This window comes from Flavobacterium frigidum (assembly GCF_048286795.2).
The window spans coordinates 57,672-115,284 of record NZ_JBLVPT020000011.1 but is presented as its reverse complement, the minus strand read 5'-3'; the positions used below and the strand labels follow the sequence as shown (position 1 = coordinate 115,284).

62 protein-coding genes (1 of these 62 running past the window's edge) are annotated in these 57,613 nt (G+C 33.9%); 17 read left to right on the top strand and 45 right to left on the bottom strand.

Translation table 11 applies throughout. The annotated features are described in order from the left end of the window. Nucleotides 1-178: 178 nt before the first annotated feature. From carA to rpsL, 33 genes are all read right to left on the bottom strand, one after another. On the bottom strand, nucleotides 179-1,279 hold the full coding sequence (gene carA / locus ACNQGB_RS11890; RefSeq protein WP_417944011.1) for a glutamine-hydrolyzing carbamoyl-phosphate synthase small subunit: 1,101 nt from the start codon (nucleotides 1,277-1,279) through the stop codon (nucleotides 179-181). 170 nt (nucleotides 1,280-1,449) lie between these two features. Next, on the bottom strand, nucleotides 1,450-1,938 hold the full coding sequence (gene rplQ / locus ACNQGB_RS11885; RefSeq protein ID WP_417944010.1) for a 50S ribosomal protein L17: 489 nt from the start codon (nucleotides 1,936-1,938) through the stop codon (nucleotides 1,450-1,452). A gap of 63 nt (nucleotides 1,939-2,001) precedes the next feature. Continuing rightward, a complete protein-coding gene (locus ACNQGB_RS11880) occupies nucleotides 2,002-2,994 on the bottom strand; it encodes a DNA-directed RNA polymerase subunit alpha (protein ID WP_039110214.1) in 993 nt (330 codons plus the stop codon). Between the two features lie 21 nt (nucleotides 2,995-3,015). Further along, the gene (gene rpsD, locus ACNQGB_RS11875) at nucleotides 3,016-3,621 is read right to left on the bottom strand and encodes a 30S ribosomal protein S4 (RefSeq protein WP_282711735.1); all 606 of its coding nucleotides are present in this window, start codon (nucleotides 3,619-3,621) and stop codon (nucleotides 3,016-3,018) included. A 92-nt stretch (nucleotides 3,622-3,713) separates the two neighbouring features. Continuing rightward, nucleotides 3,714-4,097, bottom strand: a complete 384-nt coding sequence (gene rpsK / locus ACNQGB_RS11870) for a 30S ribosomal protein S11 (protein ID WP_024981527.1) — start codon at nucleotides 4,095-4,097, stop codon at nucleotides 3,714-3,716. Between the two features lie 8 nt (nucleotides 4,098-4,105). Next, on the bottom strand, nucleotides 4,106-4,480 hold the full coding sequence (gene rpsM, locus ACNQGB_RS11865) for a 30S ribosomal protein S13 (RefSeq protein WP_091203660.1): 375 nt from the start codon (nucleotides 4,478-4,480) through the stop codon (nucleotides 4,106-4,108). Nucleotides 4,481-4,482: 2 nt separating this feature from the next. Next, entirely contained in the window at nucleotides 4,483-4,599 is a 117-nt protein-coding gene (gene ykgO / locus ACNQGB_RS11860; RefSeq protein WP_008992256.1) for a type B 50S ribosomal protein L36, read from the bottom strand. A gap of 12 nt (nucleotides 4,600-4,611) precedes the next feature. After that, the gene (gene infA / locus ACNQGB_RS11855; protein ID WP_007136545.1) at nucleotides 4,612-4,827 is read right to left on the bottom strand and encodes a translation initiation factor IF-1; all 216 of its coding nucleotides are present in this window, start codon (nucleotides 4,825-4,827) and stop codon (nucleotides 4,612-4,614) included. A gap of 3 nt (nucleotides 4,828-4,830) precedes the next feature. Further along, nucleotides 4,831-6,177: a preprotein translocase subunit SecY gene (gene secY, locus ACNQGB_RS11850; protein ID WP_417944009.1), complete on the bottom strand. Its 1,347-nt coding sequence runs from the start codon at nucleotides 6,175-6,177 to the stop codon at nucleotides 4,831-4,833. 13 nt (nucleotides 6,178-6,190) lie between these two features. Next, on the bottom strand, nucleotides 6,191-6,643 hold the full coding sequence (rplO, locus tag ACNQGB_RS11845) for a 50S ribosomal protein L15 (RefSeq protein WP_417944008.1): 453 nt from the start codon (nucleotides 6,641-6,643) through the stop codon (nucleotides 6,191-6,193). A gap of 11 nt (nucleotides 6,644-6,654) precedes the next feature. Then, nucleotides 6,655-6,837, bottom strand: a complete 183-nt coding sequence (gene rpmD, locus ACNQGB_RS11840) for a 50S ribosomal protein L30 (protein ID WP_035668100.1) — start codon at nucleotides 6,835-6,837, stop codon at nucleotides 6,655-6,657. A gap of 12 nt (nucleotides 6,838-6,849) precedes the next feature. Continuing rightward, nucleotides 6,850-7,377 carry a 30S ribosomal protein S5 gene (gene rpsE / locus ACNQGB_RS11835; RefSeq protein WP_417944007.1) on the bottom strand — a complete coding sequence of 176 codons (528 nt, stop codon included), beginning with the start codon at nucleotides 7,375-7,377 and terminating at the stop codon, nucleotides 6,850-6,852. Between the two features lie 6 nt (nucleotides 7,378-7,383). Next, on the bottom strand, nucleotides 7,384-7,734 hold the full coding sequence (gene rplR / locus ACNQGB_RS11830; protein WP_039110219.1) for a 50S ribosomal protein L18: 351 nt from the start codon (nucleotides 7,732-7,734) through the stop codon (nucleotides 7,384-7,386). A gap of 11 nt (nucleotides 7,735-7,745) precedes the next feature. Continuing rightward, nucleotides 7,746-8,288 (bottom strand): 50S ribosomal protein L6, encoded by a 543-nt coding sequence (rplF, locus tag ACNQGB_RS11825; protein ID WP_417944006.1) that lies wholly within the window; start codon nucleotides 8,286-8,288, stop codon nucleotides 7,746-7,748. 18 nt (nucleotides 8,289-8,306) lie between these two features. Then, nucleotides 8,307-8,705: a 30S ribosomal protein S8 gene (rpsH, locus tag ACNQGB_RS11820; RefSeq protein ID WP_039110221.1), complete on the bottom strand. Its 399-nt coding sequence runs from the start codon at nucleotides 8,703-8,705 to the stop codon at nucleotides 8,307-8,309. A 96-nt stretch (nucleotides 8,706-8,801) separates the two neighbouring features. Further along, the gene (gene rpsN / locus ACNQGB_RS11815) at nucleotides 8,802-9,071 is read right to left on the bottom strand and encodes a 30S ribosomal protein S14 (protein WP_116761851.1); all 270 of its coding nucleotides are present in this window, start codon (nucleotides 9,069-9,071) and stop codon (nucleotides 8,802-8,804) included. Between the two features lie 3 nt (nucleotides 9,072-9,074). Further along, complete coding sequence (rplE, locus tag ACNQGB_RS11810) at nucleotides 9,075-9,626, bottom strand: 50S ribosomal protein L5 (protein WP_309609082.1); 552 nt, start codon at nucleotides 9,624-9,626, stop codon at nucleotides 9,075-9,077. Between the two features lie 2 nt (nucleotides 9,627-9,628). After that, nucleotides 9,629-9,943, bottom strand: coding sequence for a 50S ribosomal protein L24 (rplX, locus tag ACNQGB_RS11805; RefSeq protein ID WP_188049962.1), 315 nt, complete (start codon nucleotides 9,941-9,943; stop codon nucleotides 9,629-9,631). An 11-nt stretch (nucleotides 9,944-9,954) separates the two neighbouring features. Further along, nucleotides 9,955-10,323: a 50S ribosomal protein L14 gene (gene rplN, locus ACNQGB_RS11800; RefSeq protein WP_026717863.1), complete on the bottom strand. Its 369-nt coding sequence runs from the start codon at nucleotides 10,321-10,323 to the stop codon at nucleotides 9,955-9,957. A gap of 2 nt (nucleotides 10,324-10,325) precedes the next feature. Continuing rightward, nucleotides 10,326-10,586, bottom strand: a complete 261-nt coding sequence (gene rpsQ / locus ACNQGB_RS11795) for a 30S ribosomal protein S17 (protein WP_066081027.1) — start codon at nucleotides 10,584-10,586, stop codon at nucleotides 10,326-10,328. A 17-nt stretch (nucleotides 10,587-10,603) separates the two neighbouring features. Then, on the bottom strand, nucleotides 10,604-10,795 hold the full coding sequence (rpmC, locus tag ACNQGB_RS11790) for a 50S ribosomal protein L29 (RefSeq protein ID WP_035668115.1): 192 nt from the start codon (nucleotides 10,793-10,795) through the stop codon (nucleotides 10,604-10,606). Nucleotides 10,796-10,808: 13 nt separating this feature from the next. Further along, nucleotides 10,809-11,234, bottom strand: coding sequence for a 50S ribosomal protein L16 (gene rplP / locus ACNQGB_RS11785; RefSeq protein ID WP_007803637.1), 426 nt, complete (start codon nucleotides 11,232-11,234; stop codon nucleotides 10,809-10,811). 19 nt (nucleotides 11,235-11,253) lie between these two features. Then, entirely contained in the window at nucleotides 11,254-12,012 is a 759-nt protein-coding gene (gene rpsC, locus ACNQGB_RS11780; protein ID WP_417944005.1) for a 30S ribosomal protein S3, read from the bottom strand. Nucleotides 12,013-12,017: 5 nt separating this feature from the next. After that, nucleotides 12,018-12,431, bottom strand: coding sequence for a 50S ribosomal protein L22 (gene rplV / locus ACNQGB_RS11775; RefSeq protein ID WP_309609085.1), 414 nt, complete (start codon nucleotides 12,429-12,431; stop codon nucleotides 12,018-12,020). Nucleotides 12,432-12,437: 6 nt separating this feature from the next. Continuing rightward, nucleotides 12,438-12,716: a 30S ribosomal protein S19 gene (gene rpsS / locus ACNQGB_RS11770; RefSeq protein WP_007136562.1), complete on the bottom strand. Its 279-nt coding sequence runs from the start codon at nucleotides 12,714-12,716 to the stop codon at nucleotides 12,438-12,440. A 6-nt stretch (nucleotides 12,717-12,722) separates the two neighbouring features. After that, a complete protein-coding gene (rplB, locus tag ACNQGB_RS11765) occupies nucleotides 12,723-13,547 on the bottom strand; it encodes a 50S ribosomal protein L2 (RefSeq protein WP_035668122.1) in 825 nt (274 codons plus the stop codon). A 6-nt stretch (nucleotides 13,548-13,553) separates the two neighbouring features. Further along, nucleotides 13,554-13,844, bottom strand: a complete 291-nt coding sequence (gene rplW / locus ACNQGB_RS11760) for a 50S ribosomal protein L23 (RefSeq protein ID WP_417944003.1) — start codon at nucleotides 13,842-13,844, stop codon at nucleotides 13,554-13,556. A 6-nt stretch (nucleotides 13,845-13,850) separates the two neighbouring features. Continuing rightward, nucleotides 13,851-14,480, bottom strand: coding sequence for a 50S ribosomal protein L4 (rplD, locus tag ACNQGB_RS11755; protein ID WP_091173690.1), 630 nt, complete (start codon nucleotides 14,478-14,480; stop codon nucleotides 13,851-13,853). Next, entirely contained in the window at nucleotides 14,480-15,097 is a 618-nt protein-coding gene (gene rplC / locus ACNQGB_RS11750) for a 50S ribosomal protein L3 (protein ID WP_099713444.1), read from the bottom strand. Before rplC ends, rplD begins: the two co-directional genes overlap by 1 nt. 398 nt (nucleotides 15,098-15,495) lie before the next feature. Further along, entirely contained in the window at nucleotides 15,496-15,801 is a 306-nt protein-coding gene (gene rpsJ / locus ACNQGB_RS11745; protein WP_011963470.1) for a 30S ribosomal protein S10, read from the bottom strand. Between the two features lie 11 nt (nucleotides 15,802-15,812). Continuing rightward, entirely contained in the window at nucleotides 15,813-17,969 is a 2,157-nt protein-coding gene (fusA, locus tag ACNQGB_RS11740; protein ID WP_417944002.1) for an elongation factor G, read from the bottom strand. A gap of 11 nt (nucleotides 17,970-17,980) precedes the next feature. Then, nucleotides 17,981-18,457 carry a 30S ribosomal protein S7 gene (rpsG, locus tag ACNQGB_RS11735; RefSeq protein WP_035668130.1) on the bottom strand — a complete coding sequence of 159 codons (477 nt, stop codon included), beginning with the start codon at nucleotides 18,455-18,457 and terminating at the stop codon, nucleotides 17,981-17,983. Nucleotides 18,458-18,530: 73 nt separating this feature from the next. Further along, on the bottom strand, nucleotides 18,531-18,914 hold the full coding sequence (gene rpsL, locus ACNQGB_RS11730; RefSeq protein WP_007136570.1) for a 30S ribosomal protein S12: 384 nt from the start codon (nucleotides 18,912-18,914) through the stop codon (nucleotides 18,531-18,533). 212 nt (nucleotides 18,915-19,126) lie between these two features. On the opposite strand from rpsL, the gene ACNQGB_RS11725 reads away from it, so the two are divergent. The 8 genes from ACNQGB_RS11725 to rlmB all read left to right on the top strand — a co-directional run bounded on the left by ACNQGB_RS11725 (nucleotide 19,127) and on the right by rlmB (nucleotide 32,831). After that, entirely contained in the window at nucleotides 19,127-20,803 is a 1,677-nt protein-coding gene (locus ACNQGB_RS11725) for a BamA/TamA family outer membrane protein (protein ID WP_417944001.1), read from the top strand. An 84-nt stretch (nucleotides 20,804-20,887) separates the two neighbouring features. Further along, complete coding sequence (locus tag ACNQGB_RS11720) at nucleotides 20,888-23,983, top strand: SusC/RagA family TonB-linked outer membrane protein (RefSeq protein WP_417944000.1); 3,096 nt, start codon at nucleotides 20,888-20,890, stop codon at nucleotides 23,981-23,983. 9 nt (nucleotides 23,984-23,992) lie between these two features. Continuing rightward, entirely contained in the window at nucleotides 23,993-25,540 is a 1,548-nt protein-coding gene (locus ACNQGB_RS11715) for a SusD/RagB family nutrient-binding outer membrane lipoprotein (protein ID WP_417943999.1), read from the top strand. Between the two features lie 425 nt (nucleotides 25,541-25,965). Continuing rightward, the gene (locus ACNQGB_RS11710) at nucleotides 25,966-26,244 is read left to right on the top strand and encodes a transposase (protein WP_165151468.1); all 279 of its coding nucleotides are present in this window, start codon (nucleotides 25,966-25,968) and stop codon (nucleotides 26,242-26,244) included. A gap of 23 nt (nucleotides 26,245-26,267) precedes the next feature. Continuing rightward, nucleotides 26,268-27,083, top strand: coding sequence for an IS3 family transposase (locus tag ACNQGB_RS11705; RefSeq protein ID WP_417943998.1), 816 nt, complete (start codon nucleotides 26,268-26,270; stop codon nucleotides 27,081-27,083). Nucleotides 27,084-27,493: 410 nt separating this feature from the next. Continuing rightward, entirely contained in the window at nucleotides 27,494-30,574 is a 3,081-nt protein-coding gene (locus ACNQGB_RS11700) for a SusC/RagA family TonB-linked outer membrane protein (RefSeq protein ID WP_417943997.1), read from the top strand. Nucleotides 30,575-30,586: 12 nt separating this feature from the next. Beyond that, on the top strand, nucleotides 30,587-32,035 hold the full coding sequence (locus ACNQGB_RS11695) for a SusD/RagB family nutrient-binding outer membrane lipoprotein (protein WP_417943996.1): 1,449 nt from the start codon (nucleotides 30,587-30,589) through the stop codon (nucleotides 32,033-32,035). Nucleotides 32,036-32,096: 61 nt separating this feature from the next. Then, entirely contained in the window at nucleotides 32,097-32,831 is a 735-nt protein-coding gene (rlmB, locus tag ACNQGB_RS11690) for a 23S rRNA (guanosine(2251)-2'-O)-methyltransferase RlmB (protein ID WP_417943995.1), read from the top strand. A gap of 53 nt (nucleotides 32,832-32,884) precedes the next feature. Here the strand turns inward: rlmB and ACNQGB_RS11685 are convergent, their stop codons facing one another. Further along, a complete protein-coding gene (locus ACNQGB_RS11685) occupies nucleotides 32,885-33,673 on the bottom strand; it encodes a rhomboid family intramembrane serine protease (RefSeq protein WP_417943994.1) in 789 nt (262 codons plus the stop codon). A 309-nt stretch (nucleotides 33,674-33,982) separates the two neighbouring features. On the opposite strand from ACNQGB_RS11685, the gene ACNQGB_RS11680 reads away from it, so the two are divergent. After that, on the top strand, nucleotides 33,983-35,260 hold the full coding sequence (locus tag ACNQGB_RS11680; RefSeq protein WP_417943993.1) for a replication-associated recombination protein A: 1,278 nt from the start codon (nucleotides 33,983-33,985) through the stop codon (nucleotides 35,258-35,260). A 59-nt stretch (nucleotides 35,261-35,319) separates the two neighbouring features. On the opposite strand, the gene ACNQGB_RS11675 is transcribed toward ACNQGB_RS11680, so the two are convergent. From ACNQGB_RS11675 to ACNQGB_RS11645, 7 genes are all read right to left on the bottom strand, one after another. Beyond that, complete coding sequence (locus tag ACNQGB_RS11675) at nucleotides 35,320-35,469, bottom strand: hypothetical protein (RefSeq protein WP_417943992.1); 150 nt, start codon at nucleotides 35,467-35,469, stop codon at nucleotides 35,320-35,322. Nucleotides 35,470-35,584: 115 nt separating this feature from the next. Beyond that, nucleotides 35,585-36,064, bottom strand: a complete 480-nt coding sequence (locus ACNQGB_RS11670; RefSeq protein ID WP_417943991.1) for a hypothetical protein — start codon at nucleotides 36,062-36,064, stop codon at nucleotides 35,585-35,587. Between the two features lies 1 nt (nucleotide 36,065). Next, nucleotides 36,066-36,755, bottom strand: a complete 690-nt coding sequence (locus tag ACNQGB_RS11665; protein WP_417943990.1) for a YjjG family noncanonical pyrimidine nucleotidase — start codon at nucleotides 36,753-36,755, stop codon at nucleotides 36,066-36,068. A gap of 8 nt (nucleotides 36,756-36,763) precedes the next feature. Continuing rightward, nucleotides 36,764-37,459: a RadC family protein gene (radC, locus tag ACNQGB_RS11660; protein WP_417943989.1), complete on the bottom strand. Its 696-nt coding sequence runs from the start codon at nucleotides 37,457-37,459 to the stop codon at nucleotides 36,764-36,766. A gap of 12 nt (nucleotides 37,460-37,471) precedes the next feature. Further along, the gene (locus tag ACNQGB_RS11655; RefSeq protein ID WP_417943988.1) at nucleotides 37,472-37,930 is read right to left on the bottom strand and encodes a GNAT family N-acetyltransferase; all 459 of its coding nucleotides are present in this window, start codon (nucleotides 37,928-37,930) and stop codon (nucleotides 37,472-37,474) included. A 7-nt stretch (nucleotides 37,931-37,937) separates the two neighbouring features. Continuing rightward, nucleotides 37,938-39,293, bottom strand: coding sequence for a UDP-N-acetylmuramate--L-alanine ligase (locus ACNQGB_RS11650; RefSeq protein WP_417943987.1), 1,356 nt, complete (start codon nucleotides 39,291-39,293; stop codon nucleotides 37,938-37,940). Between the two features lie 45 nt (nucleotides 39,294-39,338). Further along, nucleotides 39,339-40,037 (bottom strand): tetratricopeptide repeat protein, encoded by a 699-nt coding sequence (locus ACNQGB_RS11645; RefSeq protein WP_417943986.1) that lies wholly within the window; start codon nucleotides 40,035-40,037, stop codon nucleotides 39,339-39,341. Between the two features lie 130 nt (nucleotides 40,038-40,167). Between ACNQGB_RS11645 and ACNQGB_RS11640 the strand changes: the two genes are divergently transcribed. After that, nucleotides 40,168-46,659, top strand: a complete 6,492-nt coding sequence (locus ACNQGB_RS11640) for an alpha-2-macroglobulin family protein (protein WP_417943985.1) — start codon at nucleotides 40,168-40,170, stop codon at nucleotides 46,657-46,659. 62 nt (nucleotides 46,660-46,721) lie between these two features. Here ACNQGB_RS11640 and obgE read toward each other — a convergent pair whose 3' ends face one another. The 4 genes from obgE to hpt all read right to left on the bottom strand — a co-directional run bounded on the left by obgE (nucleotide 46,722) and on the right by hpt (nucleotide 50,246). Then, nucleotides 46,722-47,723 (bottom strand): GTPase ObgE, encoded by a 1,002-nt coding sequence (gene obgE / locus ACNQGB_RS11635; RefSeq protein WP_099713458.1) that lies wholly within the window; start codon nucleotides 47,721-47,723, stop codon nucleotides 46,722-46,724. A 78-nt stretch (nucleotides 47,724-47,801) separates the two neighbouring features. Continuing rightward, nucleotides 47,802-49,076, bottom strand: coding sequence for a hemolysin family protein (locus tag ACNQGB_RS11630; RefSeq protein ID WP_417943984.1), 1,275 nt, complete (start codon nucleotides 49,074-49,076; stop codon nucleotides 47,802-47,804). Between the two features lie 54 nt (nucleotides 49,077-49,130). After that, nucleotides 49,131-49,703 carry an adenylate kinase gene (locus tag ACNQGB_RS11625; protein WP_417943983.1) on the bottom strand — a complete coding sequence of 191 codons (573 nt, stop codon included), beginning with the start codon at nucleotides 49,701-49,703 and terminating at the stop codon, nucleotides 49,131-49,133. Nucleotides 49,704-49,715: 12 nt separating this feature from the next. Continuing rightward, on the bottom strand, nucleotides 49,716-50,246 hold the full coding sequence (gene hpt / locus ACNQGB_RS11620; RefSeq protein ID WP_309756126.1) for a hypoxanthine phosphoribosyltransferase: 531 nt from the start codon (nucleotides 50,244-50,246) through the stop codon (nucleotides 49,716-49,718). A gap of 678 nt (nucleotides 50,247-50,924) precedes the next feature. On the opposite strand from hpt, the gene ACNQGB_RS11615 reads away from it, so the two are divergent. From ACNQGB_RS11615 to ACNQGB_RS11585, 7 genes are all read left to right on the top strand, one after another. After that, nucleotides 50,925-52,076, top strand: coding sequence for a 5-(carboxyamino)imidazole ribonucleotide synthase (locus ACNQGB_RS11615; RefSeq protein ID WP_417943982.1), 1,152 nt, complete (start codon nucleotides 50,925-50,927; stop codon nucleotides 52,074-52,076). Between the two features lie 110 nt (nucleotides 52,077-52,186). Further along, nucleotides 52,187-52,672, top strand: a complete 486-nt coding sequence (gene purE, locus ACNQGB_RS11610) for a 5-(carboxyamino)imidazole ribonucleotide mutase (RefSeq protein WP_417943981.1) — start codon at nucleotides 52,187-52,189, stop codon at nucleotides 52,670-52,672. 106 nt (nucleotides 52,673-52,778) lie between these two features. After that, nucleotides 52,779-54,824, top strand: coding sequence for a M3 family metallopeptidase (locus ACNQGB_RS11605; protein WP_417943980.1), 2,046 nt, complete (start codon nucleotides 52,779-52,781; stop codon nucleotides 54,822-54,824). A gap of 1 nt (nucleotide 54,825) precedes the next feature. After that, the gene (locus ACNQGB_RS11600) at nucleotides 54,826-55,884 is read left to right on the top strand and encodes a hypothetical protein (protein WP_417943979.1); all 1,059 of its coding nucleotides are present in this window, start codon (nucleotides 54,826-54,828) and stop codon (nucleotides 55,882-55,884) included. A gap of 180 nt (nucleotides 55,885-56,064) precedes the next feature. Continuing rightward, nucleotides 56,065-56,568: a GbsR/MarR family transcriptional regulator gene (locus ACNQGB_RS11595; protein ID WP_417943978.1), complete on the top strand. Its 504-nt coding sequence runs from the start codon at nucleotides 56,065-56,067 to the stop codon at nucleotides 56,566-56,568. A 143-nt stretch (nucleotides 56,569-56,711) separates the two neighbouring features. Then, entirely contained in the window at nucleotides 56,712-57,047 is a 336-nt protein-coding gene (locus ACNQGB_RS11590; protein WP_417943977.1) for a hypothetical protein, read from the top strand. Then, nucleotides 57,044-57,613, top strand: partial view of a YqjF family protein gene (locus tag ACNQGB_RS11585; protein WP_417943976.1) — the 5' portion only. Its footprint extends 141 nt past the window's final position; only the first 570 of its 711 coding nucleotides appear in the window; it begins with the start codon at nucleotides 57,044-57,046; its stop codon lies off the right edge, out of view. The genes ACNQGB_RS11590 and ACNQGB_RS11585 overlap by 4 nt, the downstream gene beginning before the upstream one ends.

Sequence of the window (57,613 nt, the reverse complement as noted above, 5' to 3'; positions counted from 1 at the left end):
TTGTAATTTAAAAGACATTGAATAATCTTTTTGAGTCCGCTTCACATAGTGTGTTTCTTTATGTTTTTCCATTAGGATACTTTTTGTGTATCGCTATTTCAGGACGGGACACAATATAAAAAAAAGAGATCGACTCAAATTCAAGTCAACCTCTTTTCTATCTATAAATTATAAGATATTACCCTTTCATATTCTCAATAAATTGATCAAACAAATACGATGAATCATGGGGTCCCGGACTTGCTTCTGGATGGTATTGTACCGAGAAACAATTCTTGTTTTTCATGCGCATTCCAGCAACCGTTCCATCATTAAGATGAAGATGTGTAATTTCTAAATCAGGATGATTATCCAATTCTTCTTTGTTAACAGCAAAACCGTGATTTTGAGAAGTAACTTCCCCTTTTCCCGTCAGTAAATTTTTCACCGGATGATTAATCCCTCTGTGCCCATTAAACATTTTGTAAGTTGAAATACCGTTGGCCAAACCAATTACTTGATGACCAAGACAAATTCCAAATAATGGCTTATTGTTGGCCAATATTTCCTTTGCAACTTGAATTGCACCCAAAAGCGGCTCAGGATCACCAGGTCCATTAGATAAGAAATAACCATCAGGATTAAACGCTTTTAAATCGTCAAAAGTAGCATCGTAAGGAAAAACCTTAATATAACAGTCCCTTTTAGCTAAATTACGAAGTATATTTTTTTTAATCCCCAAGTCTAAAGCTGCGATTTTATATTTTGAATTTTCATCGCCATAAAAATACGGGATGGAAGAGGACACTTTAGATGCCAGTTCAAGACCTTTCATGTCAGGAACTTTCGACAAAGCTAACTTAAGATCATCAACAGCAGTTCCATCTGTACATATTAAAGCATTCATTGCGCCATTATCTCGTATATAATTTACTAGAGCTCTAGTATCAACATCGGAAATACAAATTAGATTTTGTTTTTTAAAGTAAACTTCTAAACTTTCTGATGCATCAGGACGAGAATAATTAAAACTAAAATTTTTGCAAATTAAACCTGATATCTTAATAGAATCTGATTCAACTTCATTTTCATTAACACCGTAGTTGCCTATATGTGCATTAGTAGTAACCATTAACTGTCCATAATAAGAAGGATCGGTAAAAATCTCTTGATATCCAGTCATACCAGTATTAAAACAAACTTCTCCAAAAGAAGTTCCACTAATCCCGATTGATTTTCCATGAAAAATGGTTCCATCACTTAGTAAAAGAATAGCAGAATGTCGTGTAGTGTATTTCATTAGTGTTGTGTTTTCGTAGTGAACTAAAAATTAAAAGGTGTTAAAAACATGGCTCTTTTAAAAGAAAACTTTAAGTACCTCTTTTAAAAATTAAATATATAAGGATAAAAAAAAAGGATAAACTATAAATAGCTTATCCTTAATTTTTTATTGAATGATTATTTTCATAATTACTCAGCAGACTCAGTAGTAGATTCTGTTTCAGCAACAGGAGCTTCAGCAGCTTCGTCAGCTTTTTTAGCTTTACTACCACGACGGCTTTTAGCTTTTTTCACTTCTTTTTTACCTCCATTGTAAAGTTCATTGAAATCTACTAATTCGATCATTGCCATATCAGCATTATCTCCTAAACGATTTCCAACTTTAATGATACGTGTATATCCACCTGGACGATCTCCTACTTTTGCAGCAACATCTCTGAATAAATCAGTAACAGCATATTTACTTCGCAAGTAAGCAAAAACGATACGACGATTGTGTGTAGTATCAGCTTTAGATTTTGTAATTAAAGGCTCAACAAATTGTTTAAGCGCTTTCGCCTTAGCAACTGTAGTATTAATACGTTTGTGCTCAATAAGAGAACAAGCCATATTAGCTAACATAGATTTTCTATGTGCAGTTTGTCTGCTAAGGTGATTGAATTTTTTTCCGTGTCTCATGACGTGTTTTTTTATACTTTCATCTTGATACTATCCATTATGGAGATCAAAATATGAAGTAATTTATTCTTTATCTAGTTTGTATTTTGCTAAATCCATACCGAAGTTCAAATTTTTAACTGCAACAAGTTCATCAAGCTCAGTTAAAGACTTTTTACCGAAATTTCGGAATTTCATTAAATCATTTTTATTAAAAGATACTAAATCACCAAGTGTATCAACTTCAGCAGCCTTCAAACAATTTAATGCTCTTACAGAAAGATCCATATCAACAAGCTTAGTTTTAAGCAACTGTCTCATGTGTAATGACTCTTCATCATACGATTCTGTTTGTGCAATTTCGTCAGCCTCGAGTGTAATTCTTTCATCAGAAAACAACATGAAATGGTGAATTAAAACTTTTGCAGCTTCAGTAAGGGCATCTTTTGGATTGATAGAACCATCAGTTTTGATTTCAAAAACTAATTTTTCATAATCTGTTTTTTGCTCTACACGGAAATTTTCAATAGCATATTTTACATTTTTTACTGGAGTAAAAATAGAATCTGTAAAAATAGTTCCAATTGCAGCGTTTTGTTTTTTGTTCTCTTCAGCAGGAACGTATCCTCTACCTTTTTCGATAGTTAAATCAAAATTAAGTTTGATCTTACTGTCAAGATTACAGATAACTAGTTCTGGATTCAAAACTTGGAAACCTGAAATAAACTTTTGAAAATCACCAGCTGTTAATTGATCTTTACCTGAAACAGATATAGTTACTGATTCATTATCGATATCTTCAATTTGACGTTTAAAACGCACTTGTTTAAGATTAAGGATAATTTCGGTAACGTCTTCAACAACTCCTGAAATAGTAGAAAACTCATGATCTACACCTTCAATGCGAACAGATGTTATTGCATAACCTTCTAATGCTGAAAGCAAAACTCTTCTAAGTGCATTACCAACGGTCAATCCGTAACCAGGTTCTAAAGGTCTGAATTCAAACTTACCTTCAAAATCGGTTGAATCGATCATGATAACTTTATCGGGCTTCTGAAAATTAAATATTGCCATAAATTTCGACTAAGTCAATTATTATTTGTTGTACAACTCTACGATTAATTGTTCTTTAATGTTTTCTGGAATTTGAAGTCTCGCAGGTACAGAAACGAACGTTCCTTCTTTGATATCATTATTCCATGTAATCCATTCATAAACATGACTTGAATTTGATAAAGAACGTTCGATAGCTTCTAATGACTTAGATTTTTCACGAACTGCAACTTTGTCACCAGGTCTAAGGTGGTAAGAAGGAATATTAACTACTTCACCGTTAACTGTGACGTGTCTGTGAGAAACGATCTGACGTGCACCTCTTCTAGAAGGAGCGATACCCATTCTAAAAACAACATTATCTAATCTTGCTTCACACAACTGTAATAAAACCTCACCAGTAACACCTTTGGTAGCTGATGCTTTTTTGAACAACCCTCTGAATTGTTTTTCTAAAATTCCGTAAGAATATTTAGCTTTTTGCTTTTCCATTAACTGAATAGCAAACTCAGATTTTTTTCCTCTTTTTTTAGCCATCCCGTGTTGCCCAGGAGGGTAATTTCTTTTTTCGAAAGCTTTATCGTCTCCGAAAATCGCCTCGCCAAATTTACGAGCGATTCTTGTACTAGGACCAGTATATCTTGCCATTTTAAATTGTTTAAGATTGAGATTATGAATTCAGGTCTGATCCTTCAATAATCGATATTCAATCTTGGTTATACTATATTTTTTTTTGAGTATTAAACTCTACGTCTTTTAGGAGGACGACATCCGTTGTGAGGCATTGGAGTAACATCAATAATTTCTGTAACTTCAATTCCACCATTATGTAAGGAACGAATAGCAGACTCACGTCCGTTTCCTGGTCCTTTTACATACACTTTTACTTTTTTTAATCCAGCTTCAAGAGCTACTTTACTACAATCTTCTGCTGCCATTTGGGCTGCATATGGAGTGTTCTTTTTAGAACCTCTAAAACCCATTTTTCCAGCTGAAGACCAAGAAATAACTTCACCTTTTTTATTAGTTAAAGAAATGATGATATTGTTAAAAGTAGCAGAAATATGAGCTTCTCCCGTTGATTCAACGATAACTTTACGTTTTTTTGCAGTTGCTTTAGCCATATTACTTATTATTTAGTTGCTTTTTTCTTGTTTGCAACAGTTTTTCTTTTACCTTTTCTAGTTCTAGAGTTGTTCTTAGTTCTTTGTCCTCTTAAAGGAAGACCAGTTCTATGACGAATACCTCTATAACAACCAATATCCATTAAACGTTTGATGTTTAAAGAAACTTCAGAACGTAATTCTCCTTCAATTTTAAAAGTAGATACCGCTTCACGAATTGCTCCGATCTCGTCATCATTCCAATCTTGAACTTTTTTATCTTGGCTAACTTGAGCTTTTTCTAAAATCTCAACAGCTCTACTTTTTCCTAATCCGAAGATATAGGTAAGTGCTATAACACCTCTCTTATTTTTTGGGATATCTACCCCTGCTATTCTTGCCATAATTATCCTTGTCTTTGTTTAAATCTAGGATTCTTTTTGTTTATTACGTACAATCTCCCTTTTCTTCGCACAATTTTGCACTCGGGACTTCTCTTTTTTACTGAAGCTCTAACTTTCATTTTGAATATCCTTTAATATCTATAAGTAATTCTTGCTTTTGACAAATCGTAAGGGCTCATTTCTAGTTTCACTTTATCACCAGGTAATAACTTGATATAATGCATACGCATTTTTCCAGAAATATGTGCGATCACAATATGTCCATTCTCTAACTCTACACGGAACATCGCATTTGATAATGCTTCGATGATGGATCCGTCTTGTTCTATTGCTGATTGTTTTGCCATAAATTAAGCTACTGCTTTTCTATTTTTACCACTTTTCATCAAACCATCATAATGCTTATTCAACAAGTATGAATTTATTTGCTGCATTGTGTCTATGGCAACACCAACCATAATTATTAATGAAGTACCTCCAAAAAACATTGCCCAAGATTGTTGAACATCCATAAGACTTACAACAATTGCTGGGAACACAGCTATTAAAGCAAGAAATAAAGATCCTGGAAAGGTTATCAATGACATCACTTTATCAAGATAATCTGAAGTTTCAACCCCTGGTCTAATACCTGGAATAAAACCACCGCTTCTCTTTAAATCATCAGACATTTTATTAGTAGGAACCGTAATTGCAGTATAAAAGAAAGTAAATACAATTATTAAAGTTGCAAATACAAAATTATACCAAAACCCGAACATATTACTAAACGCACCAACAATTGATTGCGATGTATCTGATTTAGATAAACCCGCTAAGGCAGCTGGAATAAACATAATTGCTTGCGCAAAAATGATAGGCATAACTCCAGAAGCGTTAAGCTTCAAAGGAATCCATTGTCTGTTTCCACCCAGCATGTCTTGTTCAAAATCACCTGACGTTGTACGACGTGCATATTGAACAGGAATTTTCCTGATCGCCATAACCAATAGAACACAACAAATGATAACTAATAACCAAATGATAATTTCAATAACCAACAACATCGGACCACCATTATTATTGGTAACTCTTGTTGTAAACTCTTGAATAAAAGCTTGAGGTAATCTAGCTAAAATCCCAACCATGATTAACAAAGAAATACCATTCCCAATTCCTTTATCTGTAATCTTTTCTCCAAGCCACATAGCAAAAATAGTACCTGTAACCAGAATAACTACCGATGAAAATAAGAATTCAAATGAATTGAAACCTAATAAAAATGCGTTACTAGGTAACGTTTTATATAAATTATAGATGTAAGTTGGGCCTTGAACTAAAGTAATTCCAATTGTCAACCAACGCGTAATTTGATTAATCTTTTTTCTACCGCTTTCCCCATCACTTTGTAGTTTTTGCAAATAAGGAATAGCAATTCCCATCAACTGAACAACAATAGAGGCCGAAATATAAGGCATAATTCCCAAAGCAAAAACAGAAGCTTGAGAGAATGCACCTCCAGTAAACATGTCAAGAATTGAACCAATTCCTTCTTTAGTTTGCCCAGCTAAATTACCTAACTGTGTAGCATCAATACCTGGAAGAGTAACTTGTGCACCAAAACGATACACTAATAGCAAACCCAATGTAATCAGGATTCTATTTTTTAGTTCCTCAATTTTCCAAACATTGCTTACTGATTCAATAAATTTCTTCATATTAATTGAAAAATTACATTATTACAGCTTCTCCACCAGCAGCTTCAATAGCAGCTTTTGCAGTAGCAGTAAATTTGTGAGCGGTTACTTTTAATTTTGCTGTCAATTCACCTCTACCTAAAATCTTAACGATTTCATTTTTAGTAGCCAAACGATTAGCAACATAAACTGTCATATCAACAGTATCTTTAATAACACCATTATCAACCAAAAGTTGCAGTGTATCAAGATTGACACCTTCGTAATCTTTACGATTGATGTTTGTGAAACCAAACTTAGGCACACGTCTTTGAAGTGGCATTTGCCCTCCTTCAAAACCAATCTTTTTAGAATAACCAGAACGAGATTTTGCTCCTTTGTGACCTCTTGCAGAAGTACCACCTTTTCCAGAACCTTCTCCTCTACCTAATCTTTTATTTTGATTGTGTGTAGAACCTTCAGCAGGTTGTAAGTTACTTAAATTCATAACAGTATTTGTTATTTAGTTTCTTCAACAGAAACTAAGTGTTTAACTTTATTTATCATCCCAAGGATTGTAGGGTTTGAATCATGCTCTACAACTTGTCCCATTTTACGTAGACCTAAAGCTTCTAATCCTCTCTTTTGAGTAAGAGGACAGTTGATTTTGCTTCTAACTTGTTTTACTAATAATTTAGCCATAATTTCCTTGAATTAACCTTTAAAAACTTTATCTAAAGAAACACCTCTTTGTTTTGCAACAGTATAAGCGCTTCTCATTTGTAATAAAGCATCAAAAGTTGCTTTAACTACGTTGTGAGGATTTGAAGATCCTTGAGATTTAGACAATACATCATGAATTCCTACTGACTCAAGAACTGAACGAACAGCTCCACCAGCAATAACCCCTGTACCATGGGAGGCAGGAATTAAGAATACACGTGCACCACCAAATTTACCTTTTTGTTCGTGAGGAACTGATTGACCATTCAAAGGAATTTTAACTAAATTTTTCTTAGCATCTTCTACTGCTTTCGCAATTGCTTCAGAAACATCTTTAGATTTTCCTAATCCGTGTCCAACCACTCCATTTTCATCACCTACAACTACAATAGCAGAAAAACCAAAAGCTCTACCACCCTTTGTAACCTTAGTAACACGATTAACACTTACCAAACGATCTTTTAATTCAAGACCACTTGGTTTTACTAACTCTACATTCTTGTATTTACTATTAGACATACTATATTAGAATTTAAGTCCAGCCGCTCTTGCGCCTTCCGCTAATGATTTAATACGTCCGTGATATAAATAACCTCCTCTATCGAAAGTTACTACGTCTATCCCAGCTTTTAAAGCTTTTTCAGCAACTAGTTTTCCAACCGCTGTAGCAACTTCAATATTCGTACCGTTACCTATTTCTTTTTCTCTTGAAGAAGCCGCCAACAAAGTAACTCCATTTACATCATCAATAAGTTGAGCATAAATTTCTTTGTTACTTCTAAATACAGATAGACGTGGATTAGTAGCAGTACCACTAATTGTTTTTCTAATTCTGAATCTAATACGTTGTCTTCTTTCAGGTTTTGTTAATGACATAATCTTATTTTTTAAGCTGATTTACCTGCTTTTCTTCTTAATACTTCACCTACAAATTTAACACCTTTTCCTTTGTACGGTTCAGGCTTGCGGAAACCTCTGATTTTCGCAGCAACTTGACCTAAAAGTTGTTTGTCAAATGATGTTAATTTCACAATTGGGTTTTTCCCCTTTTCAGAAATCGTCTCTAACGTCACTTCTGGAGCAATGTCTAATACAATATTATGTGAAAAACCAAGTGCCAAATCTAATTTTTGTCCTTGATTGGAAGCTCTATAACCAACTCCAACTAACTCTAAAGATTTTGTAAAACCTTCGTTTACACCGATAATCATATTATTGATTAAAGATCTGTATAAACCATGCTTTGCTCTTTGATCTTTATGATCAGACGATCTTTCAACTTGAACTTGACCATCTTCAACTGTTACAGTAACGTCCGAGAACTCCTGTGTAAGCTGACCATTCTTTCCTTTAACTGTAATAATACCATTTGCAACTTCAACAGTTACACCAGCAGGGATTACAACCGGATTTTTACCTATTCTTGACATCTTCTACTATTTTAATGATTAGTAAACGTAGCAAATTACTTCACCACCAACATTTAACTGTCTGGCTTTTTTTCCAGTCATCAAACCTTTTGATGTGGAAACAATAGCAATTCCCAATCCGTTAAGAATTCTAGGGATTGATGAAGAACCTGAATACTTACGTAAACCCGGTTTACTAATTCTTTGGATATCTTTAATTACAGACTCTTTAGTATCTTTATCATACTTCAAAGCAATCTTGATTGAACCCTGTACAGCGTTGTCTTCAAATTTGTAACTCAAGATATAACCTTGATCGAATAGGATCTTGGTTATTTCTTTTTTTAGATTAGATGCAGGAATTTCAACAACTTTGTGGTTTGCAGCCACAGCGTTACGAACTCTTGTCAAATAATCTGCAATAGGATCTGTATACATGTGCATTAATTTGCGGTTATGGTTTTCATAGGACACTCATCCTATGAACCTTTAACCAATTTATAAAAATGTTTTGTTAACGTAAATTAATTACGCCTACCAAGATGCTTTTTTAACTCCTGGGATTAATCCGTTATTTGCCATCTCACGAAATGTAACACGTGAAATACCAAATTGACGCATATATCCTCTAGGTCTACCAGTTAATTTACAACGATTGTGCAAACGAACAGGGGAAGCGTTTTTCGGTAATTTTTGCAAACCTACGAAATCTCCAGCTTCTAACAAAGCTTTTCTTTTCTCAGCATACTTTACTACCGTTTTTTCTCTCTTAACCTCACGGGCTTTCATTGATTCTTTAGCCATATCTTAATTCTTTTTAAAAGGTAAACCTAATTCAGCCAATAATGATTTTGCTTCTTTATCTGTTTTTGCAGAAGTAACAAATGAAATATCCATTCCTGATATTTTGTTTACTTTGTCAATATCAATTTCTGGGAAAATGATTTGCTCCAAAACACCAAGATTATAATTTCCTCTTCCATCAAAACCAGTAGCTTTAATTCCGCTAAAATCTCTAACACGTGGTAAAGCAGAAGTAATAAGTCTATCTAAAAACTCATACATTCTTTCTCCACGCAAAGTAACTTTTGCTCCAATAGGCATTCCTTTTCTCAATTTGAATGACGCAACGTCTTTCTTTGAAATAGTAGATACTGCTTTCTGTCCAGTGATCTTTGTTAACTCTTCAACTGCATAGTCGATTAGTTTCTTATCAGATACAGCTGCACCAACTCCTTTACTTAAAACGATTTTTTCCAATTTTGGAACTTGCATTACGTTTACGTATCCGAATTCTTCTTTAAGAGCAGCAATTACTCTGCTCTTATATTCTTCTTTTAGTCTAGGTATATACGCCATTACTATAGTACTTGATTAGATTTTTTTGAAAATCTTACTTTCTTATCTCCTTCTACTCTAATTCCTACTCTAGTTGTTTCCTTAGTTTTAGGATCAATTAAAGAAATGTTAGATATTTGTATAGAAGCTTCTTTCTTTACAATACCACCTTGAGGGCTTTTTGCACTTGGTTTCGTATGTTTTGAAACCATGTTTACACCTTCAACAATCGCTTTGTTTTTCTCTTTGTACACACGTAAAACTTTACCTTCAGCACCTTTATGGTCTCCAGCAATTACTCTTACGATGTCACCTGATTTTATTTTTAGCTTTATCATCTTAAAACGAATTAAAGCACTTCTGGTGCTAATGATACAATTTTCATGAATTGTTTTTCACGAAGTTCTCTTGCTACCGGACCAAAAACACGAGTTCCTCTCATTTCACCAGCAGCATTTAATAACACACATGCGTTGTCATCAAATCTAATGTATGAACCATCGGCTCTTCTTACTTCTTTTTTGGTACGTACAACAACTGCAGTTGAAACAGCTCCTTTTTTAACGCTTCCGTTAGGTGCTGTATCTTTGATAGAAACTACAATCTTGTCTCCAACAGAGGCATACCTTCTTTTGGTACCTCCTAAAACACGGATAGTTAAAACTTCCTTTGCTCCAGTGTTATCTGCTACTTTTAGTCTTGATTCTTGTTGTACCATAATTATTTAGCTCTTTCTAAGATTTCAACTAACCTCCAACATTTTGTTTTACTCAAAGGACGCGTTTCGCTAATCCTTACAGTATCTCCAATGTTACAGTCGTTCATTTCGTCGTGTGCATGATACTTTTTAGTTTTCAACACGAACTTACCGTATAATGGGTGTTTTACTTTACGCACTTCAGCAACTACGATAGATTTATCCATCTTGTCTGAAGTCACAACACCAACTCTTTCTTTTCTTAAATTTCTTTTTTCTTCCATCTTTCAGCAGATTACAATTATTGCAACTCTCTTTTAGTAAGTTCCGTAGCTAATCTTGCAACTGTTCTTCTTACACTTCTAATTTGAAGTGGATTCTCAATTGGAGAAATAGCGTGAGCCATTTTTAGGTCGGCATATGCCTTCTTAGTCTGGCTAAGTTTTTCTTGCAACTCCGCTGCAGAAAGATCTTTTATTTCTGATTGTTTCATAATATACTATAAATTATGCTTCGAAATCTCTAGCAACGACAAATTTAGTTTTTACTGGAAGCTTTTGAGCCGCAAGACGTAACGCCTCTTTTGCAACTGACAAAGGTACTCCTCCAACTTCAAACATAATTCTTCCGGGTTTAACAACTGCAGCCCAATACTCAACTGCACCTTTACCTTTACCCATACGTACCTCAAGAGGTTTCTTGGTGATCGGTTTGTCTGGAAATATTTTGATCCATAATTGTCCCTCTCTTTTCATAAAACGAGTTGCAGCAATACGTGCAGCTTCGATTTGACGAGAAGTTAAGAACATTCCATCTTCATGTACAGATTTAATACCAAACATTCCATTAGAAAGTTCATGTCCTCTTTGGGAATTCCCTTTCATTTTACCTTTTTGTACCTTACGGTATTTTGTTCTTTTAGGCTGTAACATTTTACTTTAGTTTAAAAATTTACTTTCGTTTACGAGCGTCTGGTTTACCACCTTTATTAAAAGGCTTTCTATCTCCTCTTGGAGAATCACCACCTTTACCACCAGTACCAGATTGTTTTTTGTCCATTCCAGCAAGCGGAGAAAGATCTCTCTTTCCATAAACTTCACCTTTCATGATCCATACTTTGATACCCATTCTACCATAAGTAGTATGAGCTTCAGCCAAAGCATAATCAATATCAGCTCTGAAAGTTGATAGAGGAATTCTACCTTCTTTGAAACCCTCTGAACGAGCCATCTCAGCACCATTCAAACGACCAGAAATCAAAACTTTGATACCTTCAGCGTTCATACGCATAGAAGCAGCAATTGCCATTTTGATTGCACGTCTGTAAGAAATTCTGCTTTCGATTTGACGACAGATGCTTGTAGCAACTAGATACGCATCAAGTTCAGGTCTTTTAATTTCAAAAATGTTGATTTGAACCTCTTTGTCAGTAACTTTTTTAAGTTCTTCTTTCAACTTGTCTACCTCTTGTCCACCTTTCCCAATAATAATACCAGGTCTAGCAGTAGTGATAGTAACGGTTACAAGTTTTAAAGTTCTCTCAATAATTACTTTAGATACACTAGCTTTTGATAAACGAGCATGGATATACTTTCTGATTTTGTGATCTTCGGCAAGTTTATCACCGTAATCATTTCCACCATACCAGTTTGAGTCCCATCCTCTGATGATACCAAGTCTGTTTCCAATTGGATTTGTCTTTTGTCCCATACTGCTTAAGAATTGCTTTGTGTGTTATTGATAGCTCCAAGCACGATTGTTACGTGATTAGAACGTTTTCTTATTCTGTGTGCACGACCTTGTGGAGCTGGACGAAGTCTTTTCAACATCATTCCACCATCAACTGTAATCGTTTTAACAAATAAACCAGCCTCTTCCATATTAGCATCTGGGTTTTTTGCTTGCCAGTTGGCAATAACAGATAAAACCAATTTCTCTAATTTTCGTGAAGCCTCCTTAGAACTAAATCTTAAGATGTTTAATGCTCTTTCTACCTTCTGACCTCTTACTAGATCTGCTACTAAGCGCATTTTTCTAGGTGAAGTAGGGCAGTTATTTAACTTTGCGAAGGCCAAAGACTTATTAGCCTCTTTTCTTGCATCTGCTGTTTCTCTTTTACGAACTCCCATTGCTTCTTATTTTTTACCTTTATTTTTTGCTCCAGCATGACCTCTAAAAGATCTAGTTGGTGAAAATTCTCCTAATTTGTGACCTACCATGTTTTCTGTTACGTAAACTGGTACAAATTGACGACCGTTATGAACTGCGATAGTTTGTCCAACAAAGTCTGGAGTAATCATAGAAGCTCTAGACCATGTCTTAACAACTCCTTTATTTCCGCCTGCGATGTTTTCTTGAACTTTCTTATCTAACTTATAATGAACAAAAGGTCCTTTTTTTAATGAACGTGCCATATCTTATTATTTCTTTCTACGTTCTACGATATACTTGTTACTCGGGTTTTTCTTAGAACGAGTTCTATAACCTTTAGCTGGTATTCCATTTCTTGAACGTGGATGTCCACCAGAAGAACGTCCTTCACCACCACCCATTGGGTGATCGACAGGGTTCATTGCAACAGGTCTTGTTCTAGGTCTTCTTCCTAACCATCTTGTTCTACCAGCTTTCCCGGATACAACTAATTGGTGGTCTGAATTAGAAACCGCTCCAATTGTAGCCGAACAAGTCAACAAGATCAATCTTGTTTCCCCAGAAGGCATTTTAATTGTAGCATATTTTCCATCTCTTGCCATTAATTGAGCAAATGTTCCAGCAGAACGAGCGATTACAGCTCCTTGTCCTGGTCTCAATTCGATACAAGAAATTACAGTTCCTAGTGGAACTCTACTTAAAGGTAAAGTATTACCAATTTCAGGTTGAGATTCTGGACCAGAAACTAATTTCTGACCAACTTTCAATCCGTTTTGAGCAATAACATACGTTTTCTCACCATCAGCATAAGCTAACAATGCAATAAAAGCAGTACGATTTGGATCATATTCAATTGACTTAACCGTAGCTGGAATTCCTTCTTTTGTACGTTTAAAATCAATGATACGATATCTCTGCTTGTGACCACCACCCGTATAACGCATGGTCATCTTTCCTTGACTATTTCTACCACCAGAGTTTTTTATCGGCGCTATCAAAGAGCGTTCCGGCTTATCAGTTGTAATGGCGTCATAACCATTCACAACTCTAAATCGCTGACCTGGGGTAATAGGTTTTAATTTTCTTACTGACATTTTATCTTAGATATTGTTGTAAAAATCAATTGTTTCTCCTTCTTGTACTTGAACAATTGCTTTTTTACTTGCATTAGTCTTTCCACTGATCAAACCACTTTTAGTGTATTTTGTAGTTCTATCCGGTCTTACGTTCATCGTGTTAACACTCAAAATAGTTACACCATAAGCAGCTTCAACAGCTTTCTTAATTTGCACTTTATTTGCTTTTTTGTCAACAACGAATCCGAAGCGGTTTAAAACTTCACTTTCTTTGGTTACTTTTTCTGTTACTATAGGCTTAATTATGATGCTCATATCCTATTATTTACTTAAATTTTCTTCAATTATCTCCAAAGAACTCTCTAAAAGCACTAAATTATTAGCGTTTAATATAGCGTAAGTACTTAATTCTAAGCTACTTACTACGCTAGAGCCTTTTAAATTGCGTGACGACAAATATACATTTTTATTTACATCACCCAACACAAACAGGGATTTTTTATTCTCTAACTCTAAAGCTTTCAAAACGTTGATGAAATTTTTAGTGTTTGGAGTTTCAAAATTAAAATCTTCAAGAACGATAATGTTCGACTCTTTTGCTTTAATTGAGAAAGCAGATTTTCTAGCCAAACGTTTCAAGCTTTTATTCAATTTGAATGAATAACTTCTTGGTCTTGGTCCGAAAACTGTTCCACCACCTTTAAACAATGGATTCTTTGCACTACCCGCACGAGCAGTACCAGTCCCTTTTTGTTTTTTAATCTTACGAGTAGATCCAGCAACTTCAGCTCTTTCTTTAGCTTTGTGCGTTCCTTGACGTTGATTAGCAAGATATTGCTTTACATCAAGATATACTGCGTGATTGTTTGGTTCTATACCAAATACTGAATCAGAAAGTTGAACTTTTCTTCCAGTATCTTTTCCGTTGAAATCTAATACTTTTGCTTCCATTACTTCTGAATGATTACATAAGAGTTGTTATGTCCAGGAACACATCCTTTAATAACAAGTAGGTTCTTATCAGCAACTACTTTTAAAACTCTAAGGTTTTGAACTTTTACATTGTCTCCTCCCATTCTTCCAGCCATACGCATTCCTTTGAATACTCTAGATGGATAAGATGAAGCTCCTACAGAACCTGGCGCTCTTAAACGGTTGTGTTGACCGTGAGTTGCTTGACCAACACCACCAAAACCGTGACGTTTTACAACCCCTTGAAAACCTTTACCTTTAGATACACCTTGTACATCTACAAATTCTCCTTCAGAAAAAATAGAAACATCAATAAGATCTCCTAATTTTTGCTCTGTTGCGAAATCTTGGAATTCAACGACTTTTTTCTTAGCTACAGTTCCCGCTTTTTTAAAGTGACCTAACGCCGCTTTAGTGGAATGTTTCTCGTTTTTGTCATCGAAACCTAGTTGCAACGCTTCGTACCCGTCAACACCTTTGGTTCTGACTTGGGTAACAACGCATGGACCAGCTTCGATTACTGTACAAGGAATATTCTTCCCGTTCTCGTCGAAAATACTAGTCATGCCGATTTTTCTACCAATTAACCCAGACATAAATATTAATTATTAATTACTAAAATTCCCTTCAATTTAAAAACAACAGATGTTTCCAAACAGGGAGTGCAAAAGTAGAGATTAAAATTGAATATACCAAACCCTAATAAAAATTAAATCGCTCATAATCAAAATTCAAGAAGCAAAAAGATCAATTACAGATTTTTGTTTCTTTTAAAATAAATTACAGGAGCTTCTTTTTAAAAACACTTCACTACATAATTCATAAACAAAAAAAATAACAAACACCCGTGATAGAGCTAAAATTAAGGCATTATAAAAACTACTTCCTTAAATTATAAAATCAAGAACCAGTTATTAGTAGTGGTTTATAAAATTCAACTCCATAAAAAAAGCGAGACAGAACTGCCTCGCTTTTTTTTATAAAATATAAAAAATTATACTTTTATTTCAACTTCAACTCCACTTGGCAATTCAAGTTTCATCAATGCATCAATAGTTTTTGAAGATGAAGAGTAGATATCAATCAATCTCTTGTATGACATAACTTCAAATTGCTCTCTTGCTTTTTTGTTTACGTGCGGAGAACGTAGAACCGTAAAAAGTTTTTTATGAGTTGGTAATGGAATTGGTCCTGTTACAACGGCACCGGTACTTTTTACCGTTTTTACAATCTTTTCAGCAGACTTGTCTACCAACATGTGATCGTAAGATTTTAATTTTATTCTGATTTTTTGACTCATTTTCTTAAAGATTATGCGTTTCCTTTTGCTTTTTTGATAACTGCTTCCGAAATATTAGAAGGCGTTTCAGAGTAGTGTGAAAATTCCATAGTAGATGTTGCTCTACCTGATGAAAGCGTTCTTAACGTAGTTACGTATCCAAACATTTCAGATAATGGCACATCTGCCTTAATAGTTTTAGCACCAGCTCTATCACCCATATCATTCACCTGACCTCTACGACGGTTGATATCACCTACGATATCTCCCATGTTTTCTTCTGGTGTAATCACTTCCATTTTCATGATTGGCTCTAATATAACAGCACCAGCTGCTTTAGCTACCTCTCTATAACCCATTCTTGCCGCAAGTTCAAAAGAAAGTGCATCAGAATCCACCGGGTGGAAAGATCCGTCTAATAAGGTTACTTTCAAACTATCTACTTGGTATCCTGCTAAAGGACCAGTTTTCATAGCTTCTCTAAAACCTTTTTCAACTGATGGAATATATTCTTTAGGAACGTTACCACCTTTCACTGCATTTACAAATTGCAAACCTACAGCAGCTTTACCGTCAACTTCATCAGCAGGCTCCAGTCTAAATACGATATCACCGAATTTACCACGACCTCCAGATTGTTTCTTGTATGTTTCTCTGTGTTGAGCAGATTTTGTAAAAGCTTCTTTGTACTCAACTTGAGGCTCACCTTGGTTTACTTCAACTTTGAATTCACGTTTCATTCTATCTACTAGGATATCTAAGTGAAGCTCACCCATACCCGAAATAATAGTTTGACCTGAAGCCTCGTCTGTTCTAACAGTAAACGTAGGATCTTCTTCAGCTAATTTAGCTAAAGCCATACCCATTTTATCTACGTCAGCCTTAGTTTTAGGCTCAATAGCAATACCAATTACTGGCGCAGGGAATTTCATTGACTCAAGAATAATTGGGTGTTTTTCATCACACAATGTATCTCCAGTTTTGATATCTTTAAATCCAACTGCCGCTCCAATATCACCTGCTTCGATATACTCAATTGGGTTTTGTTTGTTAGCGTGCATTTGGTAGATACGAGAAATTCTTTCTTTGTTTCCTGAACGTGTGTTCAAAACATAAGAACCAGCATCTAAACGTCCTGAATAAGCACGGAAGAAAGCTAAACGACCTACGAATGGATCAGTAGCAATTTTAAATGCTAAAGCAGCGAATGGCTCTTTAACATCTGGCTTACGCAAGATTTTAGTTTGATCTTCTTCTAATAATTCAGCATCATCAGGATGAATCCCTTCGATACCTTCTTTATCCATTGGAGATGGCAAATATTTACATACAGCATCTAACATGAATTGAACTCCTTTGTTTTTGAAAGAAGAACCAGCAATCATAGGAATGATAGCCATATCCATTACAGCAGCTCTTAATGCAATGTTGATTTCTTCCTCTGTAATAGAGTTTTCATCTTCCATGAATTTTTCAAGCAAAGTCTCATCATAATCAGCTACTGCTTCAATAAGAATCGATCTGTATTCTTTCACTTCATCGAGCATGTCTTCTGGAATTGGCACGATCTCGTAAGTTGCTCCCAGACCTTCTTCATCCCAAACAATAGCTTGATTTCTAACTAAATCTACAACACCTTTGAAATCATTTTCTTCACCAATTGGCAAAGTGATCGCTACAGCATTAGATTTCAACATATCTCTTACTTGTTGACATACCATCAAAAAGTTAGATCCCTGTCTGTCCATTTTATTAACGAATCCAATACGCGGCACTCTGTATTGATCTGCTAATCTCCAGTTAGTTTCTGATTGAGGCTCTACACCATCAACAGCACTAAATAAGAATACCAAACCATCAAGTACACGCAAAGAACGGTTTACTTCAACTGTAAAGTCAACGTGACCCGGAGTATCGATAATGTTAAAGTGGTAAGGCAATGTTTCAGGCAACACTTTACCTTGCGTAGTTGGAAAATTCCATTCACAAGTTGTAGCAGCAGAAGTAATTGTAATACCTCTTTCTTGCTCTTGTGCCATCCAGTCCATTGTTGCAGCACCATCGTGTACTTCACCAATTTTATGTGATTTTCCCGTATAGAATAAAATACGCTCTGTTGTTGTTGTTTTGCCAGCATCAATATGAGCAGCAATTCCTATATTTCTTGTATATTTAAGTTCTCTAGCCATTTCTTACAGGATTAAAATCTAAAGTGAGAGAATGCCTTATTAGCCTCTGCCATTTTGTGAGTATCCATTCTTTTCTTAACGGCAGCACCTTCTTCTTTAGCCGCAGCTAAACATTCCGAAGCTAACCTTTGAGCCATAGATTTTTCGTTTCTTCTTCTTGAATAAAGAATTAACCATTTCATCGCCATAGATATCTTTCTATCTGGACGAATTTGCATTGGAATTTGGAATGTAGCTCCACCTACTCTACGACTACGTACTTCTACGTGAGGCATAACATTGGTTAATGCATCTTTCCAAATTTCTAATGATGGTTTCTCAGCATCTTGTTTTTTAGACTCAATGATGTCAATTGCATCATAAAATACTTTAAACGCTGTCGATTTTTTTCCATCCCACATTAAGTTGTTCACAAAACGTGTTACCAGTTGGTCATTAAACCTTGGATCTGGTAAAAGTGGTCTTTTCTTTGCCGCTCTTTTTCTCATGTCTTTTTTTTAATAAAATGTCATACCAATATAATTGCGAAGAATCGCGCTTCTACAAGAATAACTTTTTAAATTACTTTTTAGCTTCTTTTGGGCGTTTTGCTCCGTACTTAGATCTTCTTTGCGTTCTTCCTGCTACTCCTGACGTATCAAGTGCACCACGAACGATGTGATATCTAACTCCTGGTAAATCTTTTACCCTTCCACCCCTAACTAATACTATCGAGTGCTCTTGTAAATTGTGTCCTTCACCAGGGATGTAAGCATTCACTTCATTACCATTTGTCAAACGTACACGCGCTACTTTACGCATTGCAGAGTTTGGTTTTTTTGGTGTTGTAGTGTAAACACGCGTACAAACCCCTCTTCTTTGAGGACAAGAATCTAAAGCAACCGATTTACTCTTCTTAGTTATCTGAGTTCTTCCTGTTCTTACTAATTGTTGAATTGTTGGCATAATTAATACTAAAAATTTCTTATTATATTAAATTCCCGCTTTTTGCGGGGTTGCAAATGTAGAAAATATTTTTTACTCTACAAACGTTAATCAATTAATTTACAACAAGATTATTTTATCATTTGATTTTTATCTTAAAAAATAAATATTTGCATTACATTTATTTAAAAATACGAGCTCATTTGAAACCTTCTTTCACTTTAATGTTCATCATGCTTTTTTGCCTTAGTTGTTCGGCACAAAGTTTTCGTTTAATTATAAAAGGAAGTAATTCGTTTGAAACAAAAACTATAGATTCCTTAAAATACATTGCAAAACACGAAAACACAAAATCAATTAACGATGAACTAATCCGAATTTCTCAAAAACTATCCAATATAGGATACATAGACAACACAACGCAAGAATTTAATGCTAAAAACGATTCCATTTTTGTCGCCAATTTAAAACTAGGACCTAAAATGAGTACTGTTTATATAAATGTGGGTTCGGATTTAATGTTACAACAAATTCCAAAACTAAAAAAAAAGGACACCTTAACGATATCATATATTGAAATCAATTCTTTTCTAAATCAAACAATCCAACAATTAGAGGAAAATGGTTTTGCACTTGCTAAAGTTAACCTAACCAATATTTCAAGAAAAAAAAACGAAATCTATGCAGATTTAAGAGTTGAGTCTGATCAAAAAAGAATTCTTAATGCCATCATAGTCAATTTCAAAGACACCAATCAAAACGCAAAATTTCCCAAAGGACATTTAGCACAAATTAAAAGAAAATACAAAAACACTTTGTTTAACCAAAAAATGATAAATCAAATCTATCAGGATTTCGAAAAATTTCAATTCACCAATCAAGTAAAATATCCTGAAATTTTATTCACAAAAGATTCCACAAAGGCTTATGTATACCTCGAAAAAAGAAAATCCAATAGTTTTGATGGTTTTATTGGATTTTCAAATAACGAAACAAATAAAATAAGACTTAACGGATATGCTGACATAAAACTAGAAAACATTTTAGGCTCTGGTGAACTGTTATCAATATATTGGAAAAGTGACGGAAATGATCAGAAGACTTTTAATGCCAATATAGAATTACCATACTTACTAAAATCACCGATAGGATTAAAAGCTCAAATTCAATTATTTAGACAAGACAGTACTTTTCAAAACACTAAAACAGCTATTGATTTAAGCTACTTTGCAAATTACAACACCCGATTCTACTTAGGATACCAAAGAACCGCTTCAAGTGACATACAAAACGCACTAGAAACATCGGTAGGAGATTTTAATAATTTATTTGTTACTGCTAGTTTGGATTACAAAAAATTAGATCAATATAATAATACATTTCTTATTAAAACAGCATTAAACTTTACAACTGGAACAGGTAATCGGCAGATATTAAATGAAATCGCAGAAAAAACTAAAAGCAGTCAAAAATTCATTACCATAGAGGCATCACACAATTTTAATTTAAACAAAAAGAATAGCATAAACATAAAAAGCCAAAACTACTACTTAAAAAGTAACCGATACCTAGACAATGAACTGTATCGTTTTGGGGGATTCAACAGCATTAGAGGCTTTACAGAAAATAGCTTGAGAGCTTACTTCACAACCTCTTTACTCACAGAATACCGATACATAATAACCTCTTCTTTATATGTACATTCAATATTAGATTACTGCTTTTATAAAAACAGAACCAACCTTGAAAAAGCAGACAATACGAATAAACTTTTGGCGATAGGATTTGGATTTGGCCTACAAATTAACAATGGTTTATTGAAGTTTGCACTAGCAAATGGAAAATCAGAAAACCAACAAATAGAATTTTATAACACAATAGTACATATTAGTTATAATGTTAAATTTTAATTTAAACAGTAATTATCAATATATATATTAGGATAGTTAACAAATTATTAAGAGGTTTGCGAGACTAATTCAAAATATTATAAAATGAAACTAAAGTTTAATGGATTCTTAGTGCTTTTACTAGTGCTAGTGGCGCAAATTACTTTCGCGCAAGAAAGAGCTGTTTCTGGTGTTGTTTCTGATAATGCAGGATTGCCTTTACCGGGTGTGAGCGTATTAGTTAAAGGAACTAAATCTGGGACACAAACCGATTTTGATGGAAAATTTTCTATCAAAGCAACACCAAGCCAAGTTTTGGTATTTAGCTACCTTGGAATGAAAACCCAAGAAATTGCTGCGTCTTCATCTAATGTTAGCGTTAAGCTTATGGACGACTCAGTTCAACTAGAAGGAGTAATCGTTGGAGCATTGGGTATCAAAAGAAACAAAAATGCACTTACATCAGCTATGCAAGTTGTAGCAAGTAAAGAACTTACGCAAGCTGCTAACCCTAACGTAGTACAATCTCTAGTAGGTAAAGTATCTGGACTTCAAATCAACAAATCTACAAATGGTGTTAACGCCACAAATAGAATTGTACTTAGAGGTACGAGATCGATAACTGGTAACAATGAGGCCTTAGTAGTAATTGATAATTCTATCTCTTCCTCTGCAACTTTACAACAATTACCACCTGAATTGATCGAAAGCATCAACGTGATCAAAGGTATGCAGGGTGGCGCACTTTATGGTGAGCAAGGTGTTAACGGTGTTATTATCGTTACGACAGTAAAAGGGAAACAAAAAGGAAAAATCACTGTGAATGTAAATTCTGCTATTGATTTTGAAACCATTTCCTTTATGCCAAAAACTCAAAACAAATATGGCCAAGGATGGGATGGAGTTCATTATCCTGACGAAAACGGATCTTGGGGACTTCCTTTTGATGGTGTTTTAAGACCAACTGGTTTGGCGCAAGCTGACGGTTTAGAATTAGAGTTACCTTACTCATTTATAAAAGATAACGTTAAAGACTTTTTTCAAACAGGTACCACGTTCCAAAACGGATTTTCTATCAATGCAGGTAGTGAAGATTCTTACGCTTTACTATCAGCTAACAAAGTGAATACTGAGTTTGTTGTTAACGGCGATCGTTTAGAAAGAAACAGCTTCCTATTCAAAGCAGGTAAAAAAGTTGGAAAATTTAGCATTGATGGTAATTTAAACTACACATACCAAAAATCTGCTGAAACATCACCAGATTTGCTTGATGATTTAATTCAAACAGCTGGTAACATCCCTTTAGATTTATTCAAGAATTCAGGGAATGAAGGGAATTATAATATTTATTTCAAAAATCCATATTGGACCATTGACAACAATCGTAATGATGCAAGAAGAACATTTATTAATGCTATCGCTGCATTAAAATATGAAATCAACAAAAACATCAACGTAACTTACACAGGGAACTTACAATTGACAAACAGAGAAGCACAATCTCACATCAATGTATATACTGAGCCTGCTGCCTTAGCTGGTGTAGGTGCCAATAGAAACCAACCATCTGAATTTTTTGCAAGTCAATCTTCATTAAGAACATATTACGGCGATTTATTGGTAAATTTTGATTACGACCTAACGGAAGACTTAAATCTTAAAGTTAATACGGGTGTCAATACACAAGATCGTTATTTCAGAGCCACTTCTCAAGGTGGTCAGAATCTTGACATTCCTGGTTTGTATGCAATAAACAACGTCAAAAGTCCAGCTAATCCATCTACTTTAGATAACAGATTATTAAAATCAAACAGAGCAGCAGTTTTTACAAATGTTGATTTAGGTTATAAAGATTATTTGTTTTTGAATTTAACTGGAAGAAACGAATGGAGTTCAGTTTTACCAAAGGAGAATAACAATTTTTTCTATCCAAGTGCAGGTGTATCTTTCATACCAACAGTAGCATTTGAAGGATTAAAAAGTGAAACTTTAACTTACTTAAAAGTGGCTGCCAATATTGTTAGAGTGGGTAACTCCTCTGCAATACAACCATTTGCACTTACTGAAATAGGAGTATTCCCAACTGGCTTTCCATACGGACAACTTGGATCGTATACCATTAACCAAAGACCTACAGATAAAAACATCAAACCTGAATTTGTAACAACCAAAGAGGTGAATGTAAACATAGGACTTTTTAACAATAGAATCACATTAGACGGTTCAGCTTATATCTCTGACACAAAAGATTTGATAACCTTTGCTAATACATCTTCTACAAGTGGACTAGCAGCATTCCAATCAAACATTGGTGATATGACAACTAAAGGTCTTGAAATAGATTTAGGATTAGTACCCGTTAAAACAGAAGATTTTACTTGGAACTTAAGAGCGAGCTACGCAACAAACAAATCTGTAATTAATTCTTTAAAAGGTGGTATAACAGAAGTTAACCTTTTCTCTGACGCAACTGCAGGAGCAGGAATTTTTGCACAAGTAGGTCAAGAATTTCCATTGATTAAAGGAACAACATTTGTAAAAGATGCAAACGGAAGTGTAATACTTAATCAGTTTGGACTTCCAACAAGAACTTCTTCTAACTCCATTTTAGGTAAAGCAACACCTGATTACATTTTAGGACTGTCTAACTCTTTTGCATACAAAGGATTTACATTAACAGCAGTTATGGATTACAGAACAGGTCACCAAATCATTTCTGGAACAAAAGCTGACTTAACATGGCCAGGGCGTTTAGAAGAGTCTGCAGCTTTTGATAGAGAAGTTGGTTTTATTATGCCAAATTCAGTAATAGAAACTACACCAGGTTCTGGTGTATACACACCAAATACTACTGTATTTACAGCAGCTGGACACGGACCAAATGGAATTATTGATTATTACGATTCATTAAGAAGATCAGGACAACACAATGTTATCAATGCCACGGCTTTTAAAGTAAGAGAACTTGCTTTGAGTTACTCAGTACCAACTACATTGATTTCAAAAATAGGTTTAACTTCACTTAGATTCGGAGTGAATGCGAGAAACCCATTTACTGTATTAGCTAAAAGCAATAAAGGATATACAGATCCAGAAGCTTCGGATAGCACTGCAAACAATGGAAATGGACAAGGATATTCTGGTACAGGACAATATCCTAATACAAGAACCTTTGGTGGAAGCATGAATTTAACATTTTAATTACAAGCAATGAAAAAAATATTTTTAATACTAGCAGTAGCAGCTGTATCACTTTCTTCATGTAGTGATTACTTAGTTGACAACACCAACGTAAATAGTCCACTAGAGTCAGCTTTGCCTCCAAGACTAATTTTACCAGGTGCACAAGCACAAGCTTTTAGAACGCAAGCTATCAACATGAATAGACTTGGTAGCGTAATGACAAATGCTTGGGCTGGTAACATTTATCAATTTACCAATCCTTTACAAGTTGAATATTCTTATAATTTTGACAACAACACCTATGCAGCGATATGGGATGGGTTGTACCGAAGTGTAGGTAACTTTCAAAAAATAATAGAAACTGATTTGCCTAATCAAGGAAATTATGTAGCTATTTCTAAAATAATGAAAGCACACTACATACAATATATTGTAGATTTATATGGTGATGCTCCATACTCACAAGCTTTTAAAGGACAAGAAAACCTTACACCAGTTTATGATGATGATGCTGTAATTTACAAAGAATTAGTAAAAGAATTGGAAGAAGCTCGTGCACTTATTCAAAATCCATCTGCAACAGCAGAATCTGTAAGTACAGATGTTGTGTTTAGTGGTGATATGAGTAAATGGTTGCAATTAGCAAATACTATTGAATTGAGAATTTTATTGAGACAAAGTAAATTATCTGATGCTGCAACTGTAACTTATTTGAACAGTAAATATGCAACTTTACAATCCTTAAATAACTTTGTTAGTGCAGATGTTTTAATCAATCCAGGGTACTCTTCTGGTAATGACGCACAACAAAGCCCATTTTTTGGTTCTTTCGTAAGAGACGCAGCAGGTCTTACATCAGGTACTACTTATACTTTTTTCACTTCATCAAAACATTTTGCTGATGTGTTAAATGGAGAAGCTGGCGGACCAACAGCAGGTGTGATAGATCCGAGAAGATCAAGATTATGGCTTACTGTAGGAGGTAAAGTCGTAGGTACGGATCAGGGACAAAAACCAGTTCCAGGACAAAACAATGCATCAAATCCAACATCAAGATTTGGATTGGGATTAACTAATTATGTAGGAACAAACACAGCAACTAGAACTGCAGCTGGTTCTTCCAAAGCTGGTGTACTAATGTTGCTTTCAGAAAGCAAATTTCTTCAAGCTGAAGCTGTACAAAGAGGATTTCTTACTACTGGAGTCGCTCAAACGTTGTTCAACGAAGGTGTTCAAGCATCATTCACTTACCTAGGGGCAACTATAGGGACATATGCTACACAAATAGAAACTGTTCCAAATTTTGGATGGGCAGCAACAACTGATAAAATCCGTGCAATTTTAACACAAAAATGGATTGCCTTAAGTGGTATTCATGGAGTTGAAAATTATATTAATTACACAAGAACTGGATATCCAGTAATTCCTGGGTCAATTAATGGATTCAACTTGCAACCTTCAAGACCAAAGAGATTGATTTATCCTTTGTCGGAGTATAATGCAAATTCAGGTAACGTGCCTATCTTGACATCAGCTCAAATTACAACACAAGGGCCATTCTGGTATGTGCCGTAATTAATATTCTGGTTTATTATTTTAAGAGGCTGTCCAAATGGACAGCCTCTTTTTTTGTGTCTAATATTGCTAATAGGCAAATCGTTTGTTGGAATTCGGGCAGCAAATACAAGTTCCAGATATATTGTAAATCTAAAATACAAGTTATTAAACTAAATAACTAATTAGGCTCCTCAGCTATAAAATGAAAACTATTCAATTCTATTCATAAAATGAAGTCTAAATTTGTTTGTGCTATATTAATGTAAGTACAAGACTTAAAATCAATAGTACTCTAAAGCATATTAATACGTACAAATATAAATTTTAGTACGATTTGAAACAATAAAATATTAATCCAATATAATACTATGCTGACCCCCAAAATTCGGACAATATATCCCGACTAATTTAGATAGGAATAAAAACCTTAAATTAGCACTAATATGTCAAGAACAAGAAGAACCTTCGGAAAAGACTTCAAAGCCAAAGTTGTTTTGGAAGCCTTAAAAGAGAAAGATACCATCGAGGTATTAGCAAAAAAATACGAGTTGCTGCCCAACCAAATTTCAATGTGGAAGTCCGAAGCGATACGGAATCTTTCTGCGGTTTTTTCTGCAGAAAAAACGCTCGTTGCCAAAGATGAAATTCCAACAGAGAAACTCTATGCTCGAATAGGTCAGCTGACTTTGGAGAATGACTTTTTAAAAAAAAGTCTGGGTTAGTATCGATCCGTGAGCGAGTGAAAATGGTCGATACCCAAAATAAATTGAGCATTGTCAAACAATGTCGATTATTAGAAATTCATCGTGGCGGTCTTTATTATAAAGCAAAACAGGAAAGTTTAGAGAACTTGAAAATAATGCAATTATTAGACCAACAGTATTTTAATACTCCATTTTATGGCTGCAGGAAACTGACGTTTTGGCTCAAGGATTTAGGTTTTAAAGTGAATCGCAAACGGGTAAAACGATTGATGCAAATCATCAATTGGCAAACCATTTATAGAGAACCTAAAACAACAGTGAGTAATAAAGAACATAAGAAATACCCTTATTTACTCAAAGGTTTGAAAATCACTCATAAAAATCAGGTTTGGGCAACAGATATCACCTATATTCCTATGGCAAAAGGATTTATGTATTTGACTGCGATTATTGATTTGCATACAAGATTTGTTTTGAACTTGAGTGTAAGCAATACAATGAGTGCCGATTGGTGTGCCGATATTTTGCAAGAAACTATACAAAAGTATGGTGTGCCTGAAATTTTCAATACAGATCAAGGAAGTCAATACACCAATGAGGTTCACACCAATGTACTATTAAACAATGAAATAAAAATTTCTATGGACGGTAAAGGAAGAGCTATTGACAACATTTTTATTGAAAGATTATGGAGGACAGTCAAATACGAGAATATATATTTACAAGCATATACTGATGGAATCAGCCTTTATAGAGGACTCAAAGATTATTTTGAATTTTATAATACACGGCGAATTCATCAGTCACTAGATTATGGAACGCCTTATAATAATTATTACAAAAAAGAAGTGGCATAAAATCAGTATAACTTTTTTGGCTTCTTAAAATAGCCAAAAGTTATCTCCGATTTTAACCAAGATAATAGAATATAAAACTAAAAACCTATCTTAAATCGTTGAGATTTCTGTCTGAAAAATGGGTACAGCATAATATTGACATGCAAGGATTTAATACAAACAAAAAAAATTGCACTTATAAATTAAGAATACATAAAAGATTGCTAATATGACTAATATATATAAACACCTTTGATCATAAAAACTAATAAAAACCTAAATACTTCAAAAATTATTACAATTTTTTAAATAAAATAAATAATTTTAACAAAATCATAGTGATAACTATAATTTTTATATTAAATAAAATTATTACTAGTTATATTAACAAATTATTATGAATTTTGTTTTACAAATTAAAAATAATAAAGATGAAACTAAAGTTTAATGGATTCTTAGTACTTTTAGTAGTACTAATGGCGCAAATAACTTTTGCGCAAGAAAGAACCGTTTCAGGAACAGTTACTGACAATGCAGGATTGCCTATGCCAGGTGTGAGTGTATTAGTAAAAGGAACTAAATCTGGGACACAAAGTAATTTTGATGGAGGCTATACTATTAAAGCAAGCCCAAATCAAATCTTAATATTTAGTTATATTGGGATGAGAAAACAAGAAGTACCAGCTACTTCATCTACTGTTAATGTAAAGCTTAAAGACGAAGCTAATGAACTTGAAGTTGTTGTTGTGACAGCATTGGGAATCAAAAAACAAGAACGAGCTTTAGGTTATTCTACTTCTGTTGTTGGAAAAAACGACATAACAAAAGGTGGAAATCAGAATTTTGTAAATGCACTTGGCGGAAAAGTTGCTGGTGTGCAAGTAATTGCTTCTGGCGGAGCGCCAGGTCAAGCAAGTAGATTAGTTATAAGAGGTGGAAATAAGTCTCTTACTAACTCTAATGAGCCTCTTTACGTTATCGACGGAGTTCCCATTTCAAATTCAAATGATGGAAATGGTAATACAGTTACAGGTTTTGCAAGTCCAAACAGAGCGTCAGATATTAATCCAAACGACATAGAATCAGTAACAGTTTTAAAAGGCTCTGCTGGAGCGGTACTTTACGGAAATAGAGGTTCTAATGGTGTGGTTTTAATAACAACTAAATCTGGGAAAAGTAATAGTGGAGTACCTGTAATCGAATTCACTAGCCAATTTGCAGCTGACGAGGCTTTAGTGTTACCTGACTATCAAACAGAATTTGCTCAAGGTACCAATGGCGTAACTTACAGAGAAGGAACATCGCGATCTTTTGGACCTCGCATAACAGGACAAACAGTGAACAGTGCTGGAGCTGGTGCAGCAAGAGGATTAGGTCCACAACCCATCCAATTAAAAGTATTTGATCCAAGAAAAGATTTTTTGAATACTGGATATACAAATAATAATAATTTATCATTGTCTAGTTCTTCAGATAAGTATAGTATGTTTGTTTCGCTAGGAAATTCTAGACAAACGTCAATTATACCAAATCAAGGTTTTAATAAAATTAATGCTCGTTTTAACGGGAATTATAAGTTTAATGATAAATTTAGTGCTGGAGTTAATTTCTCCTATAATATTTCTAATGGCGATCTACCTTTTACAGGTCAAGATGGAAACAACCCAATTTTTGCATTGTTCCATGCTCCTGTATCTTGGGATTTGTCTGGATATGGATATGAAAGACCAAACGGAAGCCAAATCAACTTTCGTGGCGGATCTTTTGACAACCCATTTTGGACAGTTAATAAAAACTCCGCACTTAGTGATAGTCAAAGATATATAATGAGCGTAAATTTAGCTTACGACTTAGCTCCATGGATGAAACTTAACTATCGATTGGGTAACGACAACTTGGTTGACAATAGAAAAATTTTCAGAGATAAAAATAGTGGAAGTGCTCCAAACGGGTTTCTTTCATTTGATGATGTATCAAGAAACGAGATTACATCAACCTTAACTTCAACATTCAACAAGAAGTTTGCTAATAAATTTGAGGCGACTTTATTAATAGGCCAGGATATAAACACCAGAACATTTAGACAAACTGTTATTACAGGATCTCAGTTAGTTCTACCTGGAATTCAAAACACTAATAATATCCAAACCTTTGACCCTGCATTTAATTCTACAAGTAAACGTAATTTAATAGGTGCTTTTGGAAATTTAACCTTGAACTATAATAATTATTTATTTTTAGATGTTGTAGGAAGAAATGAGTGGAGTTCTACACTTCCACAACAAAATAGAAGTTTCTTTTATCCAGGGGCAAGTGCATCGTTCATATTCTCTGAAGCATTGAATATTAAAGGCGACACGTTTAATTATGGTAAATTACGTGTTGGAGCGTCAAAAACCGCTCGTGATGCAGGAGTTTACTTAACACAACAAACGTTTCAGTTAGGTCAATTTGCAGATGGCTTTACTACAGGAATAGTTTTCCCGTTCAATGGCCTTCCGGGATATACCGTTGATAATACAATTGCAAACGCTAATTTAAAACCAGAATTTACAACGGAATATGAAGTTGGTGTTGAATTAAAAATGTTTAAAAATAGACTTGGATTAGACGCATCTTATTTTAGAAATGTAAACACAGGTGGAATCATTCCATTAGATATTTCTCCAACTACTGGCGCTCAACAAACCATTATAAACAGTGGTAAAACCAATTCTAGAGGTGTAGAATTATCTTTACGTGCAACACCAATTCAAACAAAAGATTTCAAATGGGACATAAATGTTAACTTTAGTAAGATAAAATCTAATGTTGACCAAACTTTCCCAGGTATCGACAAAATATTCTTAGGTGGATTTGGAGGAAATCCTGCAATTTACGCTGTACAAGGTGAACGTTACGGAAGCATTATTGGATCTGGTTATGCTAGAAACGATAATGGACAAGTATTAACTGATGATGATGGATACCCTATTTTTGAAGACGGTTTAAATCTAGGATATGTTGAACCAGACTGGACGGGTGGATTAACAAATACTTTCACTTATAAAAATATATATATTTCTGCTCAATTTGATACCAGACAAGGTGGATCTATCTACAGTGGAACTGAGGAATTATTGGATTTTTACGGAGTAAGTGCAAAAACTGCAAGTAGAGAAGAAGATTATACCTTTCCTGGTGTTAACCAAACCACCGGAAATCCAAATGATGTTGTCGTTAAACGCGATGCAGTATGGTACGGTAGTGCTTATCCTAATGAAGAATACGTTTACGAAAACAATTGGGTCAAATTGCGTGAAGCTTCTATTGGATATACATTTAAATTGAATAACAGCAGCATCAAAGCATTAGACGTAAGTCTATATGGTCGCAATTTAGCTTTATGGACAAAAGTACCTCACATAGATCCAGAATCAAGTTCTTTTGGAACTGGTAATGCTCAAGGTGTTTCTAGATTTGCTTTTCCTACAACTAGAACAATTGGTTTTAATCTAAGAGTTCAATTTTAAAAATATAAAAAGATGAAAAAAATAAAAATTTATGATGGAATAATAAATACTAAAAATCTTTTTGTTGGGGTTTTTACAAGTTTATTATTACTCTCGTCATGCACAAGTGAATTAGATATAAATAGTGATCCTAATGCACCAACTGCCGTTCCTAATTCCACATTACTTACCTCTTCCGAGGTAAATTTAGGGTACATAATTGGAGGCGAAGCTACACGTATGCCATCAAGTATCGTACAGTATTATGCTGGACATAGAGGTCAACCAAACGAATATGCTCGTTATGACATTACTCCTTCAGCTACAGATGGCTTGTGGACTAATATGTACAATGTATTAATTGATTTAAAAACTATCGAAAATAACACAAGTACAACAAATGATAAACTATATTTAGGAATATCACAATTGTTGCAAGTGTACGCCTTTAGTGTATTAACTGATAATTTTGGAGACATTCCTTATTCGGAAGCTTTACAATTATCATCAATATTGACTCCTGCTTATGACAAGCAAGAGAATATTTACAATGACCTATTGGTGCGAGTTGACAATGGAATAGCAAATGTAACTACAAATGCAGGATCTAATCCTGGTGCTGCTGACGTAATTTACAAAGGGTCATCTACAAAATGGGCTGCCTTTGGAAACTCTCTTAAGTTAAGATTATTAAACCACTTAAGTTTAAGAAGACCAACAGCAGCATTAACTTTTTTGCAAACAAACCCTACTTTAATTAGTAATAGTGCTAATGACGCGAAATTAGTTTTTGGAATAAGCGCTTCAAACTCAAATCCAATCTATCAGTTTGACGTACTATCTGGAAGAAAAGATAACGCAGTTGCCAATACTCTCGTTAACAAGATGAAATCATTGTCAGATCCTAGAATAGCTGTGTATTTCAAACCTGTAGTAAATGGAGCCCTAGCAGGGCAAGTTTTAGGTAATATTCCAGGCGATGATACTGACGACTCAGGTGAAAGTTTGTTTTCAAGAACTGGATCAGCATACGCATCGACTGATTCACCAGTTATTTTAATAAGTGCAGCTGAAGTAAATTTTATTAAGGCAGAAATTTATTTCAGAGCTTCTGACGCAACTAACGCTCTATTAAATTACAACAACGCAATTACTCAAGATTTAACATCTCTTGGTTTAGCAGCATCAGCGACTACTTACTTAGCTAATCCTCTTGTAACATACAACAATACTTTACAGAGAATTATGGAACAAAAATGGATTACAATGTACCAAGGAGCGTACGAATCATTTGTTGATTGGAGAAGAACTGGTTTCCCAGCACTAACTCCTTCAATAAATAACAGAACCACTAATGCTATTCCAGTTAGGTTATCTTATCCTCAAATTGAGATTAATGTTAACACTGCATCACTTCAAGCAGGCCCTGGTATTCCGCAACCATACGTATCATTAAGTAACAAAGTTTGGTGGGATTTGTAATAAAATCTTAACTATAAAAACCATCAGCGCAGCTGGTGGTTTTTTTTTATATATTTGCACCATGGAAAAAGAACATCAAATATTTGGGATTAGAGCAATTATTGAAGCAATACAATCTGGTGCTACTGTTGACAAAGTCTATATTCAAAAGGAAGCGAATAGCGAACTTATGAAAGACTTAATGAAGGTAATGAAGCGTGGGAATATAAACTTTTCTTATGTTCCAATTGAAAAACTAAACAGATTGACACCCAACAACCATCAAGGTGCTGTAGCGACCATATCTCCTATTTCATTTTTTGATTTAGAATCATTGATTGAATCCGTTATTGAAAATGGTAAAAAACCATTGTTTTTAATATTAGATCAAATATCTGACGCACGTAATTTTGGTGCCATCATAAGAACTGCAGAATGTACTGGTGTAAATGGTATTATTGTTCAGAAGGCAGGATCAGCTCCAGTAAATGGAGATACTGTAAAAACATCTGCAGGAGCCGTATTCAATATCCCTATTTGTAAAGTGGAACACATCAAAGATGCTATTTTTCTATTGCAAGCGAGCGGCATAAAAACAGTAGCGGCAACAGAAAAAACGGATCAAACTATTTATGATATAACTTTAAACGAACCTGTAGCAATTATCATGGGTTCTGAAGATCGAGGTGTCAATCCATCTGTATTGAAAATTGTTGACGAAAAAGCGAAGCTTCCAATGTTTGGAACTATTGGTTCACTGAATGTTTCCGTAGCTTGTGGTGCTTTTTTATACGAAGCTGTAAGACAGAGAAACTAATCCTCCCAGCGCATCCAAAACGGATTAAGGTGAAATAGAACATACAAAAGGAATTAAGACTTTGGTTTTGATTCCTTTTTTTCGTTTGAAACAATCTCGTAATCAACTGCTACATTTGAAGAATAATATGCTACAAATTCTTCTAATTCTGCATTTTCTTCCAATTTTGGTATATTGACAAAATTACCATTCTCATCAAATCGCTGCATAAATTTGTCTTCGGAAGGATCAAAATCTGGATGTTCCCAATCATACTTTAGCACCTTCTTGTATTCTGGAGCTTTATAAATCAACGAGAGCAAAAATCCAGTTATCAATCCGCCCAGATGTCCTTCCCAAGAAATTGACTTCTCGCCTGCAATTTCTGGACTTGGAAAAACATACCAAACCATACCGCCATATATAACTATTACTGCCAAGGAAAGAGCTACAAGTCTACTGTATTTAGTTTGTATGCCTTTAAAAAAAACAAAACTGAATAGCACATAAATTAATCCACTTGCTCCTATGTGGTAATTGCTTCTGCCAATAATCCACGTAATCAATCCTGAAAATAAAATCCCGAATAAGATAACTTTCACGGTTTGATCTGGATAGAAAAATTGCAATGCAGCTAATAAAATAAGTAAAGGAACTGAATTGTTGTAAAGATGCTCCATATCAGCATGAATAAACGGACTGAAAAAGACTCCTTGTAAACCTGAAAGTGTTCTTGGCAAAATTCCGTTTTCAACAAAGTCAAAATCAAATCGAATTTCAAGCCAAAAAATAAACCACAGGAATACTACAAAAAAAAGAGGGAGCGCAATAACTGCATTCGTAAATTTGAAATGCTTTTCCATGAATAGCGAAATATTTAATTTGAAATCTGTAGTTCAAAAACTTCACCAAAAGCAATTTAATGCTATTTTGTCATATTTAAACAGAAAACCCATTTTTACTGCTACTCATTAGCCCAGATGATCCCGAAGTCTCGGGAGGTATCCTTTTATATCTCGTTTTTTAACGAGATATAAAAGATATAGTGCACAGCTGGAAATAGCTCCAAATAAAAATAGTAATTTTACAGGTGTCATATTTCTAATTTAGGATTACAATTTTTAGACCCTAATGCCAGCGGACTGACGCATCGATTTAGATTTACAAAAAAAATGGAAGCACCACTTGCAGAACGCATACGACCACAAAAATTAGAAGACTACATCAGTCAATCCCATCTGGTAGGACCAAATGGCTCCTTGACGCAACAAATCGCTAAAGGAATTATTCCTTCCATAATTTTTTGGGGTCCACCCGGAACTGGCAAAACCACATTGGCACAAATTATTGCACAGGAATCGAAACGTCCTTTTTATATTTTGAGTGCAATTAATTCAGGCGTTAAAGATATTCGTGATGTAATTGAAAAAGCGAAGCAAAGTGGTGGTTTATTCACCGCAAAAAATCCTATTCTTTTTATAGATGAGATTCACCGTTTTAGTAAATCACAACAAGACTCTTTGTTGGGCGCCGTAGAAAAAGGTTGGATAACACTAATAGGCGCCACCACAGAAAACCCAAGTTTTGAAGTTATTCCTGCCTTACTCTCCCGATGTCAGGTATATATTTTAAACGCTTTTACAAAAAAAGATTTAGAGTCTTTGCTGGAACGCGCCATGAAAACAGACCTCTATTTATCTGCCAAAAAAATTACTTTACGCGAAACAGAAGCGCTATTGAGACTTTCCGGCGGAGACGGACGTAAGCTATTAAATATTTTCGAACTTGTTGTAAATGCCTCTAATGAAGACGAAATTTTAATTACAAATGATTTAGTTTTTTCCTTAGTGCAACAAAATACGGTTTTGTATGATAAAACAGGCGAACAGCATTACGACATAGTTTCGGCTTTTATAAAATCGATTCGAGGAAGTGACCCTAATGGTGCTGTATATTGGCTCGCACGTATGATTGAAGGTGGAGAAGACGTGAAATTTATTGCTCGAAGAATGCTTATTCTAAGCAGTGAAGATATTGGGAATGCAAATCCAACAGCTTTTATAATGGCCAACAATACTTTTCAAGCAGTGACAACCATTGGTTATCCCGAAAGTAAAATACTATTGAGTCAATGTGCGGTTTACCTTGCTACATCTCCCAAGAGTAATGCCTCGTACTTAGCCATTGGGACAGCGCAACAATTAGTGAAACAAACAGGAGATCTTCCGGTTCCCATTCATTTACGCAACGCTCCAACAAAATTAATGAAAGAATTAGGCTATGGTGAAGAATACAAATATGCTCATGATTACAACAATAATTTTGCCGATCAAGAATTTTTACCAGAAGCACTTAAAGAAACACCTATTTATATTCCTGGGAACAATTCAAGAGAAAACAGCATCAGGGAATTTTTAAAGAACAGATGGAAAGATAAATATGGTTACTAAAGCGAATAAAAAAGTCCAGATTGCTCCAGACTTTGCTACACTTTTATAAATTTTATAACCTAAAATTTAACGGCAATTTTTTCTGAAATTAATGTGTCATTTTGATAATATTCAAAAAACCATTGATTGTCTTTTAAAATCAGAGAGCCTTGCACTGAATCTTTTATCGCAATAAAAGAGTTGGCTTGTGATGTTTTTAATAATTTCATTACAACTTTTGGCGTGCTGTCTATTAATTGATAACCAGTAGATGTAGCTTGAGCATAAAGTAAATTGACATCCTTTGTATCAAGGAATACAGTAGCCTCAGCAGATATAGATTTTTCAACTACTGTAGTAAACAGCGTTTTGTAACATTGCGGTTTGAACTGGAACTTTAGCTCCGTTATATTTATATTTCAATGCGTAAACAGATGCAAAAGCTTCGGTAAGCGCTTCTGTATAAGCAACTCGATACTCTTTTTCCTTACTTTTACCAATAGGGGATTTAAAAACAACTTTGCCATTACAGTCCTTTAATGTAATGTACAATTTAGTCACCAAAAAACCGCTTTCATTACTAACATCAGCATATAAAATACTGCACCGGTCATTGTATTCTGCAGGAATGGAATCATTAGTATAAAAAGCGGTAAAACCTGCCTTACCTAAATTAAATTTTGTTAGCGTATTCAATCGGTATTGATTCTCTGCTTTTAAAAAATTAAATTGTAATGGAACGATTACGGCTTTATAATCATTAACCGATTGCGCATACGAATAACTGACTGTTAAGATTAGTAGTACTAGGAATGTCTTTTTCATTTTATAAATATTTTTTTAGTTCTAATAAATGATTTACTTGCTTGATGTGATTTGCTACTTGTAAGTTACTTTCATTAAAAAAAATAGCATCCAATCCGGCATCTAAAGCTCCTTGAACATCAGCATCTAAGCTGTCACCAATCATGATACTGTTCTCTTTTTTTGCTTTGGCCAAATCTAAAGCATAATCAAAAATAATAGGGTTTGGTTTTTTGACTCCTGCCATTTCAGAATTAGTAACCGTTTGAAAATAACTACCGAGGTTAGAATTATATATTTTTTTATATTGAACAGCGGCAAATCCGTTGGTAATGATATGCAGCTTGTATTTTTGATTTAAATAGTCCAAAACCTCAAAAGTACCATCAAAAAGATGATTGTTTTCGGGTAAAAATCGAATGTAATCCTCCGCAATAACATCAATTTCCGAATCAGAAATAGAATAATTAATGGCGTCAAAAGAATGTTTTAATCGATTGTAGCGCAATTCTTCGTGCGTAATCTTATCGTACTGATAGAGTTTCCAGCACTCTTGGTTGATGGGCACGTATTTTTCTATAAACAATTTTGTTTCTACTGATGGGTGATTATTTTTGAAAATAGTATCAAAAGTAATTTCAGAATTTTTATCAAAATCCCAAAGTGTATGATCTAAATCGAAAAATACATCTGTTATATGTGTTTGTTTCATTTTTTAATTTAAAATATTCCTTCGTCTACAAAGCTAAAATAACTGGTTTCAGTCACAATTAAATGATCTAACACTTTAATTTCTAAACTGTCGCCTGCCAATTTTAGTTTTTTTGTTATTTGCTTATCAGCATCACTTGGTATTAAAGTCCCCGATGGATGATTGTGACATAAAATTAATCCCGTTGCTCCCATTTCGAGCGCAGTTTTAAAAACAATACGCACATCTACAAGAGTCCCGGTAATGCCTCCTTTGCTCAATTGTGCTTTTGAAATAACTTTGTTGGAATTATTTAAATAAATAATCCAGAATTCTTCATGTGGTAATTCGCCAATAATTGGCTGCATGATTTCAAAAATTATTTTGCTAGAGGTGACTTTTTTTAATTCGACAACCTCCTCCGCTCTCCTACGCCTGCCTAACTCTAATGCTGCGATTATTGAAATCGCCTTAGCCTCGCCTATTCCTTTAAATTGAATGAGTTGTGACAATGATACTTTTCCTAACGCATTCAAATTATTATCTACACTTGCTAAAATTCGTTTGCTCAAATCTACCGCCGATTCGTTTCTGCTTCCTGAACCAATCAAAATAGCTATTAATTCCGCATCACTCAAAACACTTTTGCCCTTGAGCATCAGTTTTTCACGTGGCTTATCATCTTCGGACCAATTGGTAATAGGGAAAAAGGAATTTTCAGCCATTCATTTTATTGTTTAAATTGGTTTCCGCATGCAAATACTATTTTCTAAACCTATATAAGGATCGTAATTATCAACTATGCCATATCCTGTTTTTTGATACAAGGCAATAGCTTCCTTTTGTTTGTATAAAGTTTCCAAAACAGAAAAAGAATATCCTAAATCACGTGCCCAAGCTTCTAATTCAAGTAATATTGTTTGTGCCAAACCCATTCCTCTGACATCAGGTGAAACAAACATACGCTTTATTTCTATTGTATTTTTCTGGTATTTTTTGAAACAACCACAACCAACCGCTTTTCCTTCTAAATAAAGAATGACAACATTTGGATTTATTTCCAAAATATTATTTCCCCAATAATCAGATTTTAATTCTGGATAACGTTCCCATAAACTTTTATCCAAAGCGGAAATCAAATTGACAAAATCTGGATTTTCACTGGTAGTTTTAACAATTCTAACTTTGTCTTTCATACCATTTTTACTTTACCAATTCCTTTACATCATCAAAGTTTAATCCGCCGTAATTACCGGAGCTCATCAACAATAAAGCAGAATTATCTAGATTCAAGTTGAATAAATAATCCTTGAAATCTTTTGGATTCGTATAAATAATCAAATCCTTTCTATTAAAAGCATTTGCTATTTGGTCGTAAGTAACTTCTTCAAGCTGTTTGATTTTTACTGCATCTGGCGAATAAAAAACAACTGCTTTATCTGCAAATTCGAGTGCGCCTTCGTACTCTTTTAGGAATTCAGCATTCAAACTGCTGTATGTATGCAATTCTAAACACGCCACTAAAGTTCGATTAGGGTACTGTTCTTTCACCGCTTTTGTAGTTGCAGCCACTTTGCTTGGTGAATGCGCAAAATCTTTATACGCTACTTTTGTTTTACTTTCGGCTATTTTCTCCAATCGTTTTGAAGCTCCTTTAAAACTGGCAATAGCTTCATAAAAATCGGCTTCATCAACGCCCATATTTTGACAAATCCATTTGGCTCCAGCCAAGTTATTCAAGTTATGTGCCCCAAAAACTTCAATTGGCATGTCGCCTTCGGGAGTTTCCAAAAGCGTAACACCATCACTTACAGTATATTTTGGAGTATGATACGCTAATTTTCGAATTGGGTTTGTTGCAGCTTCGGAAACTCGTTTTACTTCAGCATCATCTTCATTGTAAACTAGAATTCCACCATTTGTAATTTTGCCAATAAAAATTTCAAACTGTTCAACGTAATTTTCATACGTTGGAAAAACATTAATATGATCCCAAGCAATTCCTGAAATCAGAGCAATATTCGGTTGGTACAAATGAAATTTTGGTCTGCGGTCAATTGGCGAAGACAAATATTCATCTCCTTCCAAAACAATAAAATCGTTCTCTTCTGTGAGATGCACCATCGTATCAAAACCTTCCAGTTGTGCACCAACCATGTAATCAACAGCACTGTCATGGTAGTGCATTACATGCAAAATCATCGAAGTAATCGTTGTTTTTCCATGAGAACCGCCAATTACAACACGTGTTTTATTTTTGGATTGTTCGAATAAAAATTCTGGATAAGAATATATTTTCAGTCCTAATTCCTGCGCTTTTACTAATTCAGGATTATCGGCTTTGGCGTGCATACCAAGAATAACTGCTTCAATGTCTGCCGTTATTTTCTCGGGAAACCAGCCTAATTCTGGAGGCAAAATTCCCTTTTTATCTAATCTTGATTTTGATGGCTCAAAAATCGCATCATCACTTCCCGTAACTTGATATCCTTTATTGTGTAGTGCTAAAGCTAGATTGTGCATGGCGCTTCCTCCAATAGCTATAAAATGTGTACGCATTCTAATTTATGATTTATGTTAAAAGATTAGAAAAACTAAAAAAAATTAGTCTTGTCCTTTGTTATTGTAGGTTTCTAATATTGTTTTTGCCTTTTCAGGATCCCGCATTTTATTTTTGTATAAACTAGCTAATTTTTGATAACTCTTTTTAGATCCACCAATCTGTATTGCTTTTTTATACTGTAATTCAGCAGCTTTATATCGTTTAAAATATTCGTCGATGTGTCCTCTGGACAAATACCCATCTACAGGGGATAATCGTAGTAATTCATTGGAGTATTTTATAGCTTTAGATTCGCTTCCACCTACAATTCCAGGCAACTGAATATACAATTCAATTAATGCCCAACGGGATTCAATGTGTCTTGGATTCAGACTGATGGCTTTTTCAAATGAAGATTTCACTTCATCAATCATTCCAAGTGCTTTAAATTTGTTTGAATCTTTGGCTTTCATGCCTAAAACTCCTCCATATTTAAAATGATAATCGGCCTCTGAAGGTTTCAGCTGTTTTAGTTTTTTATAATACCCAATTGCTTTATCCCAAGATTTATTATATCCCGCAATATCTCCTAAATATTCAATTGTTTTTAAATTCGATGGACTGGACTTTAAAACAGATTCAAAGGCCAACTCGGCTTGATCCATTTTGTTTGCCTTATATAGTTGTTCCGCTTTATCAAAATCAGATTGACCCCACATCATAATTGGTAGAAATACAAATAAATAAATAATATGTTTCATTCTTCAAAAATAGGGAAATATGATAAATTACATTTGATTTTAAGTAAATATTAGTAATTTAGTAAGAAATATTTCTAATATTAATTTCATCTAATTCAAGAATACTTGCACCTTATTTTAAAATCAACTTATGAAAAATATTTTTTTACTATTTCTCTTGATCTCCACTTCTATTTTTGGACAAAATTATGACAAAAACTGGACTAAGGTAATTGAATTTGAAAACGAAGGGAAAATAAAATCAGCCAATAAAATAGTTTCTAAAATACATGAAAAAGCTATTCAAAATAAAGATGAAATTCAAATTATCAAATGCTTTTTCTATGAGTCTAAATATTTGCAAGTGTTGGATGAAGATGCACAAACCAAAATCATCAACAATTTAAAAACTGAAATCAATAACGCTTCAGTTCCATCAAAAGCAATTTTGAATTTAGTTTATGCAAAATGTTTGGTTGATTTTCAAAATACAAACTCATATTTACTGTATAACAGAACGAATACTGTTAGTTTTGATGATCAATTTTTAACATGGACATCGAAAGACTTTTCGGAACAAATCGACCGTGCTTTAGAAAAAACACTACTGAACGAAGCCATATTAAAACAAACTTACTTAAGCAATTACCTTTTTATTTTTGATTATAGTGATGAAGAAAAAACAAAAAAAGACAATCTGTTTAACTATTTAGTAAAAGAAAACATTGCGTTGTATACGCCACAGATTCGGAAATGGGAAATTCAAAAAAAGGATTTCAAAGCCTATGAAAAAGAACTTTTAGGAAATTCAGCATCCTTTTTACAACTAAATTTTGATTTTGTAAAAAATGAAAAACTAAAAAAAGTGCTTGAATTGTATCAAAAAAAGGAGAAAAATTCGCCTTATTTAGAAAACCAATTCGAAAGAATTCAATTCTGCAACAGCTATTTATTAGACTCTAATTATAGTTTTATGAAGTCATTAAATCTTCTCCAAAAAGAATCTAGAGACCAAATTTTAACGCAAAAAATACAATTCGAAAAAGCTCTAATACTTAACAATCTCGCTTCTAAAGAAACCTACCCAGATTACAATATCAAAGCCGTTGCAACTCTCGACAGCATTATCGACATTAATAATCGTTCTAATGCGCACAAACTGGCGCTACAAAAGAAACAAAATATTAGTTCTAAATCATTGAATATTCAACTTCAAAAATTCAGTTACACTGATGAAAACACCAGAGCTTTTGTTCAGTATAAAAACCTAAACCGCCTTTCGATTTCTTTCTTTAAAATCGATCAAAACACTACTAAAGACTTCCGAAACTCCCCTTATAACAAAGACAGTTTAGCATTTGCAATAATTAAATACAAAAAACCAATTGCATCTAAAAACTATGATCTTGAAAAAAAGAATAATTATTTCGAATACAGCACTGAAGTACTTTTACCGCCATTAAAAACAGGAAGTTATTTGGTATATTTTGAAAGTGATTCAGACGTCAAGAATACAAAAGCATTTGCTTACGAAACTATTACAGTTTCAAATATTGCAGTTCTAACTTCGGAAAACGATAAGAAAGAAAATTATCAGGTGCTGGACAGAAAAACTGGAAAACCTTTAGAAAATGTCTCTATAAAACTATTAAATCAAACAATTATTACCGACAAAAATGGTGCAGCAACGTATCTCAAAGAAAATAATAACCGTAATTATCTTCCTATTGAATTTACAACTGAAAACGATTCTCTGTTACTGAACAATCATTACTCGAATTACTATAATGACTATGCAACTCAAGAATACCAGAAAGCAAAAGGCAAAGTCGAATTTTATTTGGATCGGGCCATTTATCGTCCCGGACAAACAGTTTACTATAAGGGAATTGCTTTCTTGAAAGAACAAGACAAAACGAGTATTGTTGCAAAAACTACTTTCAAAATTACAATTAAAGATACAAACGGTTCTGTTTTCAAAGAATTTGATGTTCTTACAAATGAATACGGATCTTTCTCCGGAGAATTTTTATTGCCTAAAAATGGACTGACAGGAAGTTTCAGAATGACAGCCGACGAACCCGTTGATTATGAAACAGATTCTATTTACGATAAAATAAAAGACGAACACCCTTTTTGGGATAATGTAAATTATGACAATTCTGAAATATATTTCCAAGTTGAAGAATACAAACGACCTAAATTTGAAGTTACTTTCGATCCTTTTAAAAATGCCTATCAAGTCAATCAAAACGTAAGCGTAAATGGACTTGCCAGAGCTTTTGCAGGAAGCAACATTTCCGATGCAAAAGTAAACTACAAGGTCACACTTATTCCGTATACCTTAAGCAACGGCTACTATCACAACCAAAACGGCAAATCAGAAAATATTTTAGTTGGCGAAACGAAGACAGATGCTTCAGGAAAATTTGAAATAAATTTCGTTGCCAAACCATTTGAAAATACCTCCAAAGAACAGTTACCCATTTTTGAATACATTATCTCTGCATCCGTTACGGATAGTAATGGAGAAACCCACCAAACCCAAACAAATGTTAGGATTGGCTACCATTCTTTACAGCTTACTGCAACTATACCATCCCGAATTGAAACCCAAAATAAAAACGAAATACAATTAAGTAGCACCAATCTTAATGGAGAATTTTTAGCTACAAAAGGCGAAATCAAACTTTATTACGTGAGTCCTTTTTCGACTAAATTTAAATCCAGAGTTTTTCCGCAACCAGAAATTGAAACCATCTCAAAAAAAGATTTTGATCGCTACTTTCCATTTGAAGAAAATGAAAACTTAAATAACTTAAAAACCACTGAAATTCTAGTCTTTTCTAAAAAAATTGATACTGAAAAAGACAAAAAATTAGCATTACATTTTATTTCCAATTACAAATCCGGGAATTACAAATTAGTTTTTTCTGCTAAAGATGCTTTTGAGAATCCAATAGAAACCATTTCTAATTTTAAATTGATACAAAGCAAAGACAAAATCGATTCAAGTAAATTATTTGTCGCTGAACAAATTAATACTGATGCTAAAAAAGATGGATTTGTTGTAGTAAAACTAACCTCGGTTATTCCAGAACTGTATATCAACACCACCGGAAATTACCAAAGTTCACTTTATTTTGAAAATACTTTCCACTTACAAAAAAATGAAACTATAATCAAAATCCCACTAAAAAGAGAATTTGAAAAAAGCATAAAGATCGGTTTTGAAAGTATATTTGAAAATCAAACTTTCCAAGACCAAATAGAAGTAATCCTTAAAGAAGAAGAATCCAAATTAGAATTCACGGTTGAAAGTTTCAGAGACAAAATACAACCTGGAAGCACTGAAAATTGGTCGTTTCAACTAAAAACATCTAATTCTTTAAAAGAAGCTGAAGTTTTGGCCTCTATGTATGACAGTTCTTTAGATCAGTTTGCCAAAAAAGATTGGAATAGTTTGAAATTTGATGACTATAACTACAACTCCGCTAACTTCAAAACGAGTTTGGGATTCGATAAAACATCAAGTTACATTCGGAATCTGAATCCTATTTTAAATCGAATAGAACTTATTGATGAAACTACGAAACTAATGTGGTTTGGATTCAACTTCAATGATTCTTTCACTGCAAAACAACTAAAAGAATATCAAAAACAGCTCAACAATAAAAGCAGAAAACCGCTAAATGCAAAAATGATTTCAGGAATTGTCTCTGATGGTATAAATCCCTTGCCCGGTGCGCAAATAATTGTAAAAGGAATTGAACGAGGTACTCAAACTGATTTTGATGGATTTTACCAAATAGAAGCCGCTACTGGCGAAGAACTGACGTTCTCCTACATTGGATTCGAAACTCAAAAAATCACAATTGACTCAAACATAATTGATGTTCAGTTAGAGGAATCCAGTACTAGTTTAGAAGAAGTAGTTGTTGCTGCCTATCGAAGTGTAAAAAAGAAATCTTTAACTACGGCTGCAGCGACAGTTCTAGCAGAAGCAGACAATCAAATTTACAACACTGCAGGAATAGAAATGAAATTAGAGGGAAAAGCTAGCGGGATAACAATTAGAGGAAACTCAAGTATTTCAGGCAACTACAAAAATGCTTTGTATATCGTTGATGGAGAACAAATAACTGAAGAACAATTCAGATTAATTTCTCCAAGCGATGTTATTGCTGTTGATGTTCTAAAAGGTGATAAAGCCACTTCATTATACGGAAATAAAGGAGCTAACGGAGCCATTATCATCACAACCAAAAAAGCATTAGAAGCTTTGACACAAGTGAAAGCCAGAAAAAACCTCTCTGAAACTGCTTTCTTTTATCCGAATCTAAAAACAGATGCAAAAGGAAAAGTAAGTTTCAATTTTACTTCGCCTGAAGCTTTGACCGCTTGGAAACTAAGATTGTTGGCACACAACAAAGAGGCTGTTTCTGGTTATTTAGAAAAAAGTGTTATTACTCAAAAAGAGCTAATGATTACACCAAATTTTCCTCGTTTCTTCCGAGAGAAAGATTCGATAGTCATCACTGCAAAGGTGGCTAACATTACTAATGAAGACAAAACTGGTATTGCTGTTTTGCAACTTTTTGATGCAACCACAATGCAACCAATCGATGCCAAAATGGAAAATGCGAGTTCAGTAAAAAATTTCAAAATTGCTCCTTTTGGAAATACAACAGTGAGTTGGAAAATCTATATTCCAGTAGGTCTGCAAGGGGTTCAGTATAAAGTTTTGGCTAAAGCAGGGAACTATTCGGATGGCGAAGAAAATATACTCCCTGTTTTAACTAATTCGATGTTGGTTACAGAAAGTATTCCGATTTGGGTACGAGAGCATTCCAAGAAAGAATACATCTTCGAAAACCTAAAAAACAACAGCTCGACAACTTTACGAAACCATCAATTTACGCTAGAATACACATCAAATCCATCTTGGACTGCCATTCAGTCGTTACCCTATTTGATGGAATACGAACATGAAAGCGCGGAACAAACCTTTGCTAGATTTTATGCGAATGCTTTAGCATCTGAAATCATTTCCAGCAATCCAAAAATCGCTAGTCTATTCGAAACTTGGAGAAAGAACGGAAAACTGAATTCGAAACTGGAAGAAAACGAAGAATTAAAAGTAATTATTCTTGCTGAAACGCCATGGTTGAATGATTCCCAAAACGAAGAGGAGAAAAAGAAAAATCTTGCTTTACTTTTCGATTTAGAAAAAATGAAAACCGCACAAGATGTAACTTTTGATAAGCTAAAACAAAAACAAAATTTGTCTGGAGGTTTGGCTTGGTTTGAAGGAAGTACCGAAAACGAATACATAACCAGACATATTTTGGCAGGTTTAGCACACCTTTCGAAACTAAGTAACAACGAAAATACCACTTCAAAAATCAAACAAATTGCCACAACTGGAATTCCGTTTTTAGACCAAAAGTTTTTACAACACCATAAAACCAGAATGGAAAAATTAAAAACAAATGAAAAATTGATTTGGTTCAATCCGCATTCCGATTTACATTATTTATATACCCGAAGTTTCTACCTTGAAACTTATCCGCTTTCGGACACATTAAAAAAAGCAACTAAATTGTATCTAGAAACTGCCAAAAAAGATTGGTTAACCTATTCCTTATACGAGAAAGGATTGACTGCTTTGACTTTAAACCGCTTTGGGGAAAAAGAAACTGGCAAAAAAATTCTAGAAAGTTTAAAAGAAACGGCTTCTACCAACGAAGATTGGGGGATGTATTGGATTGCTAACAAATCAGGCTGGTATTGGTATCAGGCCCCGATAGAAACCCAAGCACTCTTAATTGAGGCTTTCGCCGAAATTAATAATGACACCAAATCACTAGATGCCATGAAGGTTTGGTTATTAAAAAACAAGCAAAGTAAAAACTGGCCCACCACAAAATCCACCACCGAAGCAATTTATGCTTTATTGATGCAAGGAACCGATTGGTTAAGTGTCAAAGACAACACAATTTTCAAAATTGGAACCGAGAAAATCTTGACCAAAAAATTAGCTGAAAACGAAAAAGAAGCAGAAACAGGCTACCTAAAACTAAATTGGAAAGCAAAAGAAATCAAAAAAGAAATGGCAACTGTTTCCATCGAAAACAAATCGAAAGTTCCAGGATTTGGAGGTGTTTATTGGCAATATTTTGAAGAATTAGATAAAATTAAAACCAATTCTGGAACTGCGTTATCAGTTTTCAAAGAGTTGTATGCAAAGAAAAATACCGACAAAGGCGAAATATTGGAACGAATCAATTCACTTAATCCATTAAAAATTGGAGATTTAGTTACCGTCCGATTAGTAATTTCTGCCAAAGAAGATATGGAATTTGTGCATTTAAAAGACATACGTGCTTCTTGTTTTGAACCCGTAGATGTACTTTCGGCTTACCAATACAAAGGCGGATTGGGTTTTTATAAAAGCACAAAAGATGCCGCAACTCATTTCTTTTTTGACCAAATAAACAAAGGAAGTTATGTTCTGGAATATGATGTTCGGGTAAATAACAGTGGTGATTTCTCTAATGGAATTACAACCATTCAAAGTATGTATGCGCCTGAATTTAGCAGTCATACTAAAGGAATCAGGATAAGAACTAGTGAGAAATAGCAATAAAAAAACCGTCTCACATTATCTATGAAACGGTTTTGATTATGTCTTAAAATCAAGCATTAGTCATTCAACATTTTCCATAATTTATCTTTCAACTCTGTCAAACCTTGTTGCGCTACAGAAGAAATAAACATATAAGGAACATCCTTAAAAGCAACATCTAGTTCGGTTTTCAATTCTGCTTTTAACTCATCATCAAGCATATCGCATTTAGATATTACCAACAAACGCTCTTTGTCAAGCATTTCAGGGTTATATTTTGTTAATTCGTTTACCAAAATATCGTATTCTGCTTTAATATCTGGAGTATCCACTGGAACTAAGAATAACAAAGTCGAATTACGCTCAATGTGACGCAAGAAATAATGTCCAAGACCTTTACCTTCGGCAGCACCTTCAATAATTCCGGGAATATCCGCAATTACAAAAGATTGAAAATCTCTATAGGCTACAATTCCAAGATTTGGTTTTAAAGTTGTAAACGGATAATCTGCAATTTTGGGTTTAGCAGAAGTCAAAACAGAGAGCAAAGTTGATTTTCCTGCATTAGGGAAACCTACCAAACCTACATCAGCCAAAACTTTTAGTTCAAGAATTACATCCATTTCTACACCAGGCAAACCCGGTTGAGAGTATCTAGGGGTTTGATTAGTCGAACTTCTAAAATGCCAGTTACCTAAACCACCTTTTCCACCACGAGATAGAATTTGTTTTTCACCATCTTCGGTAATTTCGAATAGTATCTCTCCAGTTTCTTTGTCTTTTACTACCGTTCCTAACGGCACTTCTATAAATTTATCATCTCCATCAGCACCAGTACTTCTGTCTCCACTACCATCTCCACCATTACCCGCTTTGATGTGACGCGCAAATTTAAGGTGAAATAAAGTCCAAAGACCTTTGTTACCTACAAGATAAACATGTCCTCCCCGACCACCATCTCCTCCATCTGGCCCACCTTTTTCAATAAATTTTTCTCTATGCAAATGCGTAGATCCTTTTCCTCCCTTTCCGGAAGAAACATATATTTTAACGTAATCTACAAAATTCCCTTCTGTCATTATAATTTTAGATTTAAGCATTCAGAGTTTAGATTTCAGTACTATTTTAATACTGAAAACTGCAACTGAAAACTATTTTTACACTTTTAAGGCTTTCACCATCACTTTATCAATCTTCACGCCATCCATATCGATGACCTCTAATTCAAATTTTTGCCAAATCAATTTTTCTCCCTGTTTTGGTATATGAGAGAGCTCTGTCATTATTAATCCGCTTACCGTAGTGACTTCATAATCATTGATTAATTCATCTAATTCAAAGTAAGTCAAAAAATCATGCAACGAATAATGCCCATCAACCAACCAACTGCCATCTTCTCTTTCTATCAGCTGAAAATCATCTTTGTAAAAATCAGAAGCATCACCAACTAAGGCTTCCAGAATATCATTTAGCGTAATTACCCCTTGAAAAACGCCATATTCATCTGAAACAAAAGCATAATGTATTCCAGTTTTTTTAAAGTTTTCTAAAGCAACATAAGCCGTAGTTTGCTCCATCATAAAAGGAGCTTCAGTCATTATATCGGCCAAATTGAAGTTTTCATTTTCAAAGTGAGCAAATATATTTTTGAGGTTTACAACTCCAACAATATCATCATAATTTTCACCATAAACGGGATAAATTGAGTGCAATTCTTTGAGCATAAACTCCTTTACTTGTTCGCGATCTGAATGCAATGGTAAAAAAACAACCGACTTGCGATGGGTCATCAAAGAGTTTATTTTACGGTCTCCAATATGAAAAACACGCTCTACAATATCTTGTTCTATTTCCTGAACTTCGCCACCTTCGGTTCCTTCTTTAATTATCGCTTTTATTTCTTCCTCCGTTACTTTTCCGTCAGCAGTGGGTTTTATTTGTAAAACATTCAACAAGAAATCTGTAGAACGTGTTAATAACCAAATAAATGGTGCAGTAACAATCGAAACAATTTTCATGGGTAATGCGACCGCTTTAGCAATGGATTCTGGATGATTTAAGCCGATTCTTTTGGGCAATAATTCTCCTAAAACCAAAGAGAAAAAAGTCAATACAACAACTACTAAACCGACGGCAACAGGATGTGCATACGGTTTTAGAATTTCAAATCCATTTACGAAAGATTCAACGTCAACAGTAATTTTATCACCACTATAAATACCAGTAAGGATTCCAATCAAAGTAATTCCTATCTGTACAGTAGACAAAAATTTATTGGGAGAGTTGGCTAAATCCAATGCGATTTTCGCACTCTTATTTCCTTTTTTTGCAGCAGTCTCTAACCTGTTTTTTCGTGCTGAAATCAATGCGATTTCTGACATAGAGAAAACTCCATTGAGCAGTATTAGAAAAAATATTATTAGTATTTCCAATGTGTTAATTGATTCGTTTATAAGTCTTGTTGTTTGTAGTACTGATTATCAGAATTACAATTGATCAATTACTGAACTCACGCGTTCTGTAATTTCGGTAATAGAACCTATTCCGTTTACAGCAAAATACTTAGTCTGGTTTTTGTAATAATCCATTAAAGGCGCCGTTTTTTCGTTGTATTCTTGGTAGCGATTTCTAATTTTTTCTTCGTCTTGATCGTCTATTCTACCGCTTGTTTTCCCTCTTTCTAATAAGCGTTGAACCAAAATTTCGTCGTCTGCTTCAAGTGCAATTGTGGCTGCAACTGAGGATTTTATTGATACTAGAAAAGCGTCTAATGCCTCAGCTTGAGCAATTGTTCGTGGATATCCATCAAATAAAATTCCATTAGTGTCTGGATGTTTATTTACCTCATCAATAAGCATTTTTGTAGTTAATTCGTCTGGGACTAAGTCTCCAGCATCCATATACACTCGTGCTTGCTTGCCTAGTTCAGTATCGTTTTTTAAATTAAAACGAAATACATCTCCCGTGGATATGTGTGTTAATTTGTATTTTTGTTTCAAGAACTCAGCTTGAGTTCCTTTACCAGCTCCCGGTTTTCCAAATAAAACAATGTTAGTCATGTAGTTGTGTCGTTATTCTTTTAATTTATATACTTCAGGTAAATTTCGCCCTAATCCATCATAGTCTAAACCATAGCCCACAATAAATTTATTTGGAATTCGAATTCCAATGTAATCTATTTTGATGTCTTTAGTATACGCTTCGGGTTTGAAAAAAAGTGTTGCTATTTTAAAATGTTTTACATTTTGCTTTTTAAATAATTCTTTCAATTCTACTAATGTATTTCCAGTATCAACAATATCTTCGATGATGACCACACTGCGTCCCGTAAGATCCTGATTGATACCTATTAATTGTTTCACATCGTTCGTAGATGAAGTCCCTTCATATGAAGACATTTTGATAAAAGACACCTCGCATGGTTTTTTGTACTGCTTCATAAAATCAGCCACTACCATGAATGCGCCATTTAAAACCCCCACAAATACTGGTGTTTCATCAGCAAAGTCAGCTTCGACTTGCGAAACCATTTTAGCAATGGCAAAATCAATTTCTTGGGCAGAAATAAACGGAACAAATTGTTTATCGTGCAGTTGTATCATTATTTTCGTTTTTAAAATAATGGGCAAAGATACAGAATTCGGATTTGCGAATTGATAATTGGACATTAATTTGTATTTATATATCGCTTTAATCATCAAAAGAAGCTGAGACTTGTTTTAAATATATAACTGGACTAGTAGCAAATCAATCACATTGACAGTTTAGGCTCGTAAAATTTAATTCAACAAGTAGTATTCTTTTCTAAACAAAAAAGAGGCTACCTGAAAATTAGGTAGCCTCAAATAATTAGAATGTCATAATGAATTAAAGAAAATAAATTGAGGTCAAACAAAATAGCACCTCTGTTTTCCAACTATTTTAAATCAGGCAAAAAACTAGTACTACTATTCATTGTAACAATCATATTTAATTTAAAAACAATGCCAATTGAGGGTATAAAACAAATAATTTTAGCATTTTATTTTCTTATTGAACATAAAAACTACATAAGAACAAATGGCATTAAAATATCCGTCAGTTGCTTAATTCAAAAAATAAAAATACAAATAATCAAAATTCATTTTGCTCAAAATAACCTAAAAATATCCTGTTGGATGTTATTGAAATATCTTCTAAATTATTCATTAAAAAGGAATAATCTAGAGTAATAAGAATATAAATAGGATTTTCGGATTTGATCATTATGAAGTATCTTTGTCAAAACATACAACTACACAATGAATTATTTTTCTTCTAACTTTAAATTGGGAATTCTTGGCGGCGGACAACTCGGAAAAATGCTGTTGTTTGATACTCGCAAATTCGATATCCAAACCTACGTTCTTGATCCGAGCGATGAAGCACCCAGTAAAATTGCATGCAACCAGTTCTTTAAAGGTGATTTAATGGATTTTAAAACGGTGTATAATTTTGGAAAAAAAGTAGACGTTTTGACTTTTGAAATTGAGTTGGTTAATCTGGAAGCATTGTTAAAACTAGAAAACGAAGGATTAAAAATATATCCTTCGCCGAAAACTTTAAAGTTGATTCAAAATAAAGGCATTCAAAAAGATTTTTATTCAGAGCACGCTATTCCGACAGCCAAATACAAACGATTTGAAAATTTAAAGAGTTTGATTGTAGACATTCTTGATTCAAAAACAAAGCTTCCTTTTGTTTGGAAATGCACTGAATTTGGATACGATGGCAATGGCGTAAAAGTGATAAGAGAACTTTCGGATTTAGATAATCTTGCTAATGTAGAATGTATCGCTGAGGAAATGGTTCCTTTCAAAAATGAACTTGCCGTTATCGTTTGTCGCAATTCATCTGGAGAAATTAAAACCTATCCTGTGGTCGAAATGGAATTTCACGCCGAAGCCAATCAAGTCGAATATGTGATTTGTCCAGCTCGAATTGATGCTAAAGTCGCTGAAAAAGCAAGAGCAATTGCTTTACATGTATCGGAAAAATTCAATCATGTGGGACTTTTAGCCGTTGAAATGTTTCAAACTGAAGATGATGAAATTTTAGTAAATGAAGTCGCTCCTCGCCCGCACAATTCAGGTCATTATTCTATTGAGGCAAGTTACACTTCTCAATTCGAAAATCACGTGCGTGCTATTCTTAATTTACCTCTAGGAAATACAGATAGTAAGGTAGCTGGAATCATGGTCAACCTGGTTGGTGAAGAAGGTTTTTCAGGTCCAGTACTTTATAAAAACATTGAAAAAATAATGGCAATTGATGGCGTTACACCTCACATTTACGGCAAAAGAGAAACAAGACCTTTCCGGAAAATGGGACATGTTACGATTGTAAATGAAGATATGGTTGAAGCAAGAAAAATTGCGGAGGAGGTTAAGAATAGTATTAGAGTGATTTCATAAATTAAAAGATTGAAAAATTGAAAGATTGAAAAATTGGTTTGCAACAAAATTTAAAATTCCACTCTAAAATCTTTAAATTCTTAAATCTTTAAATCTTTAAATAAAACAAAATGAGCAAAGTAGCCATCATAATGGGAAGCATTTCGGATATGCCAGTAATGCAAGAAGCCATCGACATATTAAAAGGATTTGACATCGAAACCGAAGTAGATATTGTTTCAGCACACAGAACACCTGAAAAATTATTTGATTTTAGTAAAAACGCACACAAGCGTGGTATCTCAGTAATAATTGCGGGTGCTGGTGGCGCGGCGCATTTACCAGGAATGGTTGCTTCTATGTCGCCACTTCCTGTTATTGGAGTTCCTGTAAAATCTAGCAATTCTATCGATGGTTGGGATTCGGTTTTGTCAATACTTCAAATGCCTGGTGGTGTTCCTGTAGCAACAGTTGCGCTTAACGGAGCCAAAAATGCTGGAATTCTTGCCGCACAAATCATTGGAAGTCATGACAACTTCGTTTTAGACAAAATCATTTTTTATAAAGAAGGATTAAAACAAGCTGTTGATAAAGCGGCATCTGAATTGAAGAAATAAAATTAAACCATTAAGAGATTAAGAAAACTTAAGATTTTGGCTTGCCATTTTACTTAATGTATCTTAATCTCTTAATGGTTAAAAAACATAAAAACAAATACTTGTAATGAAAATCTTAACCTCAACATTCAATACCAAACACAATACAGCACCATTCGCGGCAATAAAACTAGAAGATTACAAACCTGCTTTTATAGAAAATATTGCTGCTGCAAAAACTGAAATTGATGCAATAATTACTAATTCTGATGTTCCAACATTTGAAAACACGATTGTTGCTTTAGATTTTGCTGGTGAACAATTGGATAGATTATCCTCTATTTTTTTTAATTTGAATTCAGCTGAAACTAACGACGAAATGCAAAAAATCGCTCAAGAGGTTTCTCCGTTGTTGACTGAATTTAGTAATGATATTGCTTTAAACGTAGATTTATTCAAAAGAGTTAAAGCCGTTTATGATCAAAAAGATTCGTTGCCATTAAATACTGAACAAGCCACTTTATTAGATAAAAAATTCAAAAGATTTTCTAGAAATGGAGCATTGTTGAATGAAGAAGCCAAGTTAAAATTACGTGAAATTGACACCGAATTAGCCAAAATAAAATTGACGTATGGCGAAAATGTTTTGGCTGAAACCAATAACTATCAATTACATATCACCAACGAAGCCGATTTAAAAGGCTTACCGGATGGCGCCAAAGAAATGGCCGCAAGTTTGGCAAAATCAAAAGAACTCGAAGGTTGGGTTTTCACTCTTGATTTTCCGAGTTACTTGCCTTTTGTAACGTATATTGACAATCGTGAATTACGCAAAGAAATTGCCATTGCTGCCGGAAAAAAATCATTTCAAGACAACGAATTCGATAATAAAGAAAACGTAAAGCGAATTGTAGAATTGCGTCATAAACGTGCTAATTTATTGGGTTACAAATCGCATTCTGATTTTGTTTTGGAAGAACGAATGGCTCAAAATCCTGAAAAAGTACTTTCGTTTTTAAATGATTTATTAGAAAAAGCGAAACCAGCTGCTCAAAAAGAATTTGTTCAATTAACGGCTTTTGCAAAAGAACTAGACGGAATTGAGCAATTAGAAAAATGGGACGGTGCTTATTATTCAGAAAAATTGAAACAAAAATTATTCAACTTTGATGATGAGATTTTAAAACCTTATTTCAAACTAGGGAATGTGTTGAATGGAGCTTTTACTATTGCCGAAAAACTGTTCGGAATTACTTTCAAAGAAGTTTTTGATATTGACAAATACCACGAAAATGTGCAAACTTTTGAAGTTTTAGATTTCGAAGGACAATTAGTTGCTGTTTTTTACGCTGATTTTTTCCCAAGAAAAGGAAAACGTAACGGCGCTTGGATGACATCATATAAATCACAAGCCATCAAAAACACCTGCCTGCCGGACAGGCAGGGAATCAATGAAAGACCACATGTTTCGATCGTTTGTAATTTCACACCGCCAACGGAGACTAAACCATCTTTATTAACTTTCAATGAAGTAACAACCTTATTCCACGAATTCGGCCATGCGTTACATGGAATGTTAGCCAATACGACTTACCCGAGTTTGTCTGGAACATCGGTTTATTGGGATTTTGTGGAATTGCCAAGCCAAGTAATGGAAAACTGGTGTTACGAGCCAGAAGCCTTGGCATTGTTTGCAAAACATTATGAAACGGATGAAGTTATCCCTCAAGAATACGTAGAAAAAATAAAAGAAAGTGCGAGTTTCTTAGAAGGAATGGCAACTTTAAGACAGATCAGTTTTGGACTTTTAGACATGACTTATCACGGAAAATCGCAAGCGATTGAAGATGTAAAAGCTTTTGAAAAACAAGCTATGGCAGGCACAAGTTTGTATCCTGATGTTGCTGAGAATTGCATGAGTACATCGTTTTCGCACATTTTTCAAGGCGGATATTCGTCCGGCTATTACAGTTACAAATGGGCCGAAGTTCTCGATGCCGATGCTTTTGCTTATTTCCAAGAAAAAGGAATTTTCAATAAAGAAGTGGCCACAAAATTCAAAGACAACGTCCTTTCAAAAGGTGGCACCGAATTACCAATGGAATTGTACAAACGTTTTAGAGGTCAAGAACCAAAGGCGGATGCGTTGTTGAAACGTGCTGGGTTGATATAATATGAAAACAAAAGAAAAATTACAATTAATAGAGGATACTTGGAGACATTACATATGGGAATATAATTTCATTAGAAAAAAATTAAATTTCAACAATGAGTTAGACACCAATTATGTTGGAGTAATTTTTGGATATTTCCATGATACCTTACCTATTTTAGAAAATATAAAACTTGATAAGAAAAACTCACTGGAAAATCGTTTTTTAAATTCTATTGGAATTCTACAATTGATTTACTTGCAACAAGATCTAATTTATGAATTAAACAAATCTTTTGGTTTAACTCACAAAATAAACTTTGGGAAAAATCGTGAATTAAGAAATGAATTAATTGGACATCCAATAAGTAGAAATAAAGATAAATCTCTAAAATCTTTTTGTCTTTTTGGATTTCACCCAAATGAATTAGGTGATATCACCTATTTAAAATATCATAAAGACAATAATTTTAAATTTCAGGAGAGTGGTTATTTTACTGACGAAGTTATAAGCAATCATTTTTTAATGCTAGATGAAAATTTTGATTCAATATTAAAAAAGACAAGGGTAATAATTTCAGAATTTAAAAGAAAATCAATTGATATTTTAGAAAATTTAGAAAAAACAGAATTCAAAAATTTGGTAAACATAATCAAAGAAGATTTTAATTATTTTTTAGAATCTAACAAAGTATTTCATTATGAAATAATTTTGAATTGTTTTGAATTAATAGAAACTCATAAAAGATATAAATACAATATAGATTTATTTTTGAAGAATGTCAAGTCTAGTTTAATTGAAAACATCAATAACATCAATAACAAATATTTGAATAAAAAAGAAGTTATTGATAATGAATACGAAGATTTGTCTAGTAATTATTCCTTTGGAAAACTGTATGATAATCACCCAATATTTGGAATTTCATATTTTAAAAAAACCTTTTCTGAAGACAAGAAAGTTATTGAAGAACTTGAAAATATGGAAAATAATATTGAAAACGATTTTGAGTTCTATTCTTCTTATAATTACCTTCAATATTTATTAAATATAAATCATCCTGATTTTTTCAAAGATTAATCACTTCAAAAACTCTCCAAAATTATCCAAATACAAGACCGCAGATCCACACTTCGGTTATTTTTTAAATAAACTTTCATTTATTATTGAAAGTTCAAAAACATTATTTATCTTTACACTATGACAATGAGCATTTATGCGATTTGCATTTGACCGTTTGAAAAACAATAAAATTGACAAATGAAATTCAAAGAAGCAAAAAATAAATTCGTTCAAACTTGGGGTGCATTAGGCAGTCAATGGGGCATTAACAAAACCATGGCTCAAATTCATGCGCTTTTGATGGTTTCACACGAAGCCGTTTCGATGGAAGATATTATGGAGGAATTGCAAATTTCGCGCGGCAATGCATCTATGAATTTACGTGCCCTGATGGATTGGGGAATTGTTTACAAAGAATACAAAGCGGGCGAACGACGCGAATTTTTTACAGCTGAAAAAGACTTAGACGAATTGGCCGTAAAAATTGCAAGAGAAAGAAGCAAACGCGAAATCAAACCTGCGTTAAAGGTTTTAAAAGAAGTGTCCTCCATAACATCAGACAATACTCCAGAAGAAAAACATTTTGTAGATCAAACAACTAAATTGTATGATTTTGTTCTAAAAGCAGATAATGTTTTGGACAAAATGACGGAATACAAAGACAATTGGCTAGCAAAATTGGTTGTTAAAATAATGAAATAGTTTTATAACCATTTTAAAATATTACTCTAAAAAACTATTCAATGAGACCGATAAAAAACAATAACAAATAACGAATTACATAGTAGTAAAAAAATTTAATTATAACTTTCATTTTTTTCTGAAAGTTTAAAAATAAAACCAATATGAAAACGATAAAAAAGATAAATACTTTCGCAATTGCATTACCTTTCATAATAGCTGTATTTGCAATTTCAAATGAAAACTTATTAATAATTGCACTATTATCAACTATGGTTACTGGTTTTATTCAAGTACTAATTTCATTGTATTTGTTGGTACAAGAACCTAGAAACAAGCACTTACAAATTTATTTGGTTATTGTTATATTATTTTTTGGCTTGTGGTTTATCAACGCTAATTATCATTATTCAGATGAACTGATATTTTTACTTTTTGCATTACCTGTTGTATTAGCTATTTACCTTTCAATTATTATATACAAAAATTTAATATTATGAGCTTCTTAACCGCAGAATGGAATGATTTAGCGATGTTCAATTACGAAATCGATCCGAAAATTTTAGAAAATTTTGTTCCAAAAGGAACTGAACTCGATTTATGGAACTGCAAATGCTACATTAGTTTAATTGGTTTTATGTTTGAAAATGTGAAAGTATTAGGAATTAAAGTTCCGTTTCACGTGAATTTTGAAGAAGTCAATTTACGCTTTTATGTAAAAAGATTCGAAAATGGAATTTGGAAACGCGGTGTTGTTTTCGTTAAAGAAATTGTTCCGAAGCATGCCATTACAATTGTTGCTAACACCTTATACAACGAGCATTACCAAACCTTGAAAATGCATCATGCTAGAAGTGAAAACCAAACTTCAAAATCTTTTCATTACGAGTGGTTTAAAGATTCAAAATGGAATTCGATTTCGATGACAACAGAAAAAAATCCAGTTCCGATTGAACTGAATTCTGAAGCCGAATTCATTACCGAACATTATTTTGGGTACACCAATTACAACAAAGAAAAGTCAATTGAATATGCGGTATCTCACCCAAGATGGGAACAACTGCAA

Bases quoted from the DNA above. Each gene is read 5' to 3' on its own strand.
- carA (WP_417944011.1), bottom strand. From the start codon at position 1,279: ATGAAATACACTACACGACATTCTGCTATTCTTTTACTAAGTGATGGA.
- rplQ (WP_417944010.1), bottom strand. From the start codon at position 1,938: ATGAGACACGGAAAAAAATTCAATCACCTTAGCAGACAAACTGCACAT.
- ACNQGB_RS11880 (WP_039110214.1), bottom strand. From the start codon at position 2,994: ATGGCAATATTTAATTTTCAGAAGCCCGATAAAGTTATCATGATCGAT.
- rpsD (WP_282711735.1), bottom strand. From the start codon at position 3,621: ATGGCAAGATATACTGGTCCTAGTACAAGAATCGCTCGTAAATTTGGC.
- rpsK (WP_024981527.1), bottom strand. From the start codon at position 4,097: ATGGCTAAAGCAACTGCAAAAAAACGTAAAGTTATCGTTGAATCAACG.
- rpsM (WP_091203660.1), bottom strand. From the start codon at position 4,480: ATGGCAAGAATAGCAGGGGTAGATATCCCAAAAAATAAGAGAGGTGTT.
- ykgO (WP_008992256.1), bottom strand. From the start codon at position 4,599: ATGAAAGTTAGAGCTTCAGTAAAAAAGAGAAGTCCCGAGTGCAAAATT.
- infA (WP_007136545.1), bottom strand. From the start codon at position 4,827: ATGGCAAAACAATCAGCAATAGAACAAGACGGATCCATCATCGAAGCA.
- secY (WP_417944009.1), bottom strand. From the start codon at position 6,177: ATGAAGAAATTTATTGAATCAGTAAGCAATGTTTGGAAAATTGAGGAA.
- rplO (WP_417944008.1), bottom strand. From the start codon at position 6,643: ATGAATTTAAGTAACTTACAACCTGCTGAAGGTTCTACACACAATCAA.
- rpmD (WP_035668100.1), bottom strand. From the start codon at position 6,837: ATGGCTAAATTATTAGTAAAACAAGTTAGAAGCAAAATCAACTGTCCT.
- rpsE (WP_417944007.1), bottom strand. From the start codon at position 7,377: ATGTCTAATAGTAAATACAAGAATGTAGAGTTAGTAAAACCAAGTGGT.
- rplR (WP_039110219.1), bottom strand. From the start codon at position 7,734: ATGTCATTAACAAAACCTGAAAGAAGACAACGTATTAGATTCAGAATT.
- rplF (WP_417944006.1), bottom strand. From the start codon at position 8,288: ATGTCAAGAATAGGTAAAAATCCGGTTGTAATCCCTGCTGGTGTAACT.
- rpsH (WP_039110221.1), bottom strand. From the start codon at position 8,705: ATGTATACAGATCCTATTGCAGATTATTTGACAAGAGTTCGTAACGCT.
- rpsN (WP_116761851.1), bottom strand. From the start codon at position 9,071: ATGGCTAAAGAATCAATGAAAGCCCGTGAGGTTAAGAGAGAAAAAACG.
- rplE (WP_309609082.1), bottom strand. From the start codon at position 9,626: ATGGCGTATATACCTAGACTAAAAGAAGAATATAAGAGCAGAGTAATT.
- rplX (WP_188049962.1), bottom strand. From the start codon at position 9,943: ATGATAAAGCTAAAAATAAAATCAGGTGACATCGTAAGAGTAATTGCT.
- rplN (WP_026717863.1), bottom strand. From the start codon at position 10,323: ATGGTACAACAAGAATCAAGACTAAAAGTAGCAGATAACACTGGAGCA.
- rpsQ (WP_066081027.1), bottom strand. From the start codon at position 10,586: ATGGAAGAAAAAAGAAATTTAAGAAAAGAAAGAGTTGGTGTTGTGACT.
- rpmC (WP_035668115.1), bottom strand. From the start codon at position 10,795: ATGAAACAATCAGAAATAAAAGATCTTTCTGCAGCGGAGTTGCAAGAA.
- rplP (WP_007803637.1), bottom strand. From the start codon at position 11,234: ATGTTACAGCCTAAAAGAACAAAATACCGTAAGGTACAAAAAGGTAAA.
- rpsC (WP_417944005.1), bottom strand. From the start codon at position 12,012: ATGGGACAAAAGACAAATCCAATTGGAAACAGACTTGGTATCATCAGA.
- rplV (WP_309609085.1), bottom strand. From the start codon at position 12,431: ATGGGAGTTCGTAAAAGAGAAACAGCAGATGCAAGAAAAGAGGCTAAT.
- rpsS (WP_007136562.1), bottom strand. From the start codon at position 12,716: ATGGCACGTTCATTAAAAAAAGGACCTTTTGTTCATTATAAGTTAGAT.
- rplB (WP_035668122.1), bottom strand. From the start codon at position 13,547: ATGTCAGTAAGAAAATTAAAACCTATTACCCCAGGTCAGCGATTTAGA.
- rplW (WP_417944003.1), bottom strand. From the start codon at position 13,844: ATGAGCATCATAATTAAGCCTATAGTAACAGAAAAAGTAACCAAAGAA.
- rplD (WP_091173690.1), bottom strand. From the start codon at position 14,480: ATGGAAGCAAAAGTATTAGATTTCAACGGAAAAGATACTGGAAGAAAA.
- rplC (WP_099713444.1), bottom strand. From the start codon at position 15,097: ATGTCTGGGTTAATTGGTAGAAAAATCGGCATGACTAGTATTTTCGAC.
- rpsJ (WP_011963470.1), bottom strand. From the start codon at position 15,801: ATGAGTCAAAAAATCAGAATAAAATTAAAATCTTACGATCACATGTTG.
- fusA (WP_417944002.1), bottom strand. From the start codon at position 17,969: ATGGCTAGAGAACTTAAATATACAAGAAATATAGGAATTGCTGCTCAT.
- rpsG (WP_035668130.1), bottom strand. From the start codon at position 18,457: ATGAGAAAAAGAGCGGCAAAGAAAAGACCACTTTTACCAGATCCAAGG.
- rpsL (WP_007136570.1), bottom strand. From the start codon at position 18,914: ATGCCAACAATTCAACAATTAGTAAGAACAGGAAGAACTCAGATAACT.
- ACNQGB_RS11725 (WP_417944001.1), top strand. From the start codon at position 19,127: ATGCTTTTTTGCCTTAGTTGTTCGGCACAAAGTTTTCGTTTAATTATA.
- ACNQGB_RS11720 (WP_417944000.1), top strand. From the start codon at position 20,888: ATGAAACTAAAGTTTAATGGATTCTTAGTGCTTTTACTAGTGCTAGTG.
- ACNQGB_RS11715 (WP_417943999.1), top strand. From the start codon at position 23,993: ATGAAAAAAATATTTTTAATACTAGCAGTAGCAGCTGTATCACTTTCT.
- ACNQGB_RS11710 (WP_165151468.1), top strand. From the start codon at position 25,966: ATGTCAAGAACAAGAAGAACCTTCGGAAAAGACTTCAAAGCCAAAGTT.
- ACNQGB_RS11705 (WP_417943998.1), top strand. From the start codon at position 26,268: ATGGTCGATACCCAAAATAAATTGAGCATTGTCAAACAATGTCGATTA.
- ACNQGB_RS11700 (WP_417943997.1), top strand. From the start codon at position 27,494: ATGAAACTAAAGTTTAATGGATTCTTAGTACTTTTAGTAGTACTAATG.
- ACNQGB_RS11695 (WP_417943996.1), top strand. From the start codon at position 30,587: ATGAAAAAAATAAAAATTTATGATGGAATAATAAATACTAAAAATCTT.
- rlmB (WP_417943995.1), top strand. From the start codon at position 32,097: ATGGAAAAAGAACATCAAATATTTGGGATTAGAGCAATTATTGAAGCA.
- ACNQGB_RS11685 (WP_417943994.1), bottom strand. From the start codon at position 33,673: ATGGAAAAGCATTTCAAATTTACGAATGCAGTTATTGCGCTCCCTCTT.
- ACNQGB_RS11680 (WP_417943993.1), top strand. From the start codon at position 33,983: ATGGAAGCACCACTTGCAGAACGCATACGACCACAAAAATTAGAAGAC.
- ACNQGB_RS11675 (WP_417943992.1), bottom strand. From the start codon at position 35,469: ATGAAATTATTAAAAACATCACAAGCCAACTCTTTTATTGCGATAAAA.
- ACNQGB_RS11670 (WP_417943991.1), bottom strand. From the start codon at position 36,064: ATGAAAAAGACATTCCTAGTACTACTAATCTTAACAGTCAGTTATTCG.
- ACNQGB_RS11665 (WP_417943990.1), bottom strand. From the start codon at position 36,755: ATGAAACAAACACATATAACAGATGTATTTTTCGATTTAGATCATACA.
- radC (WP_417943989.1), bottom strand. From the start codon at position 37,459: ATGGCTGAAAATTCCTTTTTCCCTATTACCAATTGGTCCGAAGATGAT.
- ACNQGB_RS11655 (WP_417943988.1), bottom strand. From the start codon at position 37,930: ATGAAAGACAAAGTTAGAATTGTTAAAACTACCAGTGAAAATCCAGAT.
- ACNQGB_RS11650 (WP_417943987.1), bottom strand. From the start codon at position 39,293: ATGCGTACACATTTTATAGCTATTGGAGGAAGCGCCATGCACAATCTA.
- ACNQGB_RS11645 (WP_417943986.1), bottom strand. From the start codon at position 40,037: ATGAAACATATTATTTATTTATTTGTATTTCTACCAATTATGATGTGG.
- ACNQGB_RS11640 (WP_417943985.1), top strand. From the start codon at position 40,168: ATGAAAAATATTTTTTTACTATTTCTCTTGATCTCCACTTCTATTTTT.
- obgE (WP_099713458.1), bottom strand. From the start codon at position 47,723: ATGACAGAAGGGAATTTTGTAGATTACGTTAAAATATATGTTTCTTCC.
- ACNQGB_RS11625 (WP_417943983.1), bottom strand. From the start codon at position 49,703: ATGACTAACATTGTTTTATTTGGAAAACCGGGAGCTGGTAAAGGAACT.
- hpt (WP_309756126.1), bottom strand. From the start codon at position 50,246: ATGATACAACTGCACGATAAACAATTTGTTCCGTTTATTTCTGCCCAA.
- ACNQGB_RS11615 (WP_417943982.1), top strand. From the start codon at position 50,925: ATGAATTATTTTTCTTCTAACTTTAAATTGGGAATTCTTGGCGGCGGA.
- purE (WP_417943981.1), top strand. From the start codon at position 52,187: ATGAGCAAAGTAGCCATCATAATGGGAAGCATTTCGGATATGCCAGTA.
- ACNQGB_RS11605 (WP_417943980.1), top strand. From the start codon at position 52,779: ATGAAAATCTTAACCTCAACATTCAATACCAAACACAATACAGCACCA.
- ACNQGB_RS11600 (WP_417943979.1), top strand. From the start codon at position 54,826: ATGAAAACAAAAGAAAAATTACAATTAATAGAGGATACTTGGAGACAT.
- ACNQGB_RS11595 (WP_417943978.1), top strand. From the start codon at position 56,065: ATGAAATTCAAAGAAGCAAAAAATAAATTCGTTCAAACTTGGGGTGCA.
- ACNQGB_RS11590 (WP_417943977.1), top strand. From the start codon at position 56,712: ATGAAAACGATAAAAAAGATAAATACTTTCGCAATTGCATTACCTTTC.